This window comes from Variovorax sp. Soil_C_19, assembly GCF_057657255.1.
This window is the reverse complement of the sequence record NZ_JBDGIV010000006.1, coordinates 1-54,853: the sequence shown is the minus strand read 5'-3', so window position 1 is coordinate 54,853 and position 54,853 is coordinate 1. Positions and strand designations below refer to the sequence as shown.

The following is a 54,853-nucleotide window of genomic DNA, read 5'->3' as shown; positions in this document are numbered from 1 at the left end:
CCCCCTTCATCCGATCGCCTCACCCGGCAGAAGATCCTCGATTCCGCTTTGGCCCTCTACGCCGAAAAAGGCATAGACGGGGTGCCTGTGCGAACTCTGACCAGCCATGCGGGTGTCAACGTTGCGGCGATCCACTACCACTTCGGAAGCACCGAAGCGCTGGCTGAGGCCCTTTTTGATGAGCTTTCATCGCGCGTCAACAAGCGCCGGACCCTGGCCCTGAAAGAGATCACAGCTGCGGCAGGTACAGCGGGTACGCGCCCCGAAGTGACTGCGATCGTCAAGGCCTTTGTCGCTCCGTATGTCGGGGATAGCGCAGCAACTGAAGGTCAATTGCTTGCACAGTTGATCCTGAAGCATCGTCTTTCCCCTTCGGCGATGACGGAGCGGGTCATCAAGAAGCACTTTGACCCGATGGCCAAGCAGTTCGTAGCGGCGCTCCACGACGCAGTGCCTGAAATTCCGTTGAGCCTGATGTACCTGCGCTACATGCTGATGGTCAGTACCGTCGTGCTCTTCTTGACCGACAGGGGTCGACCGAGTCGGCTCCATCGCCTCTCCGGCACAAAGGCTGGGACAACGGACACGCAGGCCGTTGCGAATGCCCTTGTTGACTTCGTCGTTGGCGGAATCCGGGTGGCGGCTTCCTCGTAGGGGCACGCTTCCGGCAAGCTGCCCTTTGTCGAGCGGTCGCGGCGTGCAGCCCCGTTTCGCTGACCGTAAAAGAGGGCATGAGACGTTCTGGTCCCGATAACTTTGACAACTTCGCTGAAGCCGAGCACTGATGACCGCTTCCGTGGGAAACCGACTTCCGCTTGGGGGCCCGAAGCAGAAGTTTCTCCATCGAGAAAGCAGACATTCTGGCGATGCCAAAAGTCTGAAGCAGGGCTCCTATTGAATACGCTGGCCCGCCACCACTTTTGAAATTCCGACCGGCCCTTCGAGTCCCTTGTCGTATGCCTGCCTAGCCAGGATCACCTCCTTGATGTGATCTTGCGCCCAGACACACATTTGCTCCGAAATTTCCGAAACGCTGGTCCCTAAAGGCAGCAACGCGTATTCCACGCTGGGCGGCGTGGTGGCGTACACGGTGCGAGACACCAGACCATTGCGCTCCAACGAGCGGAGCGTCTGCGTCAACATCTTTTGAGTCACGCCGTCCAACCGACGACGAAGCTCACCGAAACGAAGGGGTTCGGGTGCGAGCGACCACAGAAGAAGCACCGCCCACTTGTCGGAAAGGATCTCGACGACGCTCCTCGACGGGCAGTTTGAATCGAACACGTTTCCAGGTGGCAACTTGCGAAGTTGACCGGATGTTAGATCGTCGAATCTAGTATCCATTGGGTACCTACCAATCGTTTGGGTGCCTAGTTTACAGTTCTTGTACAGATACCGATCATGCCCTACCGGCTGCTGAAACGGCCATCAACGTAGGAATCATCGACATGAAAAGCCTGATACAACACCGCTTCGGCGGCCCAGAAGTCCTCGTCCTGGAGGAGCGACCCCGCCCCGCGCGCAACTTCGGTGACGTGCTGGTACGCATCCATGCGGCCAGTCTCAACCCAATTGATCTCTTCACGCGCAGCGGCGTGATGCCCATCCTCGGCCCCGCGCCCATTGTTCCGGGCTGGGACATTTCCGGCGTGGTGGAGGAAGTGGAACTCGGCACGACATCCTTCAAGGTCGGCGACGAGGTGTTCGGCATGCCGCTGTTCCCGCGTGCGGCCAATGCCTATGCCGAGTACGCCGTGGCGCCGGCCGGCCAGCTCTGGCACAAACCTGCTGGCCTGAGCCACGCGCAGGCGGCCGCGCTCGCGATGTCGGGCCTGACGGCGTTGCAGGCGTTGCGCGACATCGCCCGCCTGCGCCCGTCGCAACGCGTCTTGATTCACGGCGCCGGCGGCGGCGTCGGTCACCTCGCGGTTCAGATCGCCAAGGCTCTGGGTGCGCATGTGATCGCGACGGCGAGCGTTGCCAAGGAGGCCTTCGTCCGTGGGCTCGGTGCGGATGAAACCATCGACTACACGTCGGTGGATTTCACGAGCCACGTGAAGAATGTGGACGTGGTGCTCGATCTGGTTGGCGGCGATTGCGCAGAACGCTCATTGAAGGTGTTGACGCCCGGCGGCATCGTTGTCACGGCGCTGGGACTGAGCCACGCGCACATGCCTGCGCTTGCCGCGGCGGCCGGCATGCGTTTTTCGAGCATTGCGGTGCAGCCGGATGGCGCCGGCCTGCAGCAGTTGGCCACCTGGGCGGAGAGCGGGCTCGTCATCCCGCATGTGAGCTTGAGCTTCCCGCTGGCGGAAGGCGCGAAGGCGCACCAGGCCTTAGAAGCCGGCGCGATGACCGGCAAGATCGCTCTGACCATGCTGTGAGGAATTGATGACCACTTTCGCTCTCGCACACATCAGGCAATCAACCTTCAACGACGAACTGGTCGAATACCTCCACCGCATTGACGCGACGCTCGCGCCTTACGAGGGACGATTCCGCGTTCACGGTGGCGCAATACAGCGGCTGGAAGGAGATTGGAACGGCCAGCTAGTTCTGATCGAATTCCCAGACAGGAACAGCGCGCAAAACTGGTACGGGTCCGATGCCTACCAAAAGATCGTGGCCCTGCGCACCGCGAACTCGGTGGCGGACGTCATCCTTGTAGACGGCGTCTCCATCGATCACCAAGCCACCGACATCCTGAACGCAGCCTAGCTGCCATGCGCTGCCGTGCCTCGCGGCAGGCAGGCGCTTTCAGTCGCCCCATCTCATTGCGCAACGCGCGCCGCGCGGCTTCTTGTCCGTCGGCGCGCAAAAGACAGCCATGCCCAACACCTTGAAACTTCTCATCGACGGACAACTCGTTTCGGGAAAACAGTCCCTTGACGTCATCAACCCGGCCACCGGAAAGACGTTCATCACCATCTCCCGCGCCGACGTATCCCAGGCCGTCCGCGCAATTGCCGCGGCCAAAAGTGCGTTTCCTGCCTGGTCCAAACTCAGCTATGCAGAACGCGCAAGCCATTTGCGCCGCTTCGCGGAGGGCATCAAATCAAGGTGTGAAGAGTTCTCGCAGATGCTGACGCGCGAACAAGGCAAGCCCATTGCCGAAGCGCGCTGGGAAGTGAACTGGACCATCGATCAGCTGCTGTACCACGCGTCTCTGGAGCTCAGACCTCAGATCATCCGCGAGAACGCAACGGAAAAAATCATCGAGCAGCGCCTCGCACGCGGCGTGGTCGCGGCCATCGCGCCGTGGAATTATCCGCTGCAGATCCTGATCGCCAAGGTTGGCGCGGCTTTGATCACTGGCAACACCGTGATCGCAAAGCCAGCGCCGACGACTTCGGCTACCACGCTGATGCTCGGGGAAGTCGCCGCCGGAATTTTTCCGGCCGGCGTGTTCCAGACACTGGTCGACCGCAACGATCTCGGCCCCATCCTGACCAGCCATCCCGACATCGCCTTCGTCAGTTTCACGGGCTCGACCGTTACGGGCAAGAAGGTGCTGGGCAGCACGGTCGACACGCTCAAGCGCACCTCGCTGGAACTTGGCGGCAACGATGCGGCAATCGTTCTCGATGATGTGGACGTCAAGGCGGCGGCCGCAAAGGTCTATTCCGCCGGCTTCCTGAACGCGGGCCAGATCTGCTTTTCGGCCAAGCGTGTCTATGTGCCGAACGCCATCATGGACAGCTTCGTCGCCGAACTTGTCGCGCTGGCAAACCAGGAGAAGGTCGGCGACGGGCTGGACCCCGCCACCACCATGGGGCCGTTGCAGAACAGGATGCAATACGACCGGGTTCGAGAGCTGATCGAGGACGCCAGGAAGTCCGCCTCCATAGTCGCGGGTGGCGAAGTCGTCGAAGGCGGCGGCTACTTCATCCCACCGACCATCATCACCGGACTCGCCGACGACCATCGCCTGGTCGTAGAGGAACAGTTTGGCCCTCTCATGCCCGTGCTGGGGTATGACGAGCTCGACGACGTCGTGCGTCGCGCGAACGACAGCAAGTTCGGCCTCGGCGCCACGATCTGGACGGGCGACCCCGAAAAAGGCATGGCCGTCGCATCGCGCATCGAGTCGGGCACCGTATGGGTCAATACGCACGTCTCGCTGCCATTTGATGTGCCGTTCGGCGGTGCCAAGGAATCGGGCATCGGCCAGCAAGGCGGACTGGAAGGGCTGAAGGATTTCACGCAGGTGCGAATCATCAATGTGGCGCTTGGTGGCGGCCTCGGAGGTACGACGCCCACAGAGCCAAATACTTCGGTGTCGGCCTCGCGCTTCCCTGCCAAGCTGCGCACAACGACGATAGACGGCCTGTCTGTTCGGTACGCGCGAGCGCCACGCCGGGGCGCGGAAACGCTGCTGCTGCTGAGTCCTTGGCCGGAGAGCCTCATGGCATACCTGCAGATGTGGGCCCCGCTCGCGGAGCGCTTCGATGTGCTGGCGCTGGACCTGCCGGGATTCGGTGGGTCGCAGGGGCGGCCCGACGTGATCGCGCCGGAAGCGATGGGGAACTTCATCGTCGAGGCGGTTCGCCGTCTCGGCCTGACACGTCCGCATGCGGTCGGCCCGGATGTCGGAACGTCCGCGTTACTGTTCGCCGCAGCCAACCATCCCCAGGCGTTCGCATCCATCACGGTCGGAAGTGGCGCTGCGTCATTTCCGCTCGAGGTCGGAACAGGCCTCCACGATCTGATCGAGTTGCCCTCCGAGAATCTTCGCGCCATCGTTGCGGAGGAGTTGATCAACAGTGTTCTCACCAACCTGGATCACTATGCCGTGCCCGAATTCGTGCGCCAGGACTACATCGAGTCCTACCGCGGAGAACGCTACGCCGAGTCCGCACGCTTCGTGCGCCGGTATCCCGAACAACTCGAGCGCCTGAAGGGGCGGCTTGACAGGATTCGGACTCCGGTGCTCGTGATCGCAGGGCGCGACGACCCATTCGTTCCGGTATCGAACGGCCAGTATCTGATCGAGCGGCTTCCAAACGCAAGACTCGAAGTTGTTCCCGCAGGCCATTTCGTCTGGGAAGACGCTCCGCAGACCTATGCAGAGCTCGTTCTCGACTGGGCAACTTCGCACATAGGCAACTGACAGCGATCCACACCGCGAAAGAACCCAACATGCATGCATTCGTTGCACATTCATTCACAGGCTTTGGAGGGCTCGAACGTCAGGACGTCGTGATGCCGAGACCAACGGGAGATCGCCTTCTAGTGCGAGTCGCCGCGGCTGGCGTCAACGTCGTCGATCACTCCATCCTGCACGGCAGGATGCCCATGGTGACCGCGCCTCTGATACTCGGAAACGAGGGTTCGGGCGTGGTCGAGCAGGGAGATGCCGACTTCCCTGCAGGAACACGTGTGGTGTTCGGCGGTCCGTTCGGCGTTCTGGAAGCGGGTGCCTACGCCGAGTTCGTGGCCGTGCCGAAATCCATGCTTTACCGGCTGCCGGACAACATCGATCTCATCGAGGCTGCAGGCCTGCCCGTCGCTTATATCTCGGCGTGGATAGCGCTGGAGATGGCCGGGTTCGAACCTGGACAAGTCGTTTTCAGCCCCGGGGTGTTCGGCGGCATCGGCAATGCAACGCTCCAACTAGCCCGCGCCCGAGATGCCGCCCTCGTGCTGTCGTCGACGAGCACCTCGGGCAAGGCCGAGCGCGCGCGGGAAGCAGGCTTCGAGCATGTCATCGATATGCAGAAGAGATCACTGGTCGAGGCCATCCGAGAATTGACCGATGGTCGCGGCGTCGACGTCGTGGTTGACGGCCTGAGCGGTGCGGTTCTGACCGCTGCGATGGAGGTTCTCGCTCCTCAAGGAACGATCGTCACCGTGGGCTATTCGGCTGGACGCGCCTCGGAGATTGACGTCACGAACCTGATCTGGAAGTCGGCACAGATTCGCGGCTTCAATTTTCTCTTGGAGAGCCCCGAAAGGCGGGCCCTGGCCTGGCAGGGTGTCAGCGCGCTTCTGGCGAACAAAAAGATCAGACCCATCGTTGCCAAGGTATTCCCGTTCGCACAAACAGCAGAAGCCTTGCGGTGCCTGGTTGAGGACCGCCCGTCCGGACGCGTGATCGTGTCCTTGTGATCGCTGAAGCGTCTAACGCCTTGCCTTAGGGCCAAGGTGTGCGCTCCGCCTGTTCAAGTTCACCAGACACTTCAGAAAGTTCAGCCATGAAGATTGCATTCATCGGGGGCGGTCAAATCGCCCAGTCAGTGGCCTCGCTGGCGATGGCCAAAGGTCATCGCGTGAGCCTGGGTGTGCGGAACCGCGCGGGCTCGCCGCCGTCCGGGATGCCCTACACAACGTTCGCCGAGGCGGTAGTCGGCGCTGACCTCGTCTTCATCGCCATACCGTTTGATGCCGTGAAAGCGGTGATGCTGCCCCTGGCCGATGCATTGATCGGCAAGATCGTCATAGACGCGACCAACCCGGTCGCGAAGGACTGGTCGCCGATCCTGATCGGTGAAGAGGACTCCGGCGCCGAGCAGGTCGCGCGAATGCTTCCCGAATCGCTCGTCGCCAAGGCCTTCAACACGATCTTTGCCGACGTGTTGAAGCCGGCCCGGCTCGACCGCGACGGGCAGCCCCTCACGCTCTTCGTTGCCAGCGACAACGAAGCGGCGGCGATAAGAATCATGGCGCTGGGCGCTCAAATGGGTCTTGCACCCGTCAACGCCGGGCCGCTGAAGTCTGCGCGATACCTGGAAGCAATCGCGCATTTGAACATCGAACTTGCTGTGCGGCAGGGTGGGGGAACGAACGCCGCGTTTGTCTACAGCCGCGCGCACTAAGCCAAGAGGTGGCGGACTGGTCCAATGGCTGCTGCTGCCACCGATTTCGGCCGCACAGGCGAACTTCCGCTTCTGGCCGATCGCAGTACTACGACAGAGCCGCCCGCAAGCTTAGCTGGGCCTGTCGCAAGATGCGCTCGGCCTCAAGAATCGGCTCATGACTGCGACTGAAAAGATAGCTTATTGCCCCGTCGTCGTCACCGCTGAGCGCCCTGAAGTCCCTTACCACTGGGCTGCACGAATTGCGGAGGTCGTACAGAACGATGACCTCTTCAAACCAGTGCCAGTTCTCCGCGGTTGCCGTGGACAGGTTTTCGTCACGCAAGGCGATGCGCTTCGCGAGCGTCAGACGGTCGGCGAAATCGTTCGCCGCAGCAGTCAACGTGGATACGGTGTTCATGAGCGTATTGGGTCTTGTGCTGGAGGTCCGCTTTTGGCCGATATCAGTCACCCTGCGGAGGTCCGGGGCTGCGGTTTGACGCCGAGCCAGTTTGTCCGGACCGCGACAGAGTGTGCAACCAGGAAAGGAATGGGCAACAAGTAGAGCGCCCATCCGCTGCGCACAAGAGACTGGAAGAAGGTGAGCTTGGCCATACCCGCGTTGACTGCACCCCAATCGATGGGAAGGGTATAGAAAAGGTAGCTGGTCAGAACTCGGACTGCGGCAAGCACTCCATTCACTCCCAAGATGTACGTCATGGGCAGAATGCGGTCGCCGGCGATGAGGCCAAACAAAACGCTATAGCCTGTATACAGGAGCAGAGCGACAGAAAGGCCTAGGGGCCACCATCCACGGGCATCGACGCTATGAGCGTAGCCGATAGCCGTCTCAGCGACTGCGACTACCGAGAGGATTCCCAGCAGCAGGGTGACGTTCTCGTTTCTCATGGTGAATTCGTTGGAAGATATTCTGCGCGTATCAGCTTACAAGTGTTCGATGCCGGCGAGGGCCGCTTCTGGCCGGATCCGGCTATTGGTTGCATTCTGCACGGGCCGGCCGTGCGACGCCTGGCCGCAGCGCCATCGGGCGACCCTTCGCGCCGACGGACGAAAGCGCGATCGCGCGTTGACGAAAGAACAGTGTCGTTCCGCAGTGCCATCCCAATTAAAAATCGACAGCACCCCTTCAGACAGACGCAGGAGCAGCAAAGATGTACGAAGAGAAATTCATGAAGCAGGCGCTGGCGCTTTCAGCGCGCGCGATCGCGGAGCCCGGCACCGAGCCCTTCGGCGCGGTGGTGGTGAAGGATGGGCAGGTGGTCGGCGAAGGCTTCAATCATTCGGTCGCCCATTTCGATCCCACTTCGCACGGAGAGGTCGAAGCGATCCGGGACGCATGCCGGCGGCTGCAGCGCGTCGACCTGGCAGGCTGCGAGATGTATTCCTCATGCGAGCCTTGCGCGATGTGCGTCGCCGCCATGCGGGTGGCGGGCATCCGCCGCTTGTTCTATGCGGCTTCGCTGGCGCAGTCCGGCGTGGTGTTCGAGGGCCTGCCGGTCGCGGACCGGCATCCCATCGACGTGGATGAACTGCGCCGCGTGGCAGGCGCACCGCTGGAGGCCGGGCTGACTCCTGCCGAGCAGCATTCGGCGCAGGACGCCATCGACATCCTCGAAGCGTGGGCCGGGCCGCGGAAGATCGCGGCGCTGGGTCGTCGTTAGGCCGACCGCTCCCTGCAGCGTGCTGCGTCGGCGATCCACGAAGGCGGGGCTCGATGCTCGCCCCCCTTGCAAAGGACGCGGATGGCGGCACAGTCGCCCGCCTTGGCACGGGCTTGCAGCATCTTGAGTTCCGCCATCAATACGGACATGTGAACTCGTCTTTTCGTCATGGCGCGACTGTAAGCGGTTTCGTACAAAATGAGTTAGAAAGTTTACATTTCTGTCATTGAGTTTACCTATTGGGCTGGCGGAGGCTGGCCCTGTGGCGGATGCGCGATACTTTCGCGACTTCACCCAGGCCGTGCCCATTCCGTCCCCCACCGATTTCCCCGTCTTCGACAGCTCCGACTTCAGCGGCGAGTCGGGCGCGTTCCATTTCGACTTGGTGCGGCTCGAATCGCGCCCGGACATTCCGCGCGGGTTTCCGCATCGCCACAACTACTACCACCTGCTCTGGATGAGCGAGGCGGCGGGCACGCACCTGCTCGACTTCGAGACCTTCGAGGTGCGCGCCAACACGGTGTTCTTCGTCTCGCCCGGCCAGTTGCACGCCTGGGCCTCCGACGTGCCGCCGAAGGGCTTCGTCATCAACTTCAGCGCCGAGTTCTTCGTGCAGATGTTCCCGCGCGCCGACGACATCGCCAAGTACCCGTTCTTCCACATCGCCTCGGACGCGCCGGTGCTCTACCTCGAACAGGCGCAGCACGACGCGTTGCTCCCGCTGCTGCTCGAGATGGAGCAGGAGATGCTCGGCCGCCAGGAGGCGCGGCTGGACGTGGTGCGCTCCTACCTGCTGGTGCTGCTGACGCGGCTGCGGCGGCTCTACCCCGAACGCGCGGCCGAGGGCGCCTCGCCGCAGAGCTACGCACTGACGAAGCGCTTCCGGCTGCTGATCGACCGCCATTACCTGGAGTTCGGCCCGCTCGGCGACTATGCCGAGCGGCTGCATGTCACCGAGCGCCAGCTCAACGAGGCCGTCAAGCGCACGCTCGGCAAGACCGCCGGCGAACTGGTGCACGAGCGCCGCGTGCTCGAGGCCAAGCGGCTCCTGTGCAACACCGGCATGGGAGTGGCCGAGATCGCGTTCCACCTGCAGTTCGAAGACCATGCGTATTTCAGCCGCTTCTTCAAGAAGCGCACGCAGATGACGCCCGGCGAGTTCAAGAAGCGCTACGGCACCCCTGGGACCCCTGGCGTAAGCCCCTAGTCCGCGCCGTCGAAAAGTACAAGGCGAGCGACCAATCGTCCTACCCCCTTCGGCGCCCGGCTGCCTAAAGTCCTTCCATCTGAAACTCTGCCGCCGTCATGGGCGGCCCGATGGCTGGCGATGAACGAATCCACCCCACTGCGCACCGGCGGCGAGCTGATCGTCGACGCGCTGCTGGCGCAAGGCGCCGACACCGTGTTCTGCGTGCCGGGCGAGAGCTACCTCGACGTGCTGAATGCGTTGCATGCGCAGCAGGGCGCCATGCGCGTCGTCGCCTGCCGCCACGAAGGCGCGGTCGCCTTCATGGCCGAGGCCCAGGGCAAGCTCACCGGCCGCCCCGGCATCTGCATGGTCACGCGCGGGCCGGGTGCCACCAACGCGAGCATCGGCGTGCACACCGCGTACCAAGATTCGACGCCGATGATCCTGCTGATCGGCCAGGTCGGGCGCGACATGATCGAGCGCGAGGCCTTCCAGGAGATCGACTACCGCCGCATGTTCGGCCCGTTCACCAAGTGGGTGGCGCAGATCGACGACGCCGCGCGCGTGCCCGAATTCATGGCGCGCGCCTACTCGGTGGCCATGTCGGGGCGCCCCGGCCCCGTGGTGCTGGCGCTGCCCGAAGACATGCTGACCGATGCCGCCATGCCGCTGGCCGTGCCGCGCGTGGAGGTGCCCGCGGCGCATCCCGCCCCCGACGCCATGCAGCGCCTGCACGAGCGCCTGGCCGCGGCCGAGCGGCCGCTGCTGCTGCTCGGCGGCCCCGGATGGCGCCCGCAGGCCCGCGCCGCGATCGAGCGCTTCGCGGTGCAGAACGCACTGCCCGTGGCCTGCGCATTTCGCCGGCAGGATCTGTTCGACAACCGCCATCCGAACTACGTCGGCGAGGTCGGCATCGGCCTCAACCCCGAGCTGGCCCAGGCGGTGCGCGAGGCCGACCTGCTGATCGCCGTCGGCACGCGGCTCGGCGAGATCGTGACGAGCGGCTACACGCTGCTCGACGTGCCGCTGCCGCGCCAGCAGCTCGTGCATGTGCTGCCGTGCGCCGAGGAGCTCGGGCGCGTCTACCAGCCCGCCGTCAGCATCCTGAGCGCCGTGTCCCCGTTCGCCGAGGCGGCTGCCCTGCTGCCGGCGGTGGATGCGGCGACCCCGCGGCAGGCCTGGCGCGACCGGCTGCGCGCCAACTACGAGCGCTACACCACGCCCGTGGCGCGCGAGGCCGCGCTCGACCCGGCGCGCGTCATCCAGGCGCTCGGCGACACGCTCGCGCCGGATGCGATTCTCACCAACGGCGCGGGCAACTACAGCGCCTGGGCGCACCGCTACTACCCGTTCTCGCGGCCGAACACCCAGCTTGCGCCGACCAGCGGCGCCATGGGCTACGGCGTGCCGGCCGCCATAGCAGCCAAGCTGCAGCATCCGTCGCGGCAGGTGGTGTGCCTGGCCGGCGACGGCTGCTTCCTGATGACTTCGCAGGAGCTCGCGACCGTGAAGCGGCACGACCTCGCGATCGTCTTCATCGTCTTCAACAACGGCATGTACGGCACCATCCGCATGCACCAGGAGATGCACTACCCCGGCCGCCCCATCGGCACCGACCTGTGCAACCCCGACTTCGTGCGCTATGCGCAGTCGTTCGGGCTGCAGGCCGAGCGCGTGGCCCGCACCGAAGCGTTCGCGCCGGCGCTGCAGCGCGCGCTGGCCGCGGGCGGCGCGGCACTCATCGAACTCGCGATCGAGCCCGAGATCCTGACCCCGCGCGCCACGCTCAGCGAACTGCGCGAGAAGGCGCTGCTGCAGCAGAAGCAAAAGCAACAGCAGCGCGCCGCGGCCTGACACGATTCATCACCACCAAGGAGACAAAACACATGAACAAACTGCTGCGGGCTTCGGCCCTCGCGGCCCTGGGCGCCTGCGCGCTCACGCAGGCCCATGCACAGGCTGCCGCCGAGTTCCCGGTGCGCCCCATCCGCATCGTTGTGCCGTTTGCGCCCGGCGGCGCCACCGACGTGATCGCGCGCGTAGTCGGCCAGAAGATGTCGGACTCGCTCGGCCAGCCGGTCGTCGTCGACAACAAGGCCGGCGCCAACGGCAACATCGGCGCCGTCACCGTGGCGCGCGCCACGCCCGACGGCTACACCATCCTCATGGCCACCTCGAGCCACGCGATCAACGCCACGCTCTACCGCAAGCTCGACTACAGCCTCACGAAGGACTTCGCCGCGCTCTCGAACCTGGCCTCGGTGCCGCTCGTGCTGGTGGTCAACCCTGGCGTGCCGGCGCGCAACGCGGGCGAGTTCGCGGCCCATGCCAAGGCCGAGGGCGACAAGCTCAACTTCGCCTCGGGTGGCACCGGCACCGCCGCGCACCTGGCGGGCGAGCAGTTCAATACGATGGTCGGCGCCCGCATGATGCACGTGCCCTACAAGGGCGGCGCGCTCGCCCAGACCGACCTCATTGGCGGCCAGGTGCAGGCGATGTTCGCCAACCTGCCCGAAGTGCTCTCGCAGGTGCAGGCCGGCAAGCTGCGGCCGCTCGCGGTCACGGGCAAGGCGCGGCGCGCCAACCTGCCCGAGGTGCCGACCTTCGCCGAAGCCGGCTATCCGCAGATGGACGCGCGCTCGTGGTTCGGCCTGTTCGCGCCGGCCGGCACGCCGGCACCGGTGGTGGCCAAGCTGTCGGCATCGATCGCCGCGGCCGTGGCCGATCCCGCGGTGCAGGCCCGCCTGAAGGAACTCGGCGCCGATCCCATCGGCGACCGGCATGAAGCCTTCCAGCCCTTCGTCGCGCAGGAGGTGAAGCGCTGGGGTGCGCTGGTCGAGCGTTCGGGCGCCACCGTGGACTGAACCCAGACCCTTTCTCCTTTTCTTCTTCGAACTTCAAGCCAAGGAACCCACAGCCCATGCTCTACGACGTACGCACCTACACCTGCCGCCCCGGCACCCTCAAGCGCCACCTGGCGCTCTATGCCGAGCACGGCTTCGACGTGCAGCGGCGCCACCTGGGCGAACCGCTGGCCTATCTGCAGACCGAGACCGGCAACGTCAACAGCTACACCCACATCTGGGTCTTCGCCGACGCGAAGGACCGCGCCGACAAGCGCGCCGCGATGCAGCGCGACCCGGCCTGGGCCGGCTACCTCGACAAGAGCGCCGAGGCCGCCTACCTCGTCTCCCAGGAGACGAAGCTCATGGTGCCGACCTCGTTCTTCAAGCCTTGAGGTGCTGAGCGCATCGGCCGCTCACTCGAGCGTGAGGCCGATGTCCTTCACCAGCGCGCCCCAGTCCTGCAGGTCCTGCCGGATCGTGGCGGCAAACTGTTCGGGCGTGTTCTGCGGCAGGTCGTTGAAGTTGAGGTCGTGCATGCGGCGCACCACCGCCGGGTCGCGCAGCACCTGGTTCACGGCGTCGTTGAGCTTCTTCACGATGGCCGGCGGCGTCTTGGCAGGGGCCAGCAGGCCGTACCAGGCGTAGTTCTTGAACGGATAGCCGCTCTCGGTCATCGTCGGCACGTCGGGCAGCATGGGAATGCGCCCGGGGCCGCTGTTCGCCAGGGCGCGGATGCGGCCTGCGCGCACGATCTCCACGGTCGACGAGATGTCGGCGAACGCGGCATCCACCTGGCCGCCCGCGAGGTCCTGCACGCAGGGGCCGCTGCCCTTGTAGGGCACGTGCGTCATCACCAGGCCGGCCTGCTTCTTGAGGCTTTCCATGGCCAGGTGGCCGCCCGAGCCGGCGCCCCACGAGCAGTAGTTGAGCTTGTCGGGGCGGGCCTTGGCGTAGGCGACGAACTCCTGGATCGTCTTCACCGGCAGGTCTTTGCGCACCAGCAGCAAGTTGCCGCCGCGGCCGATCTGCGCCACCGGCGCGAAGTCCTTTACCGGGTCGTACGAGAGCTTCTTGTAGAGGCTCGGGTTCACGACCATCGCCGCGGCATAGGTGAACAGCAGCCGCTGGCCGTCGGGTGCCGCGCGCGCGACGAGTTCGGCGCCGAGGATGCCGTTGGCGCCGGGCCGGTTGTCGACGATGAAGGTCTGCCCGAGCGCCTTGCCGAGCGCCTCGGCGAAGATCCGCGCGATGGTGTCGGTGCCGCCCGCGGGGGCGGTCGGCACCACGAGCGTGACGGGCTTGTCCGGGTAGGCATCGGGGCCCTGCGCATGGGCGGCCGCGGCCACGCAGGCGGCTGCGAACGCGCCGCAGGCGAGTGCGCGAAGGGGGCGGTGAAGGAAATGCGGGCTCGTCATGGTTCTTGTCTCCTGGAAATCGGGTCGGTCGTTCAATCAATGGATGCCGAAGCGCGCCTGCGTGCCCTGCTCGATCATGTCCGCGCCCACGCGGTACAGGTTGCGCGAGACGTAACTGGGCACTTCGCGCGCGCGCTGGCGCAGCCATTCGGCCTTGAGCGCGCGCGCCTCGGCGATCTCGGGCGCCTCGCCCTCGGCGGTGGCCAGCAGGTCGATCACATGCAGCGCCAGCTGGCACTGGCCGTCGGCGGCCAGCGTGCGCGCGCGCTCGATCACGCCGCGCTTGTCGGTGATCGCGTCGGCCACCGCGCGGCCCACCGCCTCGGGCGCCGCCGGATGCAGCGAGGTCGGGTTGCGGTCCCACCAGCCGTTCTCCGAGCGGTAGATGTCGCGCACGATGTAGCTGGGGTCGCCATAGGTGGGCTTCATCCAGTCGACCGCGAACAGCTCGTCCGGAAAGCGGATGCGCGCCAGGATGCCGCGCTCGTTGAGGCCCTCGTTCATGAGCCGCACCACCTCGGCGCGCAGCCATCGCAGCGCGCGGGCCGTGTGCGTGAGCACGTGCCGCACCTGCGCCTCGCCCTCGAGCGTGGCGCCGAACTCGCGCACCGCCTTGCGCGCGCCCAGCGCCGCCAGCGCATCGAGCGTGTCGGCCCAGCGCACCGTGTCGCGCATCGTGCGGAACGGGGTGCCGATGTTGGGGATCGAATCGATCAGTGCCGCGCCGCCGTAGAGCACGCGCTGCGCCGGGCTCCAGAGCGCGATCGCGTCGTCGGTCTCCGAAGGTGCCCAGCGCAGTTCGATGCGCTGCTCGCCGCTGCCGATCTGCAGCAGGTCTTCGAAGGTTTCGGTCGGCGCGTGCGTCGCCAGCCGGCGGTCGAAGAAGCCCGCGGGGCGGTTGAACTGGATCTCGGCCATGCGGTGCTGCAGCGCCAGCGTCTCGCTGTAGCGTGCGAGCCGGCGCGGCACGTTGCGGTGCGCGATGATGCGCGGCGGCGCGTCGCCGCGCGCGGCGGCATGCGCCAGCCACATCGGCACGCCGGCGTTGTAGCCGATGTGGCCGTGGCTGAAGCACAGCGCATGCACCGGCGCATCGCTGAGCCGGCGCACCGCGTCGATCATGCCCGCGGTCACCGAGCCGCCCGGGCCGGCATCGACCACGACGAGACCCGCATCGGTCTCGGCCACGAACGACTGGCCCTGCCCGCGCAGGATGTGAAGGCCTGGCGCCACCGTGTCGGTGCCGGCGCCGACGATGAGGAACGGCTTTTCTTCTTCTTCGGTCTTGTGGTCTGGCTTGGCAGCGATGGCGGTCATGCGGTGTCCTTGTTGGCGGTGAGCGGCGGCAGCAGGTAGCGGCCGTCGAGCAGTTCGGCGCGCGGCATGTAGGCGCGCAGGCAGAGATAGAAGGCGCCTTCGGGTGCCGGCAGCCAGTTGGCCTCGGCGGCGGCGCCCTCGGGGCGCGCGTGCCGGATGTGCAGCGTGAGGCCGCCGTCCGCATCGCGCTGCAGGCCTGGCGTGCGGTCGCCGATGGCGTAGCGGTCGATCGGGTTGTCCACCAGCATGTAATCGCGCGCGTCGTACATCGTGAGCGACCAGAAGGCGTCGACCGGCGGCAGTGCGCCAGGCGCGAAGCGAAGCGTGTAGCGGCGCTCGCCGGTGAGCGCCTCGCCCGCCGCGTCGTGCCAGGCCATCGGATAGGTGGCTTCGCGGCTTTCGAGCATGCCGATGTACTTGAGTGCGACCAGTGCGCGCGCCAGGTGGTCGTCGCCGAAGCTGCCTTCGACCAGCGGCATCTGCACCCAGCCCGACGCCGTGGTGCGGCCCGACTGCGCCTCGCGCAGCCGCGGCAGCCCGGTGTCGAGCGCGGCCTGCAGCGCGGCGCGGCGGCGCTCGTCGAGCGGCCCTGCACCGGCGCCGAGGCCGAGCGCCGCATAGCGCGCGAGCTTTGCCGCGTCGCCGTGCGGTGGCGCGTTGTCGCGCAGTGCCGCGTTCACCTGCGCCGCGAAGTGCGCGGCCGTGAGTGGCGCCTTCGGGTCGCAGGCGGGGTCGAAGGCGCGCGGCGGCGAGGCGCGGCCGGCCTCCCAGTCGGCCAGCGTGCGCACCACGAACCCGTCCTGCAGCGCGTTGACCGCGGCCACGTCCTCCGGCCCGTCGACCAGCAGTCGCCCGATGATCCACAGCCAGCGTGTGGGCGCCTCGATGCGTGCGCCCGGGGCATCGAAGGCCGCGGGCAGCGTGCCGCGCCATCCCGGCGGCGTGACGACGAACGCGCGCGCCGCTGTGCCCGTGAGGCGCTGGCCGAGGTGCGCGAAGGGGTTGGTGAAGAAATCGAGCAGGCCCAGCACGTAGTAGCGGCCGGCGGTGTCGGGCACGTCGATCACGAGCGGGCCTTCGCCGAGGTCGAGCCAGGCGTTGGTGTAGAGCGTGTCGTTGTTCGGCGTCACGACGCGGCTCTTGCCCGCGCGCAGCAGCTGGCGTGCGTGTGTGAACACGTTGCACCAGCGCTGCGGCTCGGGCGCCTCGCCGTGGGCGTCGGTGCGCCGCGGCGAGGTGGCGGCGCGCATGCGGCGCATCTCGTAGAGCGGATAGGCGTAGACCACGGCCTCTTCGGCCAGGGCTTGCAGGTTGTCGGCGTGCGGCTGCATCGTGTTCAGTCCTGCTGCACCTGAAGAGCCGGAATGCGCCAGCTCTGCACGCCCTCGCGCGGGTGGTACATGCGCAGGATCAGGTAGAAGCGCCCGGCCGGCGCGGGCAGCCAGTTGGCCGTGTCGGCGGGGCGCGCGTGGCTCACCCTCAGTTCGAGGCTGCCGTCGGCGCCGCGCTTGAGGCCCGGCGTGCGGTCGCCGATGGCATGGCGCCGCAGCGGGTTGGGGTAGAGGAAGCGGTCGCTGTCGTACAGCGTCACCGACCAGAAGGCGTCTGCCGGCGGTGCGTCACCGGCCTCGAAGCGCATCGCGTAGCGGCGCTGCCCATCGAGCGGTTCCTGGTTCGCGTCGTGGTGCGAGGCGGCGTACACCGCCTCGCTGGTGGCCAATGCGCCGAGGCCCAGGTAGGCGGTGCGCGCGCGGCCGAGGTACGCGTTGCCGTAGCGTCCGGTGGCGGGCGTCATCGACCAGGGCCTGGGCCGCCGGTTGGCGCCCACGGCCGCGACCAACTGCACGCCCTCGGCGAAGCCCTCGACCAGGCCTTCGCGCAGCGGTGCGTCCACCGCCTCCCACGAGAACGCGGCGTTGGCCAGCAGCCCGGCCTGGCCGAACCATGCGACGAGGCCGCGGTCTTCGATGCGGCCCGGCGCCTCGGCCAGCGCATGGCAAAGGTTCGTGAAGAAGCGCGGCGCCACCTGCGCGGCCGGCTCGCCGTGCTCGAAGGCGGCGGCCATGGCGTCCACGTGCGGGCCGGCCCACTGCTCGACGGTGGCCGGGCGTCCCTGCTGCACCGTGCCGGGCGCGGGCGCGAGCCGGATCTCCGACTGCAGCGCGCGGGCGGCCGGCCAGTCGCTCTCGTCGCCCACCAGGATGCGACCGATCAGCCAGACCAGGTCGGTCGGGCAGCGCACCACGCGGTGGCCGGCCAGCGCGTCGGGCACCGTGCCGCCGGGGCCCACGAGCACCACGGTCTCGCCCTCGGGGTTGCAGTTGCGCGGCCCCAGGTTCTCGAAGTTCTCGGTGTAGGCGTCGTAGAGCGGCAGCACGAAGTAGCGCCCCGGATGCCGCGCCGACGCGGGCACCGTGAGCAGCATCGGCCCGTCGGCGAGGTGGACCCAGGCCATGGTGTAGAGCAGGTCGTTGGCGGGCGTGACCACGTCGCGGTCTTCGTCGGTGGAGGGCCGCGGCGCATGGTGCAGCGTGTTCAGCGGCGCTCGCACGTCCGAGCCGGCCGAGGTGCCGATGCGGCGTTCGGCGCGCGGCGCGGTCTGCATGGCGCAGGTGCGGTAGGTCTCGGTGAGCGGATAGCCATAGACGAAGGCGGCCAGGCCGATGGATCGGGCGGCGGCCTTGCGGGCGGCGGTTGCATCGGGCGCGGAGACGGAAGCGTTCATGGAAAGGACCTCGGACGGATGGGTGAAAGGGGAGGGATGCGGGGGCGATCGCTGCTCAATCGAGCTTCACGCCGGTGGCCTGCGTGAGCTTCAGCGTCACCGGCAGGAAGGCCTTGTAGGCCGCGGCGGCCTCGGCCGGGAGGTTGCCCACGGGCTCGGCGCCGAGTTCCTCGATGCGCCGGCTCACCTCGGGCTGCCGCACCACCGCGCTGACTTCCCGGCCCAGGCGCTCGATGACCGCATCGGGCGTCCTGGCGGGCGCCATCAGCGAGGTCGGGCCGGTCATCGTGTAGACCTCGTCGGCGTAGCCCTGCTCGGCGAAGGTCGGCACATCGGGCAGCGCGCGGGCGCGGCGCAGGCCGGCGACGGCCAGCGGGCGCAGCTTGCCGGCCTGGATGTACGGCTGCAGCGTGGTGACCGAGCCGACGGTCATCTGGATCACGCCGCCGATCAAATCGACCGCCATCGGGCTCTCGCCCTTGTAGGGCACGTGCAGCGTCTGCAGGCCATAGGCCCTGTCCATGTGGACCTGCACCTGGTGCGGCTGCGTGCCGGGGCCCCACGAGCCCATCGCGTACTTGCCCGGCGCGGCCTTCACGGTGGCGACGAGGCTCTTGAAGTCGGTGGCCTGAACCGAAGGGTGCACGGCCAGCACGGTGCGCATGGTGGCGATGTCCGAGACCATGCGCAGGTCGGTGCGCGGGTCGTACGGCAGCTTGCTGTAGAGCGCCAGGTTCGCGGTGACGGGCCCCGGCACCGTCAGCAGCAGCGTGTGGCCGTCGGGCACGCTCTTGGCGACATGGTCGGTGCCGATGATCCCGCCCGCGCCGGTGCGGTTCTCGACCACCACCGGCTGGCCCAGCCGTTTCGAGAGGCCCTCGGCCAGCAGCCGCGCGAGGATGTCGGTCGAGCCGCCTGCCTGGTACTGAACGAGGATGCGCACGGTCTTGGAGGGGAAGCCGTCATCCGCCCCCGCGGCCGCCGCGCCGCCGGCGGCGAAGGCCAGCGCTGCGGCGCTGCCGAGTGCGCGCCGCAGCGCGGCGGTCGATGTGGTCTTCCTCATGCGGTTTCTCCGGTGGTGTGCAGGGCGCGACCGACGACCAGCGCATCGACCGCGACGCAGCCGCCGTCGGCTTGCGGCCGGGCGATGAGCGGGTTGATCTCGGCGCTCGCGAGCGTGTCGCCCGCGCGCTCGGCAAAGGCCGCGAGCGCGCACAACGCGTCGGCGATCGACGCGAGGTCGACGGGTGGGCGGCCGCGCGCGCCCTCGAGGATCGCGAAGGCGCGCAGCTCGCGCACCATTGCCAGCGCGTCGTCGCGCGTGACCGGCAGCGCGCGCAGCGACACGTCGCCGAGCGTCTCGACGTGGATGCCGCCCAGGCCGAACATCAGCACCGGCCCGAACACCGGGTCGCGGTGCACGCCCGCGATGCACTCGACGCCGCCATGCAGCATGCGCGCCACCAGCGCGCCGCCGAGCCGCGCATCGGGCCGGGCGGTGAGCGCGTGGTCGCGCGTGCGCTCGAAGGCCGCGCGCGCCTGTGCCGCGCCGCGCATGCCGAGCGCCACGCCACCGACGTCGGACTTGTGCGGGATGTCGGCGCTGACGATCTTCACGACGACGGCATCGCCGAGTGCTTCCGCGGCCGCCGCGGCCTCGTCGGCGCTGTGCACCACGCGGTGTGCGACCACCGGCACGCCCGCCTCGGCGAGCAGGGCGAGCGCATCGGGCTCGGACATCGTGCCGGGGGCGAGCGCCAATGGCGCGGCGATCGGTGCGTCGGCTGCTGCAGCGGGCGCCGCGGGCTTCAGCCCCGCGAGCGCGGCGATCGTGCGGATGCCGTCCGACGGGTCGGCAAACACCAGGCAGCGCATCGCCTCGAGCTCGGCGCGGCGCTCGGGCGACAGCAAGGTGCTCACCGCCAGCAGCGTGTCGGGGTAGGCCGCGCGCAGCGACGTCACCAGCGCACGCAGCACCGGCCAGAACGCATCCGATGCGCCCGCGGCCGCGAGAAAGCCCATCCACGACGCGAAGCCGCGGTCGTCGAGCATCACGCGTGCCGTGCGCTCGATCAGCGTCAGGTCGTTGGTGACCTGCCCCGTGATGTCGACCGGGTTGCGCGGCGCCGCGAAAGGCACCCAGCTGCGCAGCGTGTCCTGCGCGGGCTCGCTCAGCGGCCGCACGTCCAGCCCCTGCGCCGAGGCCTCGTCGGCCATCAACGCGCCGACGCCGCCCGACAGCGTGAACAGGCCGATCGAGCGGTCGCGCGGGCGGCCCGCCACGGCCGCGCTGTGCGCGAGGTCGAAGAACTCCGTGAGGTTGCGCGCGCGCAGCACGCCGTACTGGCGGAACACCGCGTCGTACACCGCGTCGTCGCCCGCCAGCGCGGCGGTGTGCGAGGCCGCGGCCTCGGCGCCGAGCGCGGTGCGGCCGACCTTGACCATCACCACGGTCTTGCCGTTGGCCTGCGCCAGGGCCAGCGCCGCGCGCAGGCGCGGGCCGTCGCGGCAGCCTTCCATGTAGGCCATGACCACGTCGGTGCCGGGGTCCTGCGCGAGCCAGGCCAGGCAGTCGGCGACCTGCACGTCGGCCTCGTTGCCCGTGGTGGCCCACAGCGACAGGCCGACGCCGCGCGCGCGCGCCATCGCGTACGCATAGGCGCCGAACGCGCCCGACTGGCTCACCAGGCCGATGCGCCCCGGCGCCACGCGGCCCACGCCGGGGGCCGGCGAGAAGGTCGCATACACGTGGCGCGCGATGTTCATGAAGCCCAGGCAATTGGGGCCGATCAGCCGCACGCCCGCGGCACGCGCCTTGGCGCCGAGCCGCGCCTGCGCGGCCGCGCCCTCGGCGCCGATCTCGGCGAAGCCCGACGAGAACAGCACCACGCCTTTCACGCCCGAAGCGATGGCGTCGTCGAGCGCGCCCTCGACCAGCGCCGACGGCACCGCGAGGATCGCCAGGTCCACCGGCTGGCCGATGGCGCGCAGGCTCGGAAATGCGGGCAGGTCCTGGATGCGGTCGGCGTTCGGGTTGACCGGGTAGAGCGCACCGTCGAAGCCGAAGCGGCGCAGGTAGTCGACCGGGATGCCGCCGATCTTCTGCGGGTTGGACGAGGCGCCGACCACCGCGATGGCACGCGGCGCGAAGAGCGCCGACAGGGATTCGGCTTGCGAAGAGAAGAAGTCGATGGGCATGTCGAAGGTCAGAAGTTGTGGCGGATGCCGGTGGCGAGAACGCGCACGTCGTTGCCGCTGTGGGCCGCCACCGGCACGGTGGCGAGCGAGGCCGAGGCGCCGTGCCGGTTCGAGAGGCGCAGCCAGCGCGCATAGAGCACGGTGCGCTTGCTCAGGTAGTGGTCGTAGCCCAGCGTCCAGGCCAGCTGCGAGCGGTCGCTGCCGGCCACCTTGCGCTCGGTGGCGCCGAAGATCAGGTTCGAGGTTGGCGTCACGTTGTAGGTGGCGCCCAGGTTCAAGAGCTTCGCGGTCGGCACGCCGGGCAGGCTCGATGCGTTGCGCACGTAGCTCGCGTAGAGCTGCAGGCCGAGCGACGACCACTCGTACGAGCCGGTCAGCGCCTGGTAGGTGGTGGTGGCGGGCGAGGCCACCGGCGCCGCGGCCGAGCCCGAGCGTGCACGCTGGAAGGCGTAGGCGATGTAGTAGGGCTTACGTGCCCAGCCGATGTTGCCGCCGTAGACGTTGCCGCTCTGGTGGCTCGGTGCGCTCGATTCGCCGGGCGCGTAGGCGATGTCCGCGAAGAACGCCATGCTCGCCGGCGTGCGGTAGCGAATCATGTTGCTGGCGCGGGCCGCAAAGGGCGTGATGCCCGTCTGCGCGTCGGTCGCGGCCACCAGGTTGATGGGCGAGAACACCGAATTGAGGCCGTAGGGATCGGCCTTGAACAGCGCGTAGAACATCGGCGTGTACATGCGGCCAGCATCGATCTGCCCCCACGGCGCCGAGATCCCGACGAAGGACTGGCGGCTGAACGACATCGCCGGGCCGGGCAGGGTGCCGTTGCCGGTGTCGGGCGCAAAGCCGCTTTCGAGCGTGAAATGCGCGCGCATGCCGCCGCCCAGGTCTTCGGTGCCGCGAAAACCGATGCGTGAGGCCGTCTGGCCGCCGTCATCGAGCCGCGTCGACGATGTAGCGCCCGACCTGGCGTGCGCCACGTAGAGGTCGAGGGTGCCGTAGACGGTCACGGTGCTCTGCGCGAGCGCGAGCGTGGAGGCCGTCAGCGCGAGGCCTGCGGCAGCTGTCTTCTTCATGGGGTGTTGTCTCCGGGTGTGGCGTGCCGCCTGCGGGTGCAGGGCGGTGCCGCTTGTGTGCTTGTCGAGTTCCGGGGCTTACGATAGAAACGAAGGCCCCCCAAATCTGTCAACGCTTTGACAGATTCCTGAACATCAAGGCAGGGAGAACCCGCTGGCCCGATCCCCCGTTTCCACACCCAAGGACGCCGAAGAGAGCGCCGCGCTGCTCGACCGCGCGCTGCGCTGGAACGAGCTGTTCTCGCACTGGCCCGACGCGCGCCGGGCCGAGCTGATGAAGTCCGCGCGGCTGGTGCGCTACCGCCGCCGCACGCAGGTGCTGGCGCATGACCGGCACAAGCGCGAGCTGCTGGCCGTGGTGTCGGGCTGCCTCGAGATCAGCAGCATGAGCCCGCAGGGGCGAAAGTACGTCAACGCGCTGCTCGGGCCCGGCCAGGTGGCGCCGCTGGTGCGGCTGCTCGAGGAGGTGCCGCTGCCCTACGACTACCACGCGCACGAAGACTCGGTGATCGTCCACCTGCCGAGCGACGCCGTGCTGGCGGTGCTCGATGCCGAGCCCGCGCTGTGGCGCGGCGTGGCCAGGCTGGCGCTGCAGCGCCAGCGGCAGAGCATCGTGCTGCTGCAGAACCAGATGCTGAACACGATCCGCGGGCGCGTGGCCGCCACGTTGACGAGCCTGATCTACTTCTACGGTGGGCAGCCGGAGGACGCCGCGAACCTGCCGGTGCGGCTGTCGCAGCACGACCTGGCCGCAATGCTCGGCCTGTCGCGCCAGACGATCAACAAGGAGCTCGGGCGGCTGGTCGACGAGGGGGTGATCGACATGCGCTACAAGCGCATCCGCATTGCAGACCCGGCGCAGCTGGCGCGCATCGCGGCGGGTGCCGAGGCTAAGGAAGAAGCTGGCAGCGCAGGAAGCCCGCCATCGCTTCCTCGACCGTGACGGGCCCGCGACGATCGCTGCGCGCCGGCGCCTCGGCCGGATAGAAATGGCCCGCGCCGGGCACTTCCACATGCTCGCAATGCAGGCCCGCGCTTCTCAGGCGCGCGACCATGCCCGGGGCCGCGGCGGCCACGTAGTCGAGGTCGTGCTCGGCGCTCACCACCAGCACGGCCGGGCCGCTGCCGTTGCAGCCGGCGAGATGGCGCGCGAGGTCCTCGTCGTCGATGTAGCCCGAGAGCGCCAGCACGGCCGCCACCGGCACCTGCTCGCCGAACGCGACATTGAGCGCGGTGCGCGCGCCCGCGGAGAAGCCGCCGATGGCGATGCGCGCCGGGTCGATCTGCCAAGCGTCCGCCTGTGCGCGTACGAACCGGGTCGCGGCGGCCATGTCGTCGCTGGCGGCCTCGATGCCGCGCCACAGCATGTCGGACGTGGCGGGCGGCAACTGCATCAGCTGCCGCACCAGCGACACGCGCGATGTCGGGATGCGGCCGGGCGAGCCGACCACCGGCGTATCGGCCGGTTCGGGGTCTTCGGGCACCAGGCGGTAGTCGATCGCGCAGGCCACAAAACCGCGCCGCGCGAAGCGCAGGCAGTACTCGGCGACCGCCGTGTTGCGGCCCTCAGCCTCGAAGGCGTCGTCTTCCTTGGAGCCCCGATGGAAAGCGCCGCCGAACGCGAGGATCAAGGCGGGGCGACCGCGGCCTGCGGGTGGCGCACCGACGGGCCGGTAGAGGTCGAGTGCGAGCGCGCGTTCGACCGGCCCGCCGGGCCGGCCGCGCTGCACCAGGGCGCGGCCGTAGATCACGTCGCGCACGATCTCGACCTCCTGCACGGGCACGGCGGCAACGAGGGGCGGCGTCGTCACGGCGTGTTCCTTCAATCGACCGAAGCGCCGGATTCGCGCGCGATGCGGCCCCAGAGCTGCACGTCCTGGCCGAAGGCGGTCGCCCATTGGGCGGGCGTCTGCGCATCGACCGGCATCGAGCCGCCATCGAGGAGCAGCGTGCGCATGTCGGGCCGCGCCATCACCTTGTGCAGCGCGGTGTTGAGCCGCGTCGCGAGCGCCGGGTCCATGCCGGCGGGGCCGAACACCGCGTACCAGCCCACCGCGTCGAAGGGGATGCCGGCTTCGGCGAGCGTGGGCACCTCGGGCAGCGCCGGCGAACGCCGCGGCCCGGTGATGGCCAGCGGGCGCAGGCGGCCGGCCTTGATCAGCGGCGTCATCGAGACCACGTCCATGATGGCCACGCCGATCTGGCCCGAAAGGATGTCGGGCAGCGCGGCCTGGCCGCCCTTGTAGGGCACGTGCGTCATGCCGAAGCCGCCGAGCGACTTCATGCGCTCGCCGACCAGGTGCGGCGGTGCGCCGTTGCCGAAGGTCGCGTAGCTGATCGCGTTGGCGTCCTTCTTCGCGGCGGCGACCAGGTCGGCGATGGTCCTGAGCGGCGACTCGGCACGCGTCACGACCAGGAGCGGCACGCTCGCGACCTGGGCGATCGGCGTGAAGCTCGAAACGGGGTCGAAGGCCAGGTTCTTGAACACGGCCGGCGCGATGGCGAAGGGCGCGGCGGTGAGCAGCAGCGTGTAGCCGTCGGGCGCCGAGCGCGCGACGCTCTCGGCGCCGATGTTGCCGCTGGCGCCGGCCTTGTTCTCGACGATCACCGGCTGGCCGAGCTCCACGCGCAGCTGCTCGGCCATCCTGCGGGCCACGATGTCGGTGCCGCCGCCGGCGGGAAACGGCACCACCAGCTTGATGGGACGCGCGGGATAGGCGGTCTGTGCGTGGCTGGCGGCCAGTGCCAGCGCAAGCCCCAGTCCGAGCAACGCGCGCCGGGCGGTGGTGTGGTTCATCGCTGCAACTCCTGTGGTGATCGAGGGGTGATGGAGCGGATGATGGTTCAGGTGCCCATAATGATCCACCCGGAAATCCATCTGGGTCCATTGCCATTACTTATGCAAGAAGATGGACATCAGCTTGCGCTGAACCTGCGCCGCCTGCGCCTGCGGCATCTCGAGGTGCTGCTGGCCGTCGAGCGGCATGGCAGCCTCACGGCGACGGCCGCGGCGCTCGAGGTGAGCCAACCCGCGGTCTCGCAATGGCTGGCCGAGATCGAGTCTGCACTGGGCGTTCCGCTCTTCGTGCGGGGGCGGCAGATCCAGCCCAGCCCCTACCTGCCGGTGGCGCTGCGGCATGCGCGGCGCATGGTGGCCGACTCGCGCCAGCTGGCCGACGAACTCGCGGCCGTGGCCGCCGGAACGCTCGGCGCGGTGCGTGTGGGCACCATGCTGGTCAGCAGCGCCGAGCTGTTGCCGCGTGCCGTGCGCGAACTCGCGCGCGAGCCCGAGCCGGTGCGGCTCGAGGTGGTCGAAGACATTGCCGAGGGCCTCTGGGCGCGCTTCGCGCGGCGGGAGCTGGACCTGATCGTCGGCCGTTTCGACGAGCGGGCCTTCGGCGCGCAGGTGCACCACGAGGCGCTGTTCGACGATCCGCACTGCATCGTCGCGGGCCGCAGGCACCCGCTCAGAAGGTCCGCCCGCGTGACATGGGCCGATGCCGCGGCGTGTGCCTGGATCCTGCCGCCGCGCGGCTCGCCGCTGCGCCGGGCGGTCGATGCGACCTTCATCGCGCAGGGGCTGGCGCCGCCGCCGGCCTGGATCGAATCGACCTCGTCCACGCTCAACCAGGCGCTGATGCGCGAGAGCCGCTGCCTGGGCGTGACGTCGGGCGTCGCGGCGCGCCACTTCGAGCGGCTGGGCCTGCTGTCGATCCTGCCGCTGTCGCTCGCGTCCGACGTGGGCCCGGTCGGCATGGTGTGGGACCGGCAGGAGCCCAGCCCGGCGTTGACGCGCGTGCTGCTCGCGCTGCGCAGCGCGGCGGCCCTCGATCTCAATCCAGCCGCAGGCCTGCCTTGACGACCGTGCGCTCGACGCGCGCGCGCTCCTTGGCCAGGTGGGTCGCGAACGCCTCCGGGCCGGAAGCTGCGACCACGCTGCCGCGCTTCTCGAGCATCTGCACGTAGGCGGGCTCGCGCACCGCCTGCTCGACGGCCCGCACCAGGGTGCGCTGCACGTCCGCTGGCATGCCGGGCGGGCCGACCACGCCGAGCCAGGACGACACCTCGAGGCCCGGGTAGATGCTCGACAGGAGCGGTACATCGGGGAACTGCGACAGCTTGCGGCCGCTCGCCACGGCCAGTACCTTGAGCTGGCCGGCCTGCAGCTGCGTCGCGACCGCGCCCACGCTGTCGATCATGAAGTCGATGCGGCCGGCCACCAGGTCGTTGGTCGACTGCGCACCGCCGCGGTACGGTATGTGCACCGCCTTCACGCCGGCCATGACCTGCAGCATCTCGCCCGCGATGTGCATCGTGGTGCCGAGCCCGGGCGAGGCGAAGCTGAGGCCGCCTTCATTGCTCTTGCCCCAGGCCACCATCTCGGCCACGCTCTTGAACTTGGAGTTCGCGGGCACGACCAGCACGAAGGGGCTCTCGTTGGCCAGGCTCACGAGCGTGAACTGGGTCTTGGGATCGAAGCCCGGCGACTTCTGCGTGAGCGGGTTGACCACGAGTTGCCCCGGCGAGGCCAGCATGAGGGTGTAGCCGTCGGGCTGCGCGCGCGCGAGCTCGGAGGTGGCGATGTTGCCGCCGGCGCCGGCGCGGTTCTCGACCACCACGGCCTGGCCGAGGGTGCGGCTCATGTTCTCGGCGATCTGGCGCGCCGTGATGTCGGTGATGCCGCCGGCCGCGAAGCCCACGAGCATCTTCACGGGCCGCTCCGGGAATGTCGCGGCCCAGGCCGGTGCCAGCGCGCTCGCGGCGAGCGCGAGCAGCAGTTTTGCAATGCGAATCTTCTTCATGTCTCTTGTCTCCTTTGAAAAAAATGAAAGGCCTCAGCGCATCGAGAAGCGCACGTTCTTCAACTGCGTGTTCTCCAGGATCGCGTCGAGTCCGCGCTCCTTGCCCAGGCCCGATTCCTTGAAGCCGCCGAACGGTGCATCGGCCGTGGCCTTGATCGGGTCGTTGATCGCGAGGTTGCCGATCTGCAGCGCCTTGCACAGGCGCATGGCGCGGCCGGTGTCGCGCGTGTAGACCACGCCCGCCAGTCCGAAGCGGCTGTCGTTGGCGATGCGCACGGCGTCGTCTTCATCGCGAAACCGGATCAGCACCTGCACCGGGCCGAAGATCTCTTCCTGCGCGACGCGCATCTCGCTGCGCCCCTGCAGGAACAGCGTGGGCGCGGCAAAGAAGCCGGCCTGCAGGTCGGCGCGGTGCGACAGGTCCTGCATCGTCTCGGGCTGCGCTTGTTCGTCGCGGCCGATGTCGATGTAGTGCTGCACGCGCTGCTGCTGCGCGCGGCTGACCAGCGGGCCCATCTGGGTCTGCGGGTCGTCGGGCAGGCCGATGCGGATGCGAGCGTAGGCCTCGCGCAGCTTCTCGGTGAAGGCATCGGCCACGCGCTCGTGCACCAGCAGGCGCGTGCAGGCCACGCAGATCTGGCCGGTGTTGCGGCTCACGTCCTGCAGCGCCACGGCGGCGGCCGCGTCGAGGTCGGCGTCGTCGAAGACGATCAGCGGCGACTTGCCGCCGAGCTCGAGCGTCACGCGCTTGATGCGCTCGGCGGCGCTGCGGTAGATGGCCTTGCCGGTTTCGGTGCCGCCGGTGAACGAGATCTTCTGCACCAGCGGGTGGTCCACCAGCGCCTGGCCGACCGTCGCGCCAGGGCCGTGCACGATGTTGACCACGCCGGGCGGAAAGCCGGCCTCGAGGATCGCGGCGCCGAGCTCGACCGACGACAGCGGCGTGATCTCCGACGCCTTGATGACCGCGGTGTTCCCCGCGGCCAGCACCGGCATCAGCTTGCTCAGCGTGAGGGTCAGCGGGTAGTTCCACGGCAGGATCAGCCCCACCACGCCGAAGGGCTCGCGCAGCGTGAAGTTGACGATGTGGGTGTCGGCCACGTTGAGCGTCTGCCCGCCGATGCCTTGCGAGACGCCCGCGATGTACTCGATGCCGTCGAGCATGGTCTGCAGCGAGCCGCGCGTGAGAGTGATGGGGCGACCCACGTTCCACGCTTCGAGCCATGCCATCTGTTCGCTGCGCTTCTCGAGCGCGTCGGCCAACTTGCGCAGCAGCCGGCTGCGCTGGCGCGCCGAGGTCTGGCGCCAGTGCGTGTCGAAGGCGTGCTGGGCGGCGCGCACGGCCGCATCGACGTCGCCGGCATCGGCCTCGGCGACCTGCGCGAGCGGGCGCCCCGTCGATGGGTTGCCGACTTCGAAATGGCGCCCTGCGGCGCCGGGGCGTTCTTCGCCGTCGATCAGCAGCGGATAGACGCCGGTCCGGAGAATGGAGGAGGGTGAGGGTGTCTGCATGTGGGAATACGCAAGGGGCAATGAAAACAGCGCGGCCTCAGGCCGGCTGCATGGCGCGATAGAGCGCGGCGATGTCTTCGCGCGTGGGTTGCCGCGCGTTGAGCCGCAGCGAGGCGTTGGCCATGGCCGTATCGATGGCCGGGCCGAGCGCGTCGGCGCGAAGGCCGAGTTCGGTCAGCGTGCACGGCAGGCCGGACCGTCGGCGCAGGCCGTCGATCGCGTCCACGAGCGCGCGGGCCAGTGCGTCGTCGCCATCGCCGGGGCTGCCGAGCCCGCAGGCCCGCGCGGCCTGCGCATAGCGCGGCGTGGCCGCGGGCAGCGTGAAGGCCATCAGCGGCACGCAGGTCACGGCCAGCACGTGCGCATGGGGAACGTCGACCAGCGCTTCGAGCGGCGTGCACAGGCCGTGGATGCCGTCGACGCCGCGCAGGCTCATCGCAACGCCGGCGAGGTAGCTGGCCAGCAGCATGTCGCTGCGCGCCTTCAGCGAGGCAGGCTCGGCCAGCACGGCGGGCAGCGCCCGCATTGACAATGCCAGTGCCTGCAAGGCCAGCGCCTCGCCGACCGGGTTGGTCGCGCGGTTGGTGGCCGCGCCGAGCGCGTGCATCACGGTGTCGAAGCCGGTGCTGGCGGTCACCGAAAGCGGCAGGCTCAGCGTGAGGCCGGGATCGAGCGCCAGCCATTGCGGACGGCTGCGCCGGCTGCGCAGCACGTGCTTGCGGCCCTGGTCGTCCTTCACGAGCGCGGCGGTGGTGCTCTCGCTGCCCGTGCCCGCCGTGGTCGGCACGGCGGCGAAGGGCGGCGCATCGCGCGTCAGCACGCGGTCGCCTTCGCGCAGCACCTCCTCGATGGGCGCGTCGGCGCAGAGTCCGGCGACCAGCACCTTGCCCACGTCGATCACACTGCCGCCGCCAATGGCCACGAGGCCGTCGCAACGCTGCGCCTCCCAGCAGGCGCGGGCCTGGCGCACGTTGTCGAGCGTGGGGTTCGCGGCCACACCGTCGAACAGCACGGGTGCGCATCCGGCAGCGCGCAGCGCATCGACCAGCGGCGCCACGATGTCGGCCTTCACGAGTCCGGCATCGCTGAGCACCAGCAGCCGCCGCACGCCCCGGCCCACGGCCCAGGCCGGCAGCTGCTGCTGCGCGCAGCCGTCGCCGAACACCGCATGGCCCGGCCATGCGAAGTCGAAGCGGTCGGGCTCGGTGCCGAAGAAGGCGGGGAGTGCCGTGATTGCCATGTCAGATGCGGCGGCCCGCGCGTTCCCAATGCGGCGCCCGCAACTGGTTCTTGAACACCTTGCCCATGCCTTCGCGCGGCAGCGCGTCGTGGAACTCCACATGGCGCGGCACCTTGTAGCCGGCCAGGCGCTGGCGCACCCAGTCGCGCACCTCGGCCTCGGTGATGCGGCTGCCCGGTGCGCGCACCACCGCGGCCGCCACGGCTTCGCCGTATTCCGCATCGGGAATGCCGAACACCGCACAGTCGGCGACCAGTGGATTCGTCACCAGCACATGCTCGATCTCGGCCGGGTAGATGTTCACGCCGCCCGAGATCACCATGTCGCGCTTGCGGTCGGTGACGTAGAGGTAGCCCTCGGCATCCAGGTAGCCGATGTCGCCGTTGGTCACATGGCCGTCGCGCTCGATGGCGCGCCGCGCGGCGTCGTTGTTGCGGTAGGTGAAGGGCAAGGCGTTGTCGCCCGGGTCGACGTAGATCTCGCCGACCTCGCCGGGCGGCAGCACGCGGCCCTCGGCGTCGAGGATGCGCAGCGACATGCCGTCGAACGCGCGCCCGGCGGTGCCCGGGCGGGCGAGCCATTCGGTGGCGCTCACCCAGGTGACGAGGCCGGTCTCGGTGGAGCCGTAGGTCTCGTTCACGATCGGCCCCCACCAGTCGATCATGGCGCGCCGCACCTCGGGCGCGCAGGGCGAGCCGCCATGCGTAACGTTCTCCAGCGACGAGACGTCGTAGCGCGCGCGCACCTCGGCCGGCAGCTTGAGCAGCCGCACCAGCATCACCGGCACCAGCGACAGGTGCGTGATGCGGTGCTCGGCGATGGCGCTGAGCAGCTGCTCGGCGTCGAAGCGCGGCAGCACGACGATGCGCTCGGCCAGGTCCAGCGCCACGCGTGCCGCGGCGTTGGGGCCGGCATGGTAGAGCGGCCCGACCACCGCGGTGCGCATGCCTTCGCGGGCCCGGCTCGCGAGTGCGCGCACGCGCTTGGAGCCCGCATGCTGTTGCGGCGTGCCGGGCAGGCGCATCACCGCCTTGGGGCGGCCGGTGGTGCCCGAGGTGTAGAGCATGCTGCCCACGGAGGGCACCGGCTCGCTGGTGCAGGGCGCAAAGGCATCGCGCCAGGTGGCCCAGTCCTGCGCGCCGGCGGGCATGGGCGTGGGTTCGAGCGCGTAGGCCTCGCGCACGTCCTGCGGCGTGGGCACGATCAGCACCGGCAGCCCGGCGGGCACCGCGTCGGCCAGGCGCGGCCACAGGTCGGCGTGGATCACCAGCGCGCGCGCGGCGCTGTCCTGGAACACGTAGGCGGCCTCGTCGGCCTGGAAGTGCCAGTTCACCGCCACCAGGTGCACGCCGAGGCGGCCCAGTGCCAGCATCAGTTCGAGGTAGGGCAGGTCGTTGCGCAGCATCACCGCGACGGTGTCGCCGGGCTTGAGGCCCAGCGACTGGAAGCCGCTGGCGGCGCGTGCGGCCTGCGCCTGCAGCGTGGTGCCCTGCAGGCTGCGGCTGCTGCAGTGGAGCGTGAGGTTCGGGTTCATGGGTGCGAGTGCAAGTTCGAAGGCGAAAGGGTGGAGGAGGGAGTCAGCGCGCGCAGGTGCGCGGCGCCGGTGGCGGCGTCGTCCATGAGGCGCTGCAGCACCGCCTGCACGGGCTCGATGCGGTCAGCAAAACCGATCGCCGGGCCCATCGAGAGCAGACCGGTGTTCCAGTCGCCGCCCGCGTAGGCGTTGTCGCGGCCGAGGCGGCCGGTGGCGAGCGCGCCGAAGTCGGGATAGCGGCAGACGCCCTCGGCCTCGAGTGCACGGGTGCGCTGCACGGTCTGGTTGTCGAGCACGCGCCAGGGGTGGCCCGTGCTGCGCAGCGCCAGCGTCGACGCCTCTGCCGGCTGGGCCGCGAGGTGGCGCTTGTAGTCGTCGTGGGCCCAGATCTCCTCGCACACCAGCAGGCGCGTGCCCATCACGACCGCATCGGCGCCCAGGGCCAGCGCCGCGGCGATCTGCCGCCCGCTGCCGATGCCGCCGCCCAGGGCCAGCGGAACGTGCAGGCGCTCCAGCGCGAGCGCGCCGAGCACGAAGGTCGGCAGCTCGTTGGTGCCCGGATGGCCGCCGGCTTCGCAGCCGACCAGGGCCACCGCATCGGCGCCGTCGTCCTGCGCCTTGAGCGCATGCGCGATGAAGGCGCACTTGTGCACCACACGCGCCCCGCCGGCGTGGATGCGCGCGAACAGGTGAGAGGGCGAGGGACCGACGGTCTCGAAGCAGCGCGCGCCTTCTTCCAGGCCGATGTCGATCCACGCGGGCACGAGCCGGTTCTCTTCGGCGCGCCTCGACTGCGTGATGTTGACGCCGAAGGGCTGCCCCGCGCTGGCTTCGCGGCAGGCGCGCACCGCGGCACGGAACTCTTCCGGCCCGTCGAAGGAGCGCGGCGTGAGAAAGCCCAGCGCGCCGGCGCGTGCCAGCGCGGCCACGTAGCGCGCGTCGGACAGCCACATCAAGCCGCCGCCCAGCACGGGCAGCCGCATGCCGAGGAGTTCCGTGAGACGGGTGCGGAACATCGTGCCGGTCACTGCATCACGAAGCCGCCGCTGATGCCGATGCTCTGCCCCGTGATGTAGGCGGCGCGGTCGGAAGCCAGCAGGCAGACCATGCCCGAGATGTCCTCGGGGCGGGCCAGGCGGCGCAGGCCGCGCGAGATCGGGTAGGCGTTGAGCATCTTGGCCAGACGCTCGTTGTTCTCGGGCGTGGATTCGGGGCTCAGCGCGCCTTCGCGGATACCCTCGTGCGACACCGCACCGAGCGCGATCACGTTGACGTTGATGCAGTCGGCGCCGTGCTCGCGCGCGATCGCCTTGGCAAAGCCGAGCATGGCGGCCTTGGCGCCCGAATACACGGCCAGCCGCGCCTCGCCCGCGCGCCCGGCCTCCGACATGATGTTGACGATCTTGCCGTGGCGCCTTTCTTTCATGCCGGGCAGCACGGCCTTGCAGCAGTACATCATCGCGAACACGTTGAGGTCGACGATGCGCTGCCAGCCCTCGGCCTCGGTCTCGAGGAAGAGCGGCGCGGCGCCGCCCTTCTCGCGCCGCTCGACCAGCACGCCGGCGTTGTTCACGAGGATGTCGACCGGGCCCAGCGCCTCCTGCGTCGCGGTGACGGCGGCCTCCACTTCATGCTGCGCGGTGATGTCGGCCACGGCCGCGAAGGCGCGCCCACCGGCCGCCGCGATCTCACGCACCACGGCTTGCGCGCGCTCTTCGAAGATGTCGTTCACGGCCACGGCAACGCCTTCGGCGGCCAGGTCCAGGCAGATGCGGCGGCCCACGCCCTGGCCGCCGCCGGTCACGAAGGCCACGCGGCCCTTGAGGTTCAGATCCATGTCGTTGCTTTCCTTGTTGCGATGTCGTTGTGGGGTGTGAAGGAAACCGCGGCGCTCACTGGCCGCGGAAGACCGGCTTGCGCTTCTCGACGAAGGCCTGCATGCCCTCGCGGCGGTCGTCGCTGGCGACCACCAGCGCGGCCGCATAGCGCTCGTATTCGAGGCCGGCGTCGATGCCCACCTGCAGGCCCGTGTCGACCGCGTGCTTGATGTGGCGCACCGCGAGCGGCGCATTGGCGGCGATGCGCGCGGCCATCGCCATGGCGGTGGCCATGAGCGCCTCGGGCGCCACGACCTGGTTCACCAGGCCGATCGCGAGCGCGCGCTCGGCGTCGATGTGGTCGCCCGTGAGCATCAGCTCCTTGGCGATGCCGGGGCCCACCAGGCGCGGCAGGCGCTGCGTGCCGCCGGCGGCGGGCAGGGCGCCGATGCGCGCTTCGGGCAGCGCCAGCTTCGCGCCGCGCGCCGCGATGCGCACGTCGCAGCACAGTGCGATCTCCAGTCCGCCGCCCATCGCCACGCCGTTGATGGCGGCGATGACCGGCTTCTCGAACTGCTCGATGGCGCGGAACAGCTCGTGCGTGGCCTTCTGCTGCAGGTGGTAGTGCGCCTGCGGCGTCGTGCTGCCGGCGCGCTCCTTGATGTCGGCGCCGGCGCAGAAGGCGCGATCGCCCGCGCCCGTGATGACCACGCAGCGCACCGCGTCGTCATGGCGCGCGCGTTCGAGCAGCGCGTCGCGCAGCTCGGCCTTCATGGCGCCGCCGATCGCGTTCATGCGCTCGGGGCGGTTGAGCCGGATCACGGCCACCGCGTCGGTGACCTCGTAGAGCAGGGTGTCGTAGTTCATGGCAGTGGTGTCTTCTTCTTCGCCTGCATCAGGCGCGTGCGAGTACGTGGGCCACGGCCACAGAGCCGAGGCCGATCATGTGGGCCAGCGCGAGGCGGGCATGGGGGTGCTGGCGGCCTTCGGCTTCGCCGCGCAGCTGCCGCGCGATCTCGGCCACCTGGCCGATGCCGGTGGGGCCGAGCGGATGGCCCATGCCGATCAGCCCGCCCGAGGGATTGATGGCGCAGCGCCCGCCGATGTCGGCGTCGCCGCGCGCGACGTAGGCCGCGCCTTCGCCGGTTTCGCAGACGCCCACGGCCTCGGTGTAGAGCAGCTCCTCGATCGTGAAGGCGTCGTGCAGTTCGACGATGTCCAGCTCGTTGGCGCCGATGCCGGCCTGCGCCAGCGCGGCCGCCGACGACGTGCGCACCAGGTCGACGAGCGCGGGCGCGTCGTCGGCCGGCAGCATCTCGCTCGTGGCCGTGGAGGCCAGCACGCGCACGGCGCGCTCGCGCGGCAGGCCGAGGCGCTGGAGCGCGGCTTCGGAGACCACGATCACCGCCGCGGCGCCTTCGCCGCGCGGACAGCACTGCATCGCGGTGAGGTCGCCCGCCACCGGCGCCGAGGCCAGCACCTGTTCGAGGGTGCGCGGCTTGCGGAACTGTGCGTACGGATTGCGCGCGGCATTGCCGTGGTTCTTGACCGCGACGCGGGCCATGTCTTCGCGCGTCAGGCCGCGTTCGCGCATGAAGCGCCGCGCCAGCAGCGCGAACTTCACCAGCGGCACATTCGACGTGGGGCTGAGCGGCGCCAGCCCGTCCTTCAGCACGGCGCGGCGGCCGTCGCCGAACTTGTCGACGCCCATGGCCAGCACCACGTCGTGCTCGCCGCTGGCCACCTGCAGGCAGGCGATGCGAAAGGCCGTCGAGCCGGAGGCCGAGGCGTTTTCCACCTGCATCACCTCGAGCCCGGTGGAGCCGAGGTGGCGCAGCATCACGCGGCCGGCGGCCATGCCGAGCGCGGCGGTGCCGACCACCGCCGAGCGGACCTGCGGCCACGCGAGCCCGGCGTCGGCCAGCGCCTCGCGCACGGCATGCAGGCCGAGCTGCACGTATGGCGTCTCGGAGGGAAAGGCGTAGGGGTGCAGCCCGATGCCGACGACATACACGGCGCGTTCGCGCAGCAGGGGAGTCGGGTTCGTCGTCATGCGTTCACCTCGGCATCGAGCGGACGGAACACCCAGTGGCCGGACGCGCCTTCGGCGCCGGTCTGCCAGCATGCGCTGAGCGCCATGCCGAGCGTGAGGACGCTTTCGTCCGCCACGTCGAGGAGGGCTTCCTCGACGAGATCCGGCGCGAGCGCCACTTCACCGATCACCGCGGGCACCTGGAGCCCGGGCGCCAGCGGCGCATGCACCGTGACGAAGTTGAGCAGGCGCGCGGGTTCGCCGCAGGCCTCGGCGCGCAATTGCGCCGGTGCCGCGCCGCAGTGGCGGCAGCCCGGCACCTGCGCCGGAAAGCTGGTGCCGCCGCACGCGGTACAGCGCGCGAGTTCGAGGACGGCGGCGCTCATTCGATCTTCATCCCGGTCTGCTGCACGAGCTGGCGCGCTTCCTTGCGCTCCTGTTCCATCGCGCGGCCGAAGGCTTCGGGCGTGCTGCCCATGGCATTGGTGCCGAGCTCGTCGAGGCGGGTCTTGATGGCCGGCTGTTTCAGCGTTTCGCTGAAGGCCTCGTGCAATCGCTTGATGACGGGCGGCGGTGTGCCGGCCGGCGCCACCACGCCGAGCCAGGTGGTGACCTTGAAGTCCGGCACGCCGGCTTCGGCCACGGTGGGCACGTCGGGCAGGTCCGCCACACGGCGCTCGCCCGTGACCGCCAGCGCGCGCAGGCGGCCATCGCGGATGAACGGCATCGTCGTCGAGCGGCTGTCGGGCATGAAGTCGAGCTGGCCGCCGAGCAGGTCGGTGATGGCCGGGCCGCTGCCCTTGTAGGGCACGTGCACGAGCGCGGCGCCGGTGCGCATTTGCAGCGTCGCGCCAGCCAAGTGCATCGAACTGCCGTTGCCGGCCGAGCCGTACGCAAGGCCCCCGGGCTTGGCCTTGGCCTGGGCGACGAGGTCGGCCACCGACTTGAGCGGCGACCTGGCGGGCACCACGATCACCATCGGGCTTTCGGTCAGTTGCGACACGGGCGCGAACGCCTTGGCCGGATCGACCGGCACCTGCTTGTAGAGAAAGGGGTTGAACACCAGCGGCCCCGGATTGCCCAAGAGCAGCGTGTAGCCGTCGGGTTCGGCGCGGGCGACCACCTCGTTGGCGATGTTGCCGTTGGCGCCGGGGCGGTTGTCGATGACGATCGGCTGCCCCAGCCGCTTCTGCAGCTCGGGCTGCAGCAGCCGCGCGACGATGTCGGAGGCGCCGCCGGGCGCGAAGCCCACGACGAGGTGGATCGGCTTGGCGGGAAAGTCGTTCGCCTGGGCACTGGCGCCGAAGGCCGCGAGGCCCAACGGCAGCGTGAGCAGGAGCGGGCGAAGCCACGAGGTTCGCATGGTGGTGATGTCTCCGTGAAGAAAAGAAAGAAGAAGAAGAGGGAAACGATGGGACGAGCCTGTCCCGTTCGCCGGGCGCGGGCCGGGCGAAAAGGTTCTGGGCGCGTCGAAGAAAAGGGTGCGGCGGGCCTAGCCGGTGGCGGGCTTCAGCCAGCGCGCGCGCAGGCCGTCCTTGAAGGCCTGGATCGCCGAGGCGATGTCGCTGGTCTGCGGATTGAGCATCGCCTGCGTGCGCAGGCCGCGCGCGGTGGCGATGAGCAGCTGCGCTTCGCGTTCGGGATCGATGTCGTCGCGGATCTGGCCGGCGCGCTGGCCGTTCTCGACCTGCCGCGCGAGCGCGCGGTGCCAGCGCGCGCTGATCGCCGCGAAGGTGGGCCGGATGTGCGGCGCCGGCCCGAGCGACTCTTGCATCAGCATGAAGAAGGCGCGCGAGCTGTCGCGCGCCGTGTCCATGCTTTCGAGGTAGCAGTCGATTTCGCAGAACAGCGCGTCCACGCCCGAGAGGCCGCGCAGCCGTGCCAGCAGGCGCTCGCGGTGGTCGGCGGCGATCTTCTTGATCAGCTCGTCGAGCAGGCGGTCCTTGTTGCCGAAGCGGTGCTGCACCAGGCCGCGGCTGTAGCCGGCCTCTACGCCAATGGCCTCGAGCGTGGTCTGGGTGTAGCCGTGCTTGGCGATCAGGTGCGTGGCCGCCTCGAACAGGCGGCGGTCCGATTCGGCCACGCGCTCGGCCTGCGTGCGCCGCGTGCGGCGCGGGGCATGGGTGGCGCTGTCGTTGGCGGACCGGGAGGAGGCCTCGTCGGGCGGCGAGGACAGCGACGGCGTCTCGGGACGGGCTTGTGTCATGCCGCGATGTTAAATACTTGCAATCACGATTGCAAGTAAGTTTCACGTATTTGCCTGGGCATCAGCACCCTGCGCGCTAAAATGTCCAAGCTAGCTACTTTGAAGGATCGAACATGATCACCATTACGTCCGTCGAGGCGCAAAACAAATTCGGGCAGCTCCTCGACACAGCGCAGCGCGAGCCCGTCATCATCACGCGTCACGGGCGGCCCGCTGCCTACATGATCTCGCCTCAAGACATGAAAGAGTTCCAAGAGGCGCGTGCACGGAGTGGTCAAGGCAAATCTGCGCGCGACTGGGCCACGACAAGCGCACAGGCCTGGAATGATTTCGACACCAGGTTCGGCGCGTTCGCGGACGAGCACTCAACGCTCTGAACCAGTGGCGCAATTCGACGTTCATCGCAACAAAGGGAGCCAGAAAGAGAGCATTCCCTTTGTGGTGGTCATCCAGTCTGCGCGCTTCGATGCCTATCGTCGCAGAGTGGTTGCTCCTTTGGTCTTGCGCCAGCACGCTCCCGGCGCATCAGTTTCTGGGTCCCGGATGAATCCCATCTTCCGGATTGGGGGTGTCGAAGTCGTTCTCAACCCTCTGCAGGTGGTATCCGTGGCTACCGATCAACTTGGTGCCGCATTTGATTCTCTTGCGGAATATGGGCAACAGATCATTGATGCGATGGACGAGTTGATGACCAGGGCCTGGGGATAGGGGAACAATGCGCGGGCTCAACTCGGGCCAACACCGGACGTTGACCAACTCGGTCAACCCCGCGTTCGAGAAAACTGGTTGCGAAAGCACCCGTGCCGAAGACGGCAGCATTCCAACGTCATGCGACATCCGCCCTGGTCGCACGAAGTTTCGACAACAGCGACAACCCGGTCGTTACCCGAATGGAGCCACCCGATGTGGAGCATCTTGGCCGATCTGTGCACCGGCTTCTTCGAACTCGTGACGGATGTCTTAGTGTTCAGGCGCCAGCGCAGCAAGCACGGTCGCAGTCCGCGCAGTGTTGGGAAAGACACGTTCGAGGTCGTGCGCTTCGACTTCGTCACGTCGATTTTCATTGGGCTGGTCTGTGTCGGGTTGATGCTGCTCCTGGCCTTCGGGTTGGGGTGGTCGGTCGGCCTGAGCGTCGGGATCGGCGTAACCGTTGGAGTGATCTGGGGAGGCTGGCGATACTCCAAACTGGTTCGTGAGCGATGAGCGCGTCACAGCGCTGACCACGAACCAAGATCGTCCTCCGGAAAAGGCCGCGCTACGTCGGCCGAGCAGCTCGGCAAACAGTGTGAGAGCGCGCTGCTCGAACACTCGTCCAGCCCTCACGGATGATCCAGAAATGCATCAATCTCGCTAGCGGTACTTCTTGCGGTACGCATTACCCCGATGAGCGTTGCCGAAGCCGGCCCAGTCCATTCTCCATATCCCACCAGCCATAGTCCGGGCACGTCGCGCGAGCGAGTTCCTGCTGCGACCGGGACTTTTCCGTCCTCGACGGCGTCGAGCGATATGAGATGGTCCAGGGCCGCGCGAAATCCTGTGCACCAGATCACCGCGTCGAATCGGCGAGCGGTGCCGTCGTCCCAGAGCGCGCCGTCGGGCGTCATCCGGCGGAAAGGTCTGACGGACGACAGCACCCCTCGAGCACGGGCGTCCATGACCGGCGGCACCATGACGATGTCTCCGAATCCGCCCGGAAGCTCGTCGATGCTTCGCCCTTCCTGCAGCGCACGCCATCGTGCGGTCGCACGCTCGAACAGCACACGGCCGTCCACGTCATCTGGCAGAAACCTGGGCTCGTCTTCCGTGACCCACACGGTTTCGTTCGCCGAGAGCGACACTTCGGACAGGATCTGTGCACCGGAGTTTCCGCCGCCCACGATCATGACGCGCTGACCTCGGAATTCCTCCGGACTTCGGTAGTGCGCCGAGTGGAGCTGGCGGCCGGCGAAATCCTGCATGCCCGGATAGACGGGCATGAATGGCTTGCGCCAGGTGCCCGTTGCGCTGACGACCGTTCGCGCTGTCCAATTCCTGTCGCCGGCCTGCAGTTGGAAGCCCTGTGTATCGGGCGTGACCGAGGACACGAATACCGCTCGCTCGATCGGGAGTGCGTAGCGCTTTTCGTAGTCCCGCAGGTAGCTCACCACATGGTCGCGAGCGGGATAGCTTGAGCCTGCGCTCGGCATTGGCCAACCCGCGATCGAACTCCACGCTGCCGGTGAAAACAGACGCAATGAATCCCACCCATGCTGCCAGGCGCCGCCGCCGAACTCTTCGGCGTCCAGAATCAGAAACGTGCGCTGCGTGCGGCGCAGGAAGTACGCCACCGAGAGCGCGGCCTGGCCACCGCCGATGATGATCGCGTCGTAAGTCATTCGACTGTCAGGCCGCCGATTTCCGCGCCTTCACGGCCTGCGGAGTCGCCCTGATGCTGGTGGTCATGAGCGCCAGCGCAAGGCAGGCGGACAGGCCGAGTGCGGCTGAAAACCACAGCGCACCGTCACCCCACCGCTCCACGGCCATGCCGAACAGGAACGGCGCGCCCGCCTGCACGAGGCGCGCCGGCACCATCAAGAAGCCTTGCCGCTGGCCATAGCCCTTGGCGCCGAAGATCAAGAGCGGAAGCGTCCCGATGGCGATGGTCAGAATGCCGTTGCCCAAGCCGTGGAGCACCGCGAAGGCCGCGGCGGCCGAGGTGCCGAACAGGCCCAGACAGAGCGCGCCCAGTGGATGTGCCAGCGTGGCCAGCCTGGCCGACAGCAAGGGGTGCGCGCGCTTCAAGAAAGTGAACTCGATCAGCCGTCCCGCCACCTGCGCCGGCCCGACCAGCGCGGCGATTCCCACCGCCGCGGCGAGCGTGGCACCGCTGGCCAGAAGCAGCGCGGGCAGGTGCGCCGCCATGGCCGTGCTGATGAACCAGGCCACTGCAAACACATAGGCCATCAGGACTGCGGCACGGCGCTGCTGCGCGGGCGTGAGGCCCGGTCCGGTGTCCTTCTCGGAGGTCGCGTTCTCCTTCGATGCCGAATCGGCGCGGGACGCGCGAGGCAGAAGGGCATTGAGCGGCAGGCCGAGGACCAGGTGCAACGCGGCCCATGCAAGACAGGCGCCGCGCCATCCCACCGTGCTTTCCAGATAGGCCGACAGTGGCCACCCCACGGTGCTTGCAAAGCCCGCGAACAAAGTGATGCCGGTGATTGCTCTGCGCGCGTTCTGGCCATGCAGGCGCACCACGGTGGCGAAGGCTGCTTCGTAAAGGCCGCTGCCCATTGCGAGGCCCATCAAGGCCCAGGCCGCAAAGACGAGATTGGAATGTGTGGCCTGGCTCAGAAGAGCGAGACCGCCCGCGAACACCAGGTTGCTGGCCATGAGAACCGGTCGCCCACCGAGGCGATCGATAAGCCGGCCCGCGTACGGCCCGATCGCGGCGGCAACAAGGAGCGCCACGGAGAATGCGCCGAAGACCGTGGAGGTCGACATGCCCACATCCCTGCCGATGGCGCCGGCCAGGACCGCAGGCAGGTAGTACGACGACGCCCATGCCAGGGTCTGCGCCACCCCCAGCATCACCGTCGTCGTGGTCCTGCTCTGCACCGTGGCTTGCCCCCTCAGATGCTCCGAAGGTTGACGCGTTTCGAAAGAGCTTCTGCGCTCTCGCGCCGTTCGCTGTAGCGGTCGACCAGGTAGTCTGCGCAGTCGCGTGTGAGCAGCGTGAACTTCACGAGCTCCTCCATGACGTCGACCACGCGTTCGTAGTAGGGCGAGGGCTTCATGCGCCCGTCTTCCTCGAACTCGAGAAAGGCCTTGGCAACCGACGACTGATTGGGGATGGTGATCATGCGCATCCAGCGGCCGAGCACGCGCAGCTGGTTCACGGCGTTGAACGACTGCGAGCCACCCGACACCTGCATGACCGCGAGCGTCTTGCCTTGGGTGGGACGCACGGAGCCAACGGACAGCGGGATCCAATCGATCTGCGCCTTCATGATCCCGGACATGGCGCCATGGCGTTCGGGCGAGCACCAGACCATGCCCTCGGACCACTGCGCCAGATCACGCAGCTCCTGGACCTTCGGGTGATCCTCCGGTGCGCCGTCCGGCAGGGGCAATCCGCGCGGGTCGAAGATGCGCGTCTCAGCGCCCATCTTGCGCAGCAGTCGAGCCGCTTCTTCCGTGACGAGCCGGCTGTAGGAGCGTTCACGCACCGAACCGTAGAGCAGCAGGATGCGCGGCGCATGCATAGCCCGCACGGTGGGAAGCAAGCGCTGCAGATCCGGCTCGTGAAAGGCCTCGGGATCGAGGTTGGGGAGTTCAGGGCTTGGCGACACGTTGGCCTTTCGCATCGATCACGGCTTCGCCATCTTCCTTGGAGAACGCGCCCAGTTGGGGACGCGGCAGGATGTCGAGCACTGCTTCGGAGGGGCGACACAGGCGCGTGCCCAGCGGCGTCACCACGATCGGCCGATTGATGAGTATCGGATGCTGCAGCATGAAATCGACCAATTGGTCGTCGGTCCACTTCGGATCATCGAGGCCAAGCTCGTCGTACGGCGTTCCCTTCCGGCGCAGGACGTCGCGCACCGGCGTGCCCATGGCGGAGATCAACTGCTTCAGCGTGGTTCGATCGGGCGGCGTCTTGAGGTACTCGATCACCGTGGGCTCTTCGCCCGTGTTGCGAATCAGCGCGAGTACGTTCCGGGACGTGCCGCAGGCGGGGTTGTGATAGATGGTGATGTCGCTCATGAGGTACCAAGCGTGTGTGGAGGGTGACTGGTTTGTTTCAGCCTGCGCTGAGGCGCAGCGCCAGCGCGGCCAGCGTGACGGCGAGCACGGGGATGGTCATCACGATGCCCACCTTGAAATAGTAGCCCCAGGCAATGACCATGCCCTTCTTCGCGAGCACATGCAGCCAGAGCAGCGTGGCCAGGCTGCCGATCGGCGTGATCTTCGGGCCCAGGTCGCAGCCGATCACATTGGCGTAGATCATCGCTTCCTTCACGATACCGCTCGCGTTCGAGGCATCGATGGAGAGTGCACCAATCAGCACCGTCGGCATGTTGTTCATCACCGACGACAGCGCCGCCGTGAGGAACCCGGTGCCCATCGCCGCACCCCAGACGCCACTTTGCGCAAAGACGTCCAGCAGCGAGGCGATCTGACCGGTCAACCCGGCGTTGCGCAGACCGTAGACCACCAGGTACATGCCCAGCGAGAAGATCACGATCTGCCAGGGCGCGCCATGCAGCACCTTGCGCGTGCTGATGACGTGCCCGCGCGCCGCGACGGCGAGCAGGATGGCCGCGCCCACGGCTGCCACCGCGCTGACCGGCACACCCAGGGGTTCGAGGCCGAAGAAGCCGATGAGCAGGAGCACCAGAACGATCCATCCGGCCCGGAAGGTGGCGGGGTCGCGGATCGCCTCCACCGGGGCCTTGAGCTGCCTCACGTCGTAGTTCGCCGGAATGCCACGGCGGAAGTAGAGCATCAGCACCAGCAGGCTGGCCGCCACGGCCGCGAGGTTCACCGGGATCATCACGGCGGCGTACTCGTTGAAGCCGATCTTGAAGAAGTCGGCCGAGACGATGTTCACCAGGTTCGAGACGATCAGCGGCAAGCTGGCCGTGTCGGCGATGAAGCCGGCTGCCATCACGAAGGCCAGCGTGGCCGCCGGCGTGAAGCCGAGTGCGACGAGCATCGCCATCACGATCGGCGTGAGGATCAGCGCCGCGCCGTCGTTCGCGAAGAGCGCCGAAACCGCGGCACCCAGCAGCACGATGAAGGCGAACAGCAGCCGGCCGCGCCCGTTGCCCCAGCGCGCCACGTGCAGCGCGGCCCATTCGAAGAAGCCGGCTTCGTCGAGCAGCAGGCTGATGATGATGACGGCCACGAAGGTTGCGGTGGCGTTCCAGACGATGCCCCAGACGACCGGGATGTCGGCGAGTTGCACGACGCCGAAGAGCAGCGCGATCACGGCGCCGAGCGAAGCGCTCCACCCAATGCCGAGGCCGCGCGGCTGCCAGATGACCAGCACGAGGGTGAAGATGAAGATCAGGATGGCCGCGAGCATTGGAGAGTTCTTCTTGGTTGGAATTGGCGATGCACGAGCAGGCACTGCCGGCCCGCTGCATGAGGTCGGAAGATCGAGCCGTTGTGGATCAGATGGCTTCGAGGGTTGCGCGCAGCTGCGTGTCGTCCAACGTATCGAAGGGCACCTGCACCAGCTTGCGCATCCGTTCGCCGATGGCCTGGCGGGTGGATTCGAACGCCTCCCGCTTCTCGTCCGCGTTCGTCCCGGCATTGGAAGGATCGGGGTACCCCCAATGAATCTTCACGGGCGAGCCGGGCCAATAGGGGCAGGTTTCCTGCGCCGCGCTATCACAGACAGTGATGACCACCCGCATGGTGGGCGCACCGGCCTCTGTGAACTCGTCCCAGCTCTTGCTGCGGCAGCTCGACGTGTCGATGCCCGCGTTCTGAAGCACCTCGATCGCCATCGGATTGATGCGGCCGCTGGGCGCGCTGCCGGCGCTGTAGGCCCGCGCGTCGACACCCAGTTCTTGCGCCCAGTGATTGAGCATGCCCTCCGCCAGCACGCTGCGCGCCGAGTTGTGCGTGCAGAGGATCAGGATATTCGTCGTCATGTCAGCGGGTTCCGATGTCGCGCACTTCACGCTGAATGGCCAGGGTCTCGAGCTTGGCGAGCGGCAACGAGAGCAGAAATTCGATCCGGCGTTTCAACGTGACGGCGGCGTCCATGAAGGCGCGATGCTTGACCTCGTCCGAGCCATCGACCGCCGCGGGATCCGGAAGACCCCAATGGGCGCTGATGGGTTGCCCCGGCCAGATCGGGCAGACCTCACCGGCTGCCTGGTCGCAGACGGTGATCACAAAGTCCATCTGAGGCGCATCGTCCTTGGCGTATTCGCCCCAGCTCTTGCTTCGGTAGCCGGTGTCGCGATAGCGCAGCTGACGCAACGTGGCCAGTGCCAATGGATGTACGGCGCCCTTGGGATGGCTGCCGGCCGAGTAGGCGGCAAATCGATCGGAGCTCAACTGCTCGAGGATGCCCTCGGCCAGGATCGAACGTGCGGAGTTGCCCGTGCAGATGAACAGGACGTTGTGTTTTCGGTCGGTCATGATGAGTGGATTGCAGGTTGATGGATGCACAGGCGCCGGCTGAGCGTCACCGGGTGCAGCAAGCGCTTTTCGAGAGACCCAGCTGTTCGGCCGCCTTCGAGGCCACGCCTTGAACCTGCTGGCTGACCTGGTCGCGGCCCTGGCCGAAGATCCTGGAGGCATCCATCGTTCGGTAGTGCTCCCATGCCACGCCCTGCGGATCGGTGACCCAGTGCTTCTCGCTCTTGGCATAGCAGCAGACCGTCGCCCCCTCATCGAAAAGTGCACGGTCGGCCGCCTGGGCGCGGACCTTGAGTTCGGCGAGCTCGCTCGCGTCTTCGGCCTGAATGCCGAGATGGTCGATCCCCGTGCCGTGGCCCCTCGTGGAAATCGCGAAGTTGACCCTGGGGTCCTCCAGCATCCACTTGGCATAGTCCTGCTCGACGCGCGCAGGTTCCGCCGCAAAAAGGTTGGAATAGAACGCGATGCTCTTGCTCAGGTCATCGACATGCAGGTGAACGTGGAAACGCTTCATGATGGCTCTCCTAGGTGGACGTTGACGGGGCGGCAAGATGAAGTGCGCGAGCGTCAGCAGGCACACGAAGCGTCGACCTGCTCCGTGGCGCATGCCTGCCCTTGGCAGCAGTTCTCGGTGAGGTACGCCAACAGCGCATTCATCTGATCGAACGACGCCCGATAGATGAGATGCCGCCCCTGCCGCTCTTGCGAAACGAGGCCGGCGTTCGTGAGCTCCTTGAGGTGAAACGACAGGCTCGTTGCCGGAATGTCCAGGGCTTCCGTGAGCGTGCCTGGCGTCATGCCCTCGGGGCCGGCGACTACCAAGGCGCGAAACACGCGAAGGCGCACCGGTTGCGCAAGTGCGGCCAAGGAACGTACGACTGTATTTTCTTCCATTATTCAATTATCATCGAACTATTGAAATCAAGCAAGCGGACAAGCGTTCGAACAACGGCAGCTTCTCCGAAGGCGCGCTCAGAACGTCGTCGGGTGGCCGGCGCTGTCGGTCTCCGAGACCTTGAACCGCGCCAGCTCATCGCGCAGCCAGCCCTCGGCCCTGCCGAGCGGGCGCGACCTGTTCCACAGCAGGTCGACGCCGACCAGCCAGTCGGTGTGCGGATAGGCCTGCAGGCGCAGCTCCACCAAGTCGCCGCTCTCGAGCTCGCGCAGCACCAGCTGACGGGGCAGCGTGGCCCAGCCGAGGCCGGCACGCGTCATCTCGAGCAGCGCCAGGTGGCTCTCGGCGCGCCAGCGCCGCGTCGACGCCAGGTATTCGCTGCTGGGCAGTCGATCGCCGTGGGCGCTGAAGACCAGGCGCCCGTGCCGATGCAGTTCGGTGAAGCTCACGCTGGCGAGCCGGGCGAGGGGATGGTCGCGTGCGGCCACGTGCGACATCACGAGCTTGCCCATCTGCACGAAGCCCAGCTCGCGCGGATAGTCGGGCTGCGAGAACGCCAGCCCGAGGTGCGCAGTGCCTTGCAGGACCAGCGCGCTGACGTCGCCTTCGAGCGGATGGCGCACGTCGATGTCCACCAGCGGGAACCGCTCCGCGAAAGCCGCGAGCGGGGGCACCACGGCCTTGTAGGGCACCTCGATCGCCAGCGTGAGCCGCGGCTCGACGGCTTCGCCGAGGCTGCGCGCGTGGCGGTCGAGCTCCAGGCAGCGGTCCAGCACCTCCGATGTTTCGCGAAGGAGGCGCTGGCCGGCTTCGGTCAGCGTCGGGACCTTGGTGCCGCGGTCGAACAGCACCACGCCGAAGTCGACCTCGAGGTTGCCGATCGCCGCGCTCACCGACGACTGGGTGCGGCCCAGCCGGCGCGCTGCGGCAGAGAACGAGCCGGCCTCGGCGATGGCCGCGAACACTTCGAGCTGGTCGAGGGAATAACGCATGGCGGGATTGTTCCATCGAAGAAGCCGATGGTTATCAGTTTGGACTTGGCGGATAGCGCCCCGAAGATCGCGACGCCAGAAAAACCAAGGAGACGCGTTCGATGGAGACTTCTTCCCCAGTGGCCGTTCACCCGGTCGACCAGATCCTCCCCGTCCGGCAGATGGCCGGCTACGGGCTGCAGCACGTGCTGGTGCTCTATGCGGGGGCGGTCGCGGTGCCGCTCATCCTCGGCAGCGCGCTTGGCCTTTCGGCTTCGCAGGTCGTGCTGCTGATCAATGCCAACCTGCTGACCTCCGGCGTCGCGACGCTGATCCAGACGATCGGGTTCAGGCGCTTCGGCGCCCGCTTGCCGCTGGTGCAGGCCTGCTCGTTCATCGCGCTCGCGCCGATGATCATGATCGGCAAGGAATACGGCCTGCCGGCCGTCTTCGGCGCCGTGATTGCGGGTGGTGCCGTCACCGTGCTGCTCGCGCCGGCGATCAGCCGGCTGCTGCGGTTCTTTCCGCCGGTGGTGATCGGCAGCCTCATCACCGTGATCGGCATCACGCTGATGCCCGCTGCGGCGATCTGGCTTGGCGGCGGCAACCCGGACGCGAGCGATTTCGGCAGCGCCGCTAACCTGGGCCTTGGGCTCGCGACGGTGGCGATCACGCTCTTCGTCTATGCGCGCTTCGGCGGCTACGTCGGCAATCTGGCGGTACTGATCGGCCTGGCCGGTGGCACTGCGCTGGCCGCGGCCTTCGGGCTCACGAGCTTCGCGCCGGTGGCGCAGGCGGCCTGGTTCGAGATCAGCGCGCCCTTTGCATTCGGTGCGCCCACTTTCGGCCTGGTGCCGACGTTGATCATGACGCTCGCGATGCTGGTGATCATGGCCGAGACCACGGGCAACTGCCTTGCGATCGGGCAGATCGTCGGGCGCCCCGCCACCCAGACCACGCTGGGCGATGCCTTTCGCGCCGACGGGCTGTCGACCATGATCGGCGGCATCTTCAACAGCTTTCCTTACAACGCCTTCACGCAGAACACCGGGCTGATCGCGCTGTCGGGCATCAAGAGCCGCTACGTGGTGGCGACCGCAGGGCTGATCATGGTCCTGATGGGGCTGTTCCCGAAGCTCGGCGCGCTCATCGCCTCGGTGCCGCGGCCGGTCCTCGGTGGCTGTGCGATCGTGATGTTCGGCATGACGACGGTCGCCGGCATCCAGGAGCTCGCGCGCGTGCGCTTCGAGGGAACACGCAACGCGATCGTGGTTGCGGTGTCGGTCAGCATCGGCGTGCTGCCGATGTCCTTTCCGGCGCTCTTCGCGCAGGCCAGCGGGCCCGCAAGGCTGGTGCTCGAGAGCGGCATCTTCCTTTGCGCGATCACGGCCGTGCTGCTCAACCTGCTCTTGAACCGCGGCCGCGACGCACACGCGGCATCATCCACTTCCGCATCCACTTCTCCCTTGCATACACCGACACCATGACCACGCCCGCCCCATCCATCCTTCAGCCGCGCGAACTCGAACTGCTGCGCCAGGCCATCGCCCTGTCGGAAGAATCGAAAGCGCAGGGCCGGCATCCCTTCGCGGCGCTGGTCGCCGACGAAAACGGCAACGTCGTCGCCGAGGCGGGCAACAACTCGATGCCGCCCGAAGGCGATCCGACCCAACATGCCGAACTGGTGGCGGCGGCGCGGGCCGCACGGAAGCTCACGCCCGAGCAGCTGCTGCGCTGCACCCTCTACACCAGCGCCGAACCCTGCTGCATGTGCGCGGGCGCGGTCTACTGGACCGGCATCGGCCGTGTGGTCTATGCGCTGTCGGAGCACACGCTGCTCGGGCTCACCGGCGATCATCCGGAGAACCCGACCTTCTCGCTGCCCTGCCGCGAAGTCTTCGCACGCGGCCAGCGCCGCGTCGAGGTGCTGGGGCCGCTGCTGGAAGACGAGGCTGCGGCGCCGCACCGCGGGTTCTGGCAGCAGGGCTGACGCGCCACGGGGCGGTGCGGTAAAACGGCACCTTTCCCTGACCCGGCGTCGCCCATTCCATGACTTTCCCCGTGCCATCCCCATTGCCCTTGTCCGGCGTTCGCGTCGTCGAGTTCTGTTCCACCGCCTCGGGCCCGTTCTCGACCATGCTGCTGTCCGACATGGGCGCGGACGTCGTCAAGGTCGAGCCGCCCGCGGGCGACGGCCTGCGCCAGTGGCCGCCGCTGAACGAGGGCTACAGCGAGAATTTCGCGGCGCTCAACCGCAACAAGCGTTCGGTGGCGCTCGACCTGAAGACACCGGCCGACCTGGCGCTGGCGCGCAAGCTCGTGCTCGAGGCCGACGTGCTGGTCGAGAACAACCGGCCCGGCGTGATGGACCGGCTGGGCCTGGGCTATGCGAGCTTCGCGGAGAGCCGGCCGCAGCTGCTGTACTGCTCGATCTCCGCCTACGGCCAGAGCGGCCCGCGCTCGGGGGAGGGTGGCTTCGACCTCACGGTTCAGGCCGCGGCCGGCGTGATGAGCGTTACCGGCGAGCCCGACGGTGCCCCGGTCAAGTGCGGCGTGCCGCTTTCGGACTTCGCCTCCGGCCTGTATGCCGCCTTCGCCATTGCCGCAGCCCTGGCGAACGTGCGCGCAGGCGGGCAGGGCGCGCACATCGACGTGCCAATGTTCGGCTGCACGCTGGGCATTGCGGCGCTGCAGACCAGCGAGTACTTCGGCAATGGCCGCAGTCCGGTGAAGCTGGGCTCGGCGCATCCGCGCAACGCGCCATACCAGGCGTTCCAGGCGGACGACGGCTTTTTTGCGATCGCGGCCGGCAACCACAAGCTCTGGCTCGAGGTCTGCCGCGTGGTCGGCATGCCCGAACTGGCGTCCGACCCGCGCTTCGTCAGCACCACCGACCGGGCGCGCAACCAGGGCACGCTCAAGGACATCCTGGAGGCCGTGTTCACGCAGCGGCCGGTGGCCCACTGGATCGATGCGTTCCATGCCGCGGGCGTGCCGCACGCGCGCATCAACGACTACGCCGCCGCGTTGGCCGATCCGCAGACCGCACACATGGAATGGGTGCAGCCGCTGACGCTCCCCAATGGCCGCCAGACGCAAACCTTCGCCTCGCCGATACGCTTCAACGGCAAGGGCTTTCCGATCCGGCGAACGCCGCCCGCGCTCGGCGAGCACACAGCCGAGATCCGCCAGCGCTTTGCGCAGGGAGACGCCTGATGGCCGCCCGGCTCCTCGAATTCGTCGCCGCGATGACGCGGCTCGTCAACGAAGGTCCGCGCAGCGAGGCACAGATGCTGGAACGCGCGGCACCGTTGATGCGTGCGCTCGTCGCCGAGGACGACTGGCTGCCCGAGCCAATGACGGCAAGCCATCCGCAGTACTACCAGCAGCACCTGCTGTATGGCGATCCGCTCGACCGCTTCTCGCTCGTGAGCTTCGTCTGGGGGCCGGGTCAGAAGACGCCGGTGCACGACCACACCGTGTGGGGAATCATCGGCATGCTGCGCGGCGCGGAGTGCGGCCAGCGCTACGCGCCAGGTGCCGAGGGCCGGCTGGTCGCGCAGGGCGACGAGGTCACGCTGCGCCCGGGCGAGCTCGACATCGTCTCGCCCGACCTCGGCGACATCCATGTGGTGCGCAACGCATTCGCCGACCGCGTGTCCATCAGCATCCACCTGTACGGCGGCAACATCGGGCGCATCGAGCGGCATGTGTTCGTGCCGGAAGCGGGCGAGCGCAAGAACTTCGTGTCCGGCTACTCGAATGCGTTGACGCCCAACCTCTGGGCACGGGAGCAGTCATGACGAGCGCCCCGCGACAGCTGCGCATCGATCAGCGCGAGGACGTGATGCACGTGGTGATGGCGCGTGCGGGCAAGGGCAACGCGCTGTCGGCCGAACTCGTGGCCGAACTGACGCAGGCCGTCGACGTGGCGCGCGAGGCGAATGTGCGCCTCTTCGTGCTGTCGGGCGAAGGGCGGCATTTCTGCACCGGCTTCGATCTCTCCGGGCTCGACGCCGAAACGGACGACAGCCTGCTGGCCCGCTTCACCCGCGTGGAGCTCCTGCTGCAGGCCCTGCATGCGGCACCGTTCACCACGCTCGCGGTCGCCCACGGCCGCACGATCGGCGCGGGTGCCGACATCTTCTGCGCCTGCGCCGAGCGTTGGGCCGTCGGCGACACCAGTTTCGCCTTCCCGGGCGCAGCCTTCGGGCTTGTGCTGGGCACGGCACGGCTTGCCGATACCGTGGGCGCTACCTGCACCCGCGCCTGGGTCGAGGGCGGCATGTCGATCGACGACGGCGCCGCGTTCGAAGCCGGCCTGGTCACGCGCCGGCTGGCGCCCGAAGCGCTCGACGAAGCGCTGGCGCAGCTGGCGGCCCGCTCACGCCGGCTCGACGCGCCCACCCAGCGCGGCGTCCAAGAGGCGATCGACGTCGCCCGCCGCCCGCGCGGCGACGCTGGCGATGCCGAGGACCTGGTGCGCCTTGTGCGCTCGGCCGCACGGCCCGGCCTGCGCGACCGCATCGCCGCCTACCGGGCGGGACACAAGCGCGGCTGAGGGCCGCGGCGTTACGTCACGGTACCCGTCGGCGTTACGTAACACGCAACGCCAGGCTGGTAGACGGCCGGCCCGGTCTGGCCAATCTTCCACGATGTTCGGCGGAGATAACGTCTTTTGCGCGCGCCCTCCGCGGCCAGTGCACCTGCGCAGGTTCGGCACACATGTTGCGCCTCGTGTGAATGAACATCGCTTTCACCACCGTCTGGAACGCCGCACTCGGCGCTTGGGTTGCAGCTTCGGAACTCGCGCGCGTGCGCGGAAAACGTAGCAGCAGTAGCACCCGCTCGCGCGTCGGCCGTGCAGTGGGCATGGCCGGACCGTTGCTCGCGGCCGCGGGCTTCGCCATGACGGCACCCGCCTGGGCCGCATGCACGTTGACCGGCTCCACGCTCGATTGCACCGGTTCCAACCCCGGCTGGCGGGGCGTGGCCGACGGCGGGATCATCAACAACAGCGGCACCATCGGCACCTTCAACGACGGCACATGGGGTGTCTACGTCGGCGGCAACGTCACGGTCAACAACACCGGCACGGTCACCGGTACGTCGGGCGTGGTGGCCGGAGGCAATGCGGTAATCAACAACAACGGCGGCTCGATCGTTGCCAGCGATCGCGCGATCCAGGTCACCGGTGGACCGGTCACGCTGACCAACTCGAACGGCGGCGTGATCGAAGGCCTGGCCGGCGCCCTGCTGTACGGCGGCGGCACGATCGTGAATGCCGGCAACAGCCGCATCACCAGCACGGGCAACTACCTCGGGCTCGGCTTCGGAGGCGGCAGTGCAAACATCACCAATACCTTCGGCTCCACCATCGAGGGCCAATACAGCATCTACGGCCAAGCCACGTCGCTCACGATCGACAACGGGGGTCTGCTGCGAGGCCACATCGCCCTCGACCACGGTCTTGTGCAGCGCGTCACGCTTCGTACCGGCAGCCGGATCGTCGGCAACCTCAGCATCGGCGCCATGGCGGGGTCGACGCTGACGTTGGCGGGCGCGGGCACCCAGGTCTATTCACAGGCCGCGTCGGGGATCACCGACTTCGGCGGCGACCTGATCAAGGTCGACAGCGGCGACTGGTTGATCGACCGGTCGATCGGGCCCCGGACCGCTTCGATCGAGGCAGGTGCGCTGGGCTTCGGCGCCGGCGGTACGTTCGGCGGCAATGCCGCGGTGAGCCTGGCCGCAGGCTCGCAGCTCTACACGGTGACGGGCGCCACGCCGCTCATCGGCAACCTCCAGGGCGCGGCGGGCAGCACGGTGTCGCTGGGCGCCGGCTCCGCACTGCGCCTCAACGACAACCTCGATTCCAACGTCGCCAGCGACATCAGCGGCTCGGGCACGCTGATCAAGTTCGGCACGGGCCTGCTGGCGCTGAGCGGCAACAACAGCGGTTTCACGGGCGGCATCACGGCCTATGGGGGCACGCTGCAACTGACGGGCGCAGCGGCGCTGGGCGGCGCGGCGCTGGGCATCGGCGGACCGGTCACGCTCACCAGCGCGGCTCCCGCGTTGTCGCTGAACGCGGTGGACCTGTTCGCGGGCGGCGGCACGCTGGCGGTGCAGGCGCCCGGCAGCGTCACCTTCAACGGCCTGGTGTCCGGCGCGGGCGCGCTGGACCTGCGCGCAGTCGGCGGCGCGGTGTCACTGCTGGGCAACAACAGCTACGGCGGCGGCACGCGCCTGGGGGCCAACTCGGTGCTGGTCGGCAGCGACACCGCGCTGGGCGCCGGCACGGTGTCCATCGAAGGCAACGTGGCCCTGTCGGGCAACGCACCCCGTGCGCTGGCCAATGCCTTCTCGATCGACGCGGGCCGCACGCTCACGGTCACCGGCCCGGCGATGTCGATCGGCGGCACGGTGTCGGGCGACGGCGCCATCGTGAAGGTCGGCGGGAGCGAACTGGTGCTGGGCGGCGCCAACACCTACGCGGGCGGCACGCTCGTGGCGCAAGGCACGCTGCGCATCGCCAATGCGTCGGGCAGCGCCACCGGCCTGGGCGCCGTCACCGTGGGCAAGGGTGCCACCCTGGCCGGCAGCGGCGCCATGGCCGGCCCGGTGGTGGTGAATGCGGGCGGACGCCTGTCGGTGGGCGCGAGCGTGGGCACGATGAACACCGGAGCGCTGACGCTCGCGGCGGGCTCGTCGCTCGACATGGAACTCGGCCAGGCCGGTGTGGTCGGCGGCGCTTTCAACGACCTGCTGAACGTCAACGGCGACCTCGCGCTCGGCGGCACGCTCAACGTGAGCCAGTCGGCCGGCGGCAATTTCGGCGCGGGCCTTTACCGGCTCATCAACTACACCGGTGCACTCACCGCCAATGCGATGACCATCGGCAGCGCGCCCACGCCGCCGGGCTACCTCGCGCTGCAGACCAGCGTCGCGAACCAGATCAACCTGGTCAACACCGGCGGCCTCGCGCTCAACATGTGGGACGGCGCCAACCCTGCCAACTTCAATGACGGCAAGATCGCCGGCGGCGCGGGCACCTGGCGCGCGGGCAGCCCCGGCGACAACTGGACCGACGTGAACGGGGTGGTGAACGCAGGCTGGGTCCAGGACGGCTTCGCGATCTTCGGCGGCACGGGCGGCGCCGTCACGGTGGACAACAAGGGCACCGATGGCGCGGTGCGCATCGGCGGCGCGCAGTTCGCGGTCGACGGCTACAGCATCGACGGCGATGCGTTGACGATCAGCGCACCGTTGGGCGTGGTTCGCGTAGGCGACGGCTCGGCGGCCAGCGCGGGCATGACCGCGAGCATTGGCGCGGCGATCGGCGGCGCGGGCGGCCTCGTGAAGGAAGACGGCGGCACGCTGGTGCTGGGCGGCGCGAACACCTACGCGGGGGGCACCACGGTCAAGGGCGGCATCCTGCAGATCTCGGCGGACCACAACCTGGGCGTGGCCGGCACCGGGCTGGCGTTCGACGGGGGCACGCTGCGCGTGGCCACCGGGGTCAGCACGGTGGCCTCCACGCGCGCCATCACGCTGGGCGCGGGCGGCGGGACCTTCGAGATGGCGAGCGGCAGTTTCGACGCGAACGGGTCCATCGGCGGTGTCGGCGGCCTCACGGTCAGGGGCGCGGGCGGGGTGGGTGGTGCGCTGGTGCTGAATGCCGCGAACACCTACGACGGTGGCACGCTGCTGCGGGACGGAGGCTCGATCATCGCCAACGCGGACGGCGCCTTCGGCAGCGGCGACGTGCGGCAGGAAACCGATGGCACGCAGGTGGCGATCACGGGTTCGGCGAACGCCGGCAGCACCCACTTCACCGTGGGGCGTGCAGGCAGCGCCGACAGCGCGAACACGCTCGGGTTCGCGCAGACGGCCTCGGCCGGCGCGGCCCGCATCGACCTCCATGGCCAGGGTTTCTTCGGCGGCACCCTCAATGGCGTGGTGTTCGGCGATGCCAGCACCGCGGGCAGCGCGACCATCGACAACCAGGGCGGGACGGTCGTCTTCACCGACACGGCCAGCGCAGGCAACGCGGCCATAACGGTCGGTGCCAACAGCCTCCTGGGCTTCGCGTTCGATGCCTCCGCAGGCACGGCCAAGGTCCACAACCAGGCCGGCGGCGTGGTGTACTTCGCGGGCAATGGGTCCGCGGGCACGGCGACGATCACCAACGCGAGTAGCGGCAAGGTCGACGTGTCGGGCATCACGGCGCCGGCAGGCCTTTCGATCGGCTCGCTCGCGGGCGACGGCGCGGTGGTGCTTGGCGCCACGCAGTTGGCGCTGGGCGGCTTGAATGCCAACGACGCGATCTCGGGCGCCATCTCCGACACGGGCAGCCTCTTCCCGCAGCCCGGCACGGGCACCGGCGGCTCGATCGTCAAGGTGGGCAGCGGCACGCTCACGCTCACGGGCGCCAACAGCTACACCGGCGGCACCACCGTGGCGGCCGG

Annotated in this window: 55 protein-coding genes (1 of these 55 cut by a window edge); 22 read left to right on the top strand and 33 right to left on the bottom strand. The window is 68.5% G+C overall.

Features of this window, described 5'->3' with window-relative positions; all coding sequences use genetic code 11:
• Positions 1–654, top strand: partial view of a TetR/AcrR family transcriptional regulator gene (locus AC3A6R_RS14650; RefSeq protein WP_487860543.1) — the 3' portion only. It extends 78 nt beyond the left edge of the window; only the last 654 of its 732 coding nucleotides appear in the window; its start codon lies off the left edge, out of view; it ends in the stop codon at positions 652–654.
• Positions 655–891: 237 nt separating this feature from the next.
• On the opposite strand, the gene AC3A6R_RS14645 is transcribed toward AC3A6R_RS14650, so the two are convergent.
• A complete protein-coding gene (locus AC3A6R_RS14645; protein WP_487864704.1) occupies positions 892–1,344 on the bottom strand; it encodes a winged helix-turn-helix transcriptional regulator in 453 nt (150 codons plus the stop codon).
• A 104-nt stretch (positions 1,345–1,448) separates the two neighbouring features.
• Between AC3A6R_RS14645 and AC3A6R_RS14640 the strand changes: the two genes are divergently transcribed.
• The 5 genes from AC3A6R_RS14640 (at position 1,449) to AC3A6R_RS14620 (ending at position 6,815) form a co-directional block, all read left to right on the top strand.
• Positions 1,449–2,384, top strand: a complete 936-nt coding sequence (locus tag AC3A6R_RS14640) for an NADP-dependent oxidoreductase (RefSeq protein WP_487860545.1) — start codon at positions 1,449–1,451, stop codon at positions 2,382–2,384.
• Positions 2,385–2,391: 7 nt separating this feature from the next.
• On the top strand, positions 2,392–2,718 hold the full coding sequence (locus tag AC3A6R_RS14635; RefSeq protein ID WP_487860546.1) for a DUF1330 domain-containing protein: 327 nt from the start codon (positions 2,392–2,394) through the stop codon (positions 2,716–2,718).
• Positions 2,719–2,827: 109 nt separating this feature from the next.
• The gene (locus AC3A6R_RS14630) at positions 2,828–5,110 is read left to right on the top strand and encodes an aldehyde dehydrogenase family protein (protein ID WP_487864703.1); all 2,283 of its coding nucleotides are present in this window, start codon (positions 2,828–2,830) and stop codon (positions 5,108–5,110) included.
• Positions 5,111–5,139: 29 nt separating this feature from the next.
• A complete protein-coding gene (locus AC3A6R_RS14625) occupies positions 5,140–6,108 on the top strand; it encodes a quinone oxidoreductase family protein (protein WP_487860548.1) in 969 nt (322 codons plus the stop codon).
• Between the two features lie 86 nt (positions 6,109–6,194).
• On the top strand, positions 6,195–6,815 hold the full coding sequence (locus AC3A6R_RS14620) for an NADPH-dependent F420 reductase (protein WP_487860549.1): 621 nt from the start codon (positions 6,195–6,197) through the stop codon (positions 6,813–6,815).
• A gap of 88 nt (positions 6,816–6,903) precedes the next feature.
• Here AC3A6R_RS14620 and AC3A6R_RS14615 read toward each other — a convergent pair whose 3' ends face one another.
• Complete coding sequence (locus tag AC3A6R_RS14615) at positions 6,904–7,215, bottom strand: hypothetical protein (RefSeq protein ID WP_487860550.1); 312 nt, start codon at positions 7,213–7,215, stop codon at positions 6,904–6,906.
• Positions 7,216–7,262: 47 nt separating this feature from the next.
• Positions 7,263–7,703, bottom strand: a complete 441-nt coding sequence (locus AC3A6R_RS14610; protein ID WP_487860551.1) for a hypothetical protein — start codon at positions 7,701–7,703, stop codon at positions 7,263–7,265.
• A gap of 281 nt (positions 7,704–7,984) precedes the next feature.
• On the opposite strand from AC3A6R_RS14610, the gene AC3A6R_RS14605 reads away from it, so the two are divergent.
• The 5 genes from AC3A6R_RS14605 (at position 7,985) to AC3A6R_RS14585 (ending at position 12,903) form a co-directional block, all read left to right on the top strand.
• Positions 7,985–8,476, top strand: a complete 492-nt coding sequence (locus AC3A6R_RS14605) for a nucleoside deaminase (RefSeq protein ID WP_487860552.1) — start codon at positions 7,985–7,987, stop codon at positions 8,474–8,476.
• A 262-nt stretch (positions 8,477–8,738) separates the two neighbouring features.
• The gene (locus AC3A6R_RS14600; protein ID WP_487864702.1) at positions 8,739–9,683 is read left to right on the top strand and encodes a helix-turn-helix domain-containing protein; all 945 of its coding nucleotides are present in this window, start codon (positions 8,739–8,741) and stop codon (positions 9,681–9,683) included.
• 120 nt (positions 9,684–9,803) lie between these two features.
• Positions 9,804–11,519 (top strand): thiamine pyrophosphate-binding protein, encoded by a 1,716-nt coding sequence (locus AC3A6R_RS14595; RefSeq protein ID WP_487864701.1) that lies wholly within the window; start codon positions 9,804–9,806, stop codon positions 11,517–11,519.
• 32 nt (positions 11,520–11,551) lie between these two features.
• Positions 11,552–12,529, top strand: coding sequence for a tripartite tricarboxylate transporter substrate binding protein (locus AC3A6R_RS14590; RefSeq protein WP_487864700.1), 978 nt, complete (start codon positions 11,552–11,554; stop codon positions 12,527–12,529).
• Positions 12,530–12,585: 56 nt separating this feature from the next.
• Complete coding sequence (locus AC3A6R_RS14585; RefSeq protein WP_487860556.1) at positions 12,586–12,903, top strand: NIPSNAP family protein; 318 nt, start codon at positions 12,586–12,588, stop codon at positions 12,901–12,903.
• A gap of 21 nt (positions 12,904–12,924) precedes the next feature.
• Here the strand turns inward: AC3A6R_RS14585 and AC3A6R_RS14580 are convergent, their stop codons facing one another.
• Genes AC3A6R_RS14580 through AC3A6R_RS14550 form a run of 7 tightly spaced genes read right to left on the bottom strand, consistent with a single transcriptional unit; the run spans position 12,925 to position 22,236 of the window.
• On the bottom strand, positions 12,925–13,926 hold the full coding sequence (locus AC3A6R_RS14580) for a Bug family tripartite tricarboxylate transporter substrate binding protein (RefSeq protein WP_487864699.1): 1,002 nt from the start codon (positions 13,924–13,926) through the stop codon (positions 12,925–12,927).
• Between the two features lie 36 nt (positions 13,927–13,962).
• Positions 13,963–15,243 carry an alkyl sulfatase dimerization domain-containing protein gene (locus AC3A6R_RS14575; protein WP_487864698.1) on the bottom strand — a complete coding sequence of 427 codons (1,281 nt, stop codon included), beginning with the start codon at positions 15,241–15,243 and terminating at the stop codon, positions 13,963–13,965.
• On the bottom strand, positions 15,240–16,574 hold the full coding sequence (locus tag AC3A6R_RS14570; RefSeq protein WP_487864697.1) for a DUF1254 domain-containing protein: 1,335 nt from the start codon (positions 16,572–16,574) through the stop codon (positions 15,240–15,242). Before AC3A6R_RS14570 ends, AC3A6R_RS14575 begins: the two co-directional genes overlap by 4 nt.
• A 5-nt stretch (positions 16,575–16,579) precedes the next feature.
• On the bottom strand, positions 16,580–17,968 hold the full coding sequence (locus tag AC3A6R_RS14565; RefSeq protein WP_487864696.1) for a DUF1254 domain-containing protein: 1,389 nt from the start codon (positions 17,966–17,968) through the stop codon (positions 16,580–16,582).
• A 55-nt stretch (positions 17,969–18,023) separates the two neighbouring features.
• Positions 18,024–19,031 carry a Bug family tripartite tricarboxylate transporter substrate binding protein gene (locus AC3A6R_RS14560; RefSeq protein ID WP_487864695.1) on the bottom strand — a complete coding sequence of 336 codons (1,008 nt, stop codon included), beginning with the start codon at positions 19,029–19,031 and terminating at the stop codon, positions 18,024–18,026.
• Positions 19,028–21,166 carry an acetate--CoA ligase family protein gene (locus AC3A6R_RS14555; RefSeq protein WP_487864694.1) on the bottom strand — a complete coding sequence of 713 codons (2,139 nt, stop codon included), beginning with the start codon at positions 21,164–21,166 and terminating at the stop codon, positions 19,028–19,030. Before AC3A6R_RS14555 ends, AC3A6R_RS14560 begins: the two co-directional genes overlap by 4 nt.
• Positions 21,167–21,174: 8 nt before the next feature.
• Positions 21,175–22,236 (bottom strand): porin, encoded by a 1,062-nt coding sequence (locus AC3A6R_RS14550; RefSeq protein WP_487860563.1) that lies wholly within the window; start codon positions 22,234–22,236, stop codon positions 21,175–21,177.
• 274 nt (positions 22,237–22,510) lie between these two features.
• Between AC3A6R_RS14550 and AC3A6R_RS14545 the strand changes: the two genes are divergently transcribed.
• The gene (locus AC3A6R_RS14545; protein WP_487860564.1) at positions 22,511–23,179 is read left to right on the top strand and encodes a Crp/Fnr family transcriptional regulator; all 669 of its coding nucleotides are present in this window, start codon (positions 22,511–22,513) and stop codon (positions 23,177–23,179) included.
• On the opposite strand, the gene AC3A6R_RS14540 is transcribed toward AC3A6R_RS14545, so the two are convergent.
• Both AC3A6R_RS14540 and AC3A6R_RS14535 read right to left on the bottom strand, forming a co-directional pair.
• Positions 23,127–24,047 carry an alpha/beta hydrolase gene (locus AC3A6R_RS14540; RefSeq protein WP_487860565.1) on the bottom strand — a complete coding sequence of 307 codons (921 nt, stop codon included), beginning with the start codon at positions 24,045–24,047 and terminating at the stop codon, positions 23,127–23,129. The genes AC3A6R_RS14545 and AC3A6R_RS14540 overlap by 53 nt on opposite strands.
• 11 nt (positions 24,048–24,058) lie before the next feature.
• Positions 24,059–25,033: a tripartite tricarboxylate transporter substrate binding protein gene (locus AC3A6R_RS14535; RefSeq protein WP_487864693.1), complete on the bottom strand. Its 975-nt coding sequence runs from the start codon at positions 25,031–25,033 to the stop codon at positions 24,059–24,061.
• A gap of 102 nt (positions 25,034–25,135) precedes the next feature.
• On the opposite strand from AC3A6R_RS14535, the gene AC3A6R_RS14530 reads away from it, so the two are divergent.
• Positions 25,136–26,095 (top strand): LysR substrate-binding domain-containing protein, encoded by a 960-nt coding sequence (locus tag AC3A6R_RS14530; protein WP_487864692.1) that lies wholly within the window; start codon positions 25,136–25,138, stop codon positions 26,093–26,095.
• Here the strand turns inward: AC3A6R_RS14530 and AC3A6R_RS14525 are convergent.
• From AC3A6R_RS14525 to AC3A6R_RS14475, 11 genes are all read right to left on the bottom strand, one after another.
• Positions 26,070–27,038 carry a Bug family tripartite tricarboxylate transporter substrate binding protein gene (locus AC3A6R_RS14525; RefSeq protein WP_487860568.1) on the bottom strand — a complete coding sequence of 323 codons (969 nt, stop codon included), beginning with the start codon at positions 27,036–27,038 and terminating at the stop codon, positions 26,070–26,072. The genes AC3A6R_RS14530 and AC3A6R_RS14525 overlap by 26 nt on opposite strands.
• Positions 27,039–27,071: 33 nt before the next feature.
• Complete coding sequence (locus AC3A6R_RS14520) at positions 27,072–28,550, bottom strand: aldehyde dehydrogenase family protein (protein WP_487860569.1); 1,479 nt, start codon at positions 28,548–28,550, stop codon at positions 27,072–27,074.
• 37 nt (positions 28,551–28,587) lie between these two features.
• The gene (locus AC3A6R_RS14515; RefSeq protein WP_487860570.1) at positions 28,588–29,790 is read right to left on the bottom strand and encodes an iron-containing alcohol dehydrogenase family protein; all 1,203 of its coding nucleotides are present in this window, start codon (positions 29,788–29,790) and stop codon (positions 28,588–28,590) included.
• Between the two features lies 1 nt (position 29,791).
• The gene (locus tag AC3A6R_RS14510; RefSeq protein ID WP_487860571.1) at positions 29,792–31,324 is read right to left on the bottom strand and encodes an AMP-binding protein; all 1,533 of its coding nucleotides are present in this window, start codon (positions 31,322–31,324) and stop codon (positions 29,792–29,794) included.
• Positions 31,321–32,340: an NAD(P)H-dependent flavin oxidoreductase gene (locus tag AC3A6R_RS14505; protein ID WP_487860572.1), complete on the bottom strand. Its 1,020-nt coding sequence runs from the start codon at positions 32,338–32,340 to the stop codon at positions 31,321–31,323. The genes AC3A6R_RS14510 and AC3A6R_RS14505 overlap by 4 nt, the downstream gene beginning before the upstream one ends.
• Positions 32,341–32,348: 8 nt before the next feature.
• Positions 32,349–33,161 (bottom strand): SDR family NAD(P)-dependent oxidoreductase, encoded by an 813-nt coding sequence (locus AC3A6R_RS14500; RefSeq protein ID WP_487860573.1) that lies wholly within the window; start codon positions 33,159–33,161, stop codon positions 32,349–32,351.
• Between the two features lie 55 nt (positions 33,162–33,216).
• The gene (locus tag AC3A6R_RS14495; RefSeq protein ID WP_487860574.1) at positions 33,217–34,008 is read right to left on the bottom strand and encodes an enoyl-CoA hydratase/isomerase family protein; all 792 of its coding nucleotides are present in this window, start codon (positions 34,006–34,008) and stop codon (positions 33,217–33,219) included.
• A 28-nt stretch (positions 34,009–34,036) separates the two neighbouring features.
• Positions 34,037–35,194 (bottom strand): thiolase family protein, encoded by a 1,158-nt coding sequence (locus AC3A6R_RS14490; RefSeq protein ID WP_487860575.1) that lies wholly within the window; start codon positions 35,192–35,194, stop codon positions 34,037–34,039.
• Positions 35,191–35,559 carry a Zn-ribbon domain-containing OB-fold protein gene (locus AC3A6R_RS14485; protein WP_487860576.1) on the bottom strand — a complete coding sequence of 123 codons (369 nt, stop codon included), beginning with the start codon at positions 35,557–35,559 and terminating at the stop codon, positions 35,191–35,193. Before AC3A6R_RS14485 ends, AC3A6R_RS14490 begins: the two co-directional genes overlap by 4 nt.
• Complete coding sequence (locus AC3A6R_RS14480) at positions 35,556–36,536, bottom strand: Bug family tripartite tricarboxylate transporter substrate binding protein (RefSeq protein WP_487864691.1); 981 nt, start codon at positions 36,534–36,536, stop codon at positions 35,556–35,558. The genes AC3A6R_RS14485 and AC3A6R_RS14480 overlap by 4 nt, the downstream gene beginning before the upstream one ends.
• A 129-nt stretch (positions 36,537–36,665) precedes the next feature.
• Entirely contained in the window at positions 36,666–37,379 is a 714-nt protein-coding gene (locus tag AC3A6R_RS14475) for a TetR/AcrR family transcriptional regulator (protein ID WP_487860578.1), read from the bottom strand.
• 113 nt (positions 37,380–37,492) lie between these two features.
• Between AC3A6R_RS14475 and AC3A6R_RS14470 the strand changes: the two genes are divergently transcribed.
• The 3 genes from AC3A6R_RS14470 to AC3A6R_RS14460 all read left to right on the top strand — a co-directional run bounded on the left by AC3A6R_RS14470 (position 37,493) and on the right by AC3A6R_RS14460 (position 38,582).
• The gene (locus tag AC3A6R_RS14470; RefSeq protein WP_487860579.1) at positions 37,493–37,756 is read left to right on the top strand and encodes a type II toxin-antitoxin system Phd/YefM family antitoxin; all 264 of its coding nucleotides are present in this window, start codon (positions 37,493–37,495) and stop codon (positions 37,754–37,756) included.
• Between the two features lie 4 nt (positions 37,757–37,760).
• The gene (locus tag AC3A6R_RS14465) at positions 37,761–38,087 is read left to right on the top strand and encodes a CcdB family protein (protein WP_487860580.1); all 327 of its coding nucleotides are present in this window, start codon (positions 37,761–37,763) and stop codon (positions 38,085–38,087) included.
• A gap of 195 nt (positions 38,088–38,282) precedes the next feature.
• Positions 38,283–38,582, top strand: coding sequence for a hypothetical protein (locus tag AC3A6R_RS14460; protein WP_487860581.1), 300 nt, complete (start codon positions 38,283–38,285; stop codon positions 38,580–38,582).
• Positions 38,583–38,698: 116 nt separating this feature from the next.
• Here AC3A6R_RS14460 and AC3A6R_RS14455 read toward each other — a convergent pair whose 3' ends face one another.
• From AC3A6R_RS14455 to AC3A6R_RS14410, 10 genes are all read right to left on the bottom strand, one after another.
• Entirely contained in the window at positions 38,699–39,754 is a 1,056-nt protein-coding gene (locus AC3A6R_RS14455) for an ArsO family NAD(P)H-dependent flavin-containing monooxygenase (protein ID WP_487860582.1), read from the bottom strand.
• Between the two features lie 7 nt (positions 39,755–39,761).
• On the bottom strand, positions 39,762–40,973 hold the full coding sequence (locus AC3A6R_RS14450; protein ID WP_487860583.1) for an MFS transporter: 1,212 nt from the start codon (positions 40,971–40,973) through the stop codon (positions 39,762–39,764).
• A 14-nt stretch (positions 40,974–40,987) separates the two neighbouring features.
• A complete protein-coding gene (gene arsH / locus AC3A6R_RS14445) occupies positions 40,988–41,722 on the bottom strand; it encodes an arsenical resistance protein ArsH (RefSeq protein ID WP_487860584.1) in 735 nt (244 codons plus the stop codon).
• Positions 41,691–42,122, bottom strand: a complete 432-nt coding sequence (gene arsC / locus AC3A6R_RS14440; RefSeq protein ID WP_487860585.1) for an arsenate reductase (glutaredoxin) — start codon at positions 42,120–42,122, stop codon at positions 41,691–41,693. The genes arsH and arsC overlap by 32 nt, the downstream gene beginning before the upstream one ends.
• 37 nt (positions 42,123–42,159) lie before the next feature.
• Positions 42,160–43,446: an arsenic transporter gene (locus AC3A6R_RS14435; protein ID WP_487860586.1), complete on the bottom strand. Its 1,287-nt coding sequence runs from the start codon at positions 43,444–43,446 to the stop codon at positions 42,160–42,162.
• An 88-nt stretch (positions 43,447–43,534) separates the two neighbouring features.
• Positions 43,535–44,020: an arsenate reductase ArsC gene (locus AC3A6R_RS14430; protein ID WP_487860587.1), complete on the bottom strand. Its 486-nt coding sequence runs from the start codon at positions 44,018–44,020 to the stop codon at positions 43,535–43,537.
• A 1-nt stretch (position 44,021) separates the two neighbouring features.
• Positions 44,022–44,516 (bottom strand): arsenate reductase ArsC, encoded by a 495-nt coding sequence (locus tag AC3A6R_RS14425; RefSeq protein ID WP_487860588.1) that lies wholly within the window; start codon positions 44,514–44,516, stop codon positions 44,022–44,024.
• Positions 44,517–44,562: 46 nt separating this feature from the next.
• A complete protein-coding gene (locus AC3A6R_RS14420) occupies positions 44,563–45,030 on the bottom strand; it encodes an ArsI/CadI family heavy metal resistance metalloenzyme (RefSeq protein WP_487860589.1) in 468 nt (155 codons plus the stop codon).
• A gap of 53 nt (positions 45,031–45,083) precedes the next feature.
• Positions 45,084–45,410: an ArsR/SmtB family transcription factor gene (locus tag AC3A6R_RS14415; RefSeq protein ID WP_487860590.1), complete on the bottom strand. Its 327-nt coding sequence runs from the start codon at positions 45,408–45,410 to the stop codon at positions 45,084–45,086.
• A 78-nt stretch (positions 45,411–45,488) separates the two neighbouring features.
• On the bottom strand, positions 45,489–46,403 hold the full coding sequence (locus AC3A6R_RS14410; protein ID WP_487864690.1) for a LysR family transcriptional regulator: 915 nt from the start codon (positions 46,401–46,403) through the stop codon (positions 45,489–45,491).
• A 101-nt stretch (positions 46,404–46,504) separates the two neighbouring features.
• Between AC3A6R_RS14410 and AC3A6R_RS14405 the strand changes: the two genes are divergently transcribed.
• The 6 genes from AC3A6R_RS14405 to AC3A6R_RS14380 all read left to right on the top strand — a co-directional run.
• Complete coding sequence (locus tag AC3A6R_RS14405) at positions 46,505–47,869, top strand: nucleobase:cation symporter-2 family protein (RefSeq protein WP_487860592.1); 1,365 nt, start codon at positions 46,505–46,507, stop codon at positions 47,867–47,869.
• Positions 47,866–48,372: a nucleoside deaminase gene (locus tag AC3A6R_RS14400; protein WP_487860593.1), complete on the top strand. Its 507-nt coding sequence runs from the start codon at positions 47,866–47,868 to the stop codon at positions 48,370–48,372. Before AC3A6R_RS14405 ends, AC3A6R_RS14400 begins: the two co-directional genes overlap by 4 nt.
• A gap of 59 nt (positions 48,373–48,431) precedes the next feature.
• On the top strand, positions 48,432–49,598 hold the full coding sequence (locus tag AC3A6R_RS14395; RefSeq protein ID WP_487860594.1) for a CaiB/BaiF CoA transferase family protein: 1,167 nt from the start codon (positions 48,432–48,434) through the stop codon (positions 49,596–49,598).
• A complete protein-coding gene (locus AC3A6R_RS14390) occupies positions 49,598–50,185 on the top strand; it encodes a cysteine dioxygenase family protein (protein WP_487860595.1) in 588 nt (195 codons plus the stop codon). Before AC3A6R_RS14395 ends, AC3A6R_RS14390 begins: the two co-directional genes overlap by 1 nt.
• Positions 50,182–50,943 carry an enoyl-CoA hydratase/isomerase family protein gene (locus AC3A6R_RS14385; RefSeq protein ID WP_487860596.1) on the top strand — a complete coding sequence of 254 codons (762 nt, stop codon included), beginning with the start codon at positions 50,182–50,184 and terminating at the stop codon, positions 50,941–50,943. The genes AC3A6R_RS14390 and AC3A6R_RS14385 overlap by 4 nt, the downstream gene beginning before the upstream one ends.
• 182 nt (positions 50,944–51,125) lie before the next feature.
• Positions 51,126–54,853: beta strand repeat-containing protein (locus AC3A6R_RS14380; protein WP_487860597.1), on the top strand; the 3,728-nt coding region annotated here is incomplete at its 3' end.

Excerpts from the sequence above, each read along its gene's own strand:
- AC3A6R_RS14645 (WP_487864704.1), bottom strand. The coding sequence starts at position 1,344 with ATGGATACTAGATTCGACGATCTAACATCCGGTCAACTTCGCAAGTTG.
- AC3A6R_RS14640 (WP_487860545.1), top strand. The coding sequence starts at position 1,449 with ATGAAAAGCCTGATACAACACCGCTTCGGCGGCCCAGAAGTCCTCGTC.
- AC3A6R_RS14635 (WP_487860546.1), top strand. The coding sequence starts at position 2,392 with ATGACCACTTTCGCTCTCGCACACATCAGGCAATCAACCTTCAACGAC.
- AC3A6R_RS14630 (WP_487864703.1), top strand. The coding sequence starts at position 2,828 with ATGCCCAACACCTTGAAACTTCTCATCGACGGACAACTCGTTTCGGGA.
- AC3A6R_RS14625 (WP_487860548.1), top strand. The coding sequence starts at position 5,140 with ATGCATGCATTCGTTGCACATTCATTCACAGGCTTTGGAGGGCTCGAA.
- AC3A6R_RS14620 (WP_487860549.1), top strand. The coding sequence starts at position 6,195 with ATGAAGATTGCATTCATCGGGGGCGGTCAAATCGCCCAGTCAGTGGCC.
- AC3A6R_RS14615 (WP_487860550.1), bottom strand. The coding sequence starts at position 7,215 with ATGAACACCGTATCCACGTTGACTGCTGCGGCGAACGATTTCGCCGAC.
- AC3A6R_RS14610 (WP_487860551.1), bottom strand. The coding sequence starts at position 7,703 with ATGAGAAACGAGAACGTCACCCTGCTGCTGGGAATCCTCTCGGTAGTC.
- AC3A6R_RS14605 (WP_487860552.1), top strand. The coding sequence starts at position 7,985 with ATGAAGCAGGCGCTGGCGCTTTCAGCGCGCGCGATCGCGGAGCCCGGC.
- AC3A6R_RS14595 (WP_487864701.1), top strand. The coding sequence starts at position 9,804 with ATGAACGAATCCACCCCACTGCGCACCGGCGGCGAGCTGATCGTCGAC.
- AC3A6R_RS14590 (WP_487864700.1), top strand. The coding sequence starts at position 11,552 with ATGAACAAACTGCTGCGGGCTTCGGCCCTCGCGGCCCTGGGCGCCTGC.
- AC3A6R_RS14585 (WP_487860556.1), top strand. The coding sequence starts at position 12,586 with ATGCTCTACGACGTACGCACCTACACCTGCCGCCCCGGCACCCTCAAG.
- AC3A6R_RS14580 (WP_487864699.1), bottom strand. The coding sequence starts at position 13,926 with ATGACGAGCCCGCATTTCCTTCACCGCCCCCTTCGCGCACTCGCCTGC.
- AC3A6R_RS14575 (WP_487864698.1), bottom strand. The coding sequence starts at position 15,243 with ATGACCGCCATCGCTGCCAAGCCAGACCACAAGACCGAAGAAGAAGAA.
- AC3A6R_RS14570 (WP_487864697.1), bottom strand. The coding sequence starts at position 16,574 with ATGCAGCCGCACGCCGACAACCTGCAAGCCCTGGCCGAAGAGGCCGTG.
- AC3A6R_RS14565 (WP_487864696.1), bottom strand. The coding sequence starts at position 17,968 with ATGAACGCTTCCGTCTCCGCGCCCGATGCAACCGCCGCCCGCAAGGCC.
- AC3A6R_RS14560 (WP_487864695.1), bottom strand. The coding sequence starts at position 19,031 with ATGAGGAAGACCACATCGACCGCCGCGCTGCGGCGCGCACTCGGCAGC.
- AC3A6R_RS14555 (WP_487864694.1), bottom strand. The coding sequence starts at position 21,166 with ATGCCCATCGACTTCTTCTCTTCGCAAGCCGAATCCCTGTCGGCGCTC.
- AC3A6R_RS14550 (WP_487860563.1), bottom strand. The coding sequence starts at position 22,236 with ATGAAGAAGACAGCTGCCGCAGGCCTCGCGCTGACGGCCTCCACGCTC.
- AC3A6R_RS14545 (WP_487860564.1), top strand. The coding sequence starts at position 22,511 with ATGAAGTCCGCGCGGCTGGTGCGCTACCGCCGCCGCACGCAGGTGCTG.
- AC3A6R_RS14535 (WP_487864693.1), bottom strand. The coding sequence starts at position 25,033 with ATGAACCACACCACCGCCCGGCGCGCGTTGCTCGGACTGGGGCTTGCG.
- AC3A6R_RS14530 (WP_487864692.1), top strand. The coding sequence starts at position 25,136 with ATGCAAGAAGATGGACATCAGCTTGCGCTGAACCTGCGCCGCCTGCGC.
- AC3A6R_RS14525 (WP_487860568.1), bottom strand. The coding sequence starts at position 27,038 with ATGAAGAAGATTCGCATTGCAAAACTGCTGCTCGCGCTCGCCGCGAGC.
- AC3A6R_RS14520 (WP_487860569.1), bottom strand. The coding sequence starts at position 28,550 with ATGCAGACACCCTCACCCTCCTCCATTCTCCGGACCGGCGTCTATCCG.
- AC3A6R_RS14515 (WP_487860570.1), bottom strand. The coding sequence starts at position 29,790 with ATGGCAATCACGGCACTCCCCGCCTTCTTCGGCACCGAGCCCGACCGC.
- AC3A6R_RS14510 (WP_487860571.1), bottom strand. The coding sequence starts at position 31,324 with ATGAACCCGAACCTCACGCTCCACTGCAGCAGCCGCAGCCTGCAGGGC.
- AC3A6R_RS14505 (WP_487860572.1), bottom strand. The coding sequence starts at position 32,340 with ATGTTCCGCACCCGTCTCACGGAACTCCTCGGCATGCGGCTGCCCGTG.
- AC3A6R_RS14500 (WP_487860573.1), bottom strand. The coding sequence starts at position 33,161 with ATGGATCTGAACCTCAAGGGCCGCGTGGCCTTCGTGACCGGCGGCGGC.
- AC3A6R_RS14495 (WP_487860574.1), bottom strand. The coding sequence starts at position 34,008 with ATGAACTACGACACCCTGCTCTACGAGGTCACCGACGCGGTGGCCGTG.
- AC3A6R_RS14490 (WP_487860575.1), bottom strand. The coding sequence starts at position 35,194 with ATGACGACGAACCCGACTCCCCTGCTGCGCGAACGCGCCGTGTATGTC.
- AC3A6R_RS14485 (WP_487860576.1), bottom strand. The coding sequence starts at position 35,559 with ATGAGCGCCGCCGTCCTCGAACTCGCGCGCTGTACCGCGTGCGGCGGC.
- AC3A6R_RS14480 (WP_487864691.1), bottom strand. The coding sequence starts at position 36,536 with ATGCGAACCTCGTGGCTTCGCCCGCTCCTGCTCACGCTGCCGTTGGGC.
- AC3A6R_RS14475 (WP_487860578.1), bottom strand. The coding sequence starts at position 37,379 with ATGACACAAGCCCGTCCCGAGACGCCGTCGCTGTCCTCGCCGCCCGAC.
- AC3A6R_RS14470 (WP_487860579.1), top strand. The coding sequence starts at position 37,493 with ATGATCACCATTACGTCCGTCGAGGCGCAAAACAAATTCGGGCAGCTC.
- AC3A6R_RS14460 (WP_487860581.1), top strand. The coding sequence starts at position 38,283 with ATGTGGAGCATCTTGGCCGATCTGTGCACCGGCTTCTTCGAACTCGTG.
- AC3A6R_RS14455 (WP_487860582.1), bottom strand. The coding sequence starts at position 39,754 with ATGACTTACGACGCGATCATCATCGGCGGTGGCCAGGCCGCGCTCTCG.
- arsH (WP_487860584.1), bottom strand. The coding sequence starts at position 41,722 with ATGCGAAAGGCCAACGTGTCGCCAAGCCCTGAACTCCCCAACCTCGAT.
- arsC (WP_487860585.1), bottom strand. The coding sequence starts at position 42,122 with ATGAGCGACATCACCATCTATCACAACCCCGCCTGCGGCACGTCCCGG.
- AC3A6R_RS14435 (WP_487860586.1), bottom strand. The coding sequence starts at position 43,446 with ATGCTCGCGGCCATCCTGATCTTCATCTTCACCCTCGTGCTGGTCATC.
- AC3A6R_RS14430 (WP_487860587.1), bottom strand. The coding sequence starts at position 44,020 with ATGACGACGAATATCCTGATCCTCTGCACGCACAACTCGGCGCGCAGC.
- AC3A6R_RS14425 (WP_487860588.1), bottom strand. The coding sequence starts at position 44,516 with ATGACCGACCGAAAACACAACGTCCTGTTCATCTGCACGGGCAACTCC.
- AC3A6R_RS14420 (WP_487860589.1), bottom strand. The coding sequence starts at position 45,030 with ATGAAGCGTTTCCACGTTCACCTGCATGTCGATGACCTGAGCAAGAGC.
- AC3A6R_RS14415 (WP_487860590.1), bottom strand. The coding sequence starts at position 45,410 with ATGGAAGAAAATACAGTCGTACGTTCCTTGGCCGCACTTGCGCAACCG.
- AC3A6R_RS14410 (WP_487864690.1), bottom strand. The coding sequence starts at position 46,403 with ATGCGTTATTCCCTCGACCAGCTCGAAGTGTTCGCGGCCATCGCCGAG.
- AC3A6R_RS14405 (WP_487860592.1), top strand. The coding sequence starts at position 46,505 with ATGGAGACTTCTTCCCCAGTGGCCGTTCACCCGGTCGACCAGATCCTC.
- AC3A6R_RS14400 (WP_487860593.1), top strand. The coding sequence starts at position 47,866 with ATGACCACGCCCGCCCCATCCATCCTTCAGCCGCGCGAACTCGAACTG.
- AC3A6R_RS14395 (WP_487860594.1), top strand. The coding sequence starts at position 48,432 with ATGACTTTCCCCGTGCCATCCCCATTGCCCTTGTCCGGCGTTCGCGTC.
- AC3A6R_RS14390 (WP_487860595.1), top strand. The coding sequence starts at position 49,598 with ATGGCCGCCCGGCTCCTCGAATTCGTCGCCGCGATGACGCGGCTCGTC.
- AC3A6R_RS14385 (WP_487860596.1), top strand. The coding sequence starts at position 50,182 with ATGACGAGCGCCCCGCGACAGCTGCGCATCGATCAGCGCGAGGACGTG.